Raw genomic sequence first — 56073 nt, forward strand, 5'->3', positions numbered from 1 at the left:
CTGCAATCTGGCCGTCGGTCTTCGTGACGACCTCGTTTACACCGTCGTCCCACAGTTGTACTCGGGCAATCCCATGGTCAACGACCCCTGCGGCCTGGCCACCAAGGTCGCTGCCGCCGCGATCAAGAATCTCAAGGGAGCGTAGGCCCCATGACCTACAGCGGTTGGGAGATCTTCACCAAACTCAACGCCAATCCCGACACCACGGGCACGCTCGACCAAGCACAGAGGGCCTCTCACACTTTGATGGACATCCATCACAGAATGAGCAGGACGATGGAAGCCAGCCAAACCGCGCTGAGTTCCTTCTGGAAGGGCAAGGCCGCCGACAGCGGGGTAGCAGGCCTCGCCCCGCTGATCGCCGCCTCCGAGATCGCGGGCGAGAACATGGATCGCGCCCGGCAGTCGATGTACGACCAGAACGCCTCGTTCCATTACACGCGCGGCAATGTCCGTCCGGTGGAGAAGGAGCGTGCGGGGGACAGCGGGCCGGAGGACGTGCTGTCCATCGGGGCGAGTGACGACGAGGTCGCGGCCGCGAAGTTCGACGCGGACACCAAGCACAACGTCGAGATCTACGAGCCGTACTACCAGAGCACGCAGCCTCGGCAGCAGTCGCTCGCGCCGGCGTATCCGGCCGCGCACGATCCGAACGTCTCGTCCGGGCCGATCACGCCGGATCCGGTCGATCCTGGTCAGACCAGGGTCAGCGGGTTCAGTGGGGCGCCCGGCGACTCCGGGCGGCATGGTGGTCCCGGCGGGTACACCGGCGGGCCGAGTTCGTACAGCGCGCCTCCGGGGGCCGAGGGTTACCAGGCACCGCGGCCGCCGCAGGTTTCGCAGCCGCCGCAGGTTCCGCGGCCGCCGCGGATGCCACGGCCGCTGCCGTCTCCGCGGCCGAACGACCAGACCGACCTTTCCAGGACGGAGGACAAGGTGCAGGGGCGTCCTGGTGACTTCCGGCCGCCCACCTTCGGACCGGGTGGGCCGGGCACCGGCGGACCCGGTGGCGGCAGCGGGTTCGGCCCGGGGCCGGGTGGGTTCGGCGGCGGATTCGGGCCTGGGGGCGGTTTCGGGCCGGGTGGGTCCACGGGCGGACCGGGAAGCATGGCGCCCGGGCGCGGTGTCGGCGCCGGGATGCCGGGCGAAGGCGCGATGCGCGGACCGGCCGGGACGCCGGCGGGTGGCGCGGGGGCGGGACGCCCCGGCGCGCCGGGGATGGGTGGCGGTGGGATGGGCGGCGCCAAGGGCAAGGGCGGCGAGGACGAGGAGCACCAGCGCAAGATCATGCTGCAGGAAGAGGACGGCGACTCCCTCTTCGGCGGCTACGACGGGGACAAGCCGGTTCCGCCGGTGATCGGCGCGTAGCGTGCTGCAGAGACCCGTCGCACTGACGCTCCAGACTTACGAAACCCTGCTGGACCACCACAACCTGGGTGACATCCACCCGACGCTCGTCCGTGGTGCGCAGTGGTACCTGCCCGAGGAACGTCGCGAGCTCGCCGCCACCGCACAGTCCGAATTGGACAGACAGGATCTGCTCACGCGAGGCCGGATCGACGACGAGTTCCTCGATACGTTGCGTTTCCTGCAGCAGCCGGCGGTGGAGTACTACTCGTGGGTGAAGTCCGAGGGGCGTGAGCGGGCTGTGCGCGCCGCGGGCAGTGGCCGGGAAGCGGTCACGGTCGTCTTGGCCGACGAGGTCGTCCAGCTGACGCCGACCAGACCGGACACGCTCGCGCAGGATTTCACCGGTCTGCTCCCGGAGGCTCCCGCCGCGCGCACACCATCGCTGAACTGCGCGGAAGCCGATCTGCAGATCCTGATGAAGGGCGAAACGCTGACCGGCACCGGCCCGAGCATCCGCGACGCCAAGAAGATCATCCAGTGGATCCGGTCGCCGCACACCTTCTTCGGCAGGCTTTACGTCGCCATCCGTGACGGCGGCGGCAACCGGAAACGCCTCGCAAGACCACCGGGCTGGATGGACACCGAACAGGGCCGCGTCGTGTTCGGCCCGGACGCCAAGGGCTGGGTGAGCCTCATGGGCGCCGGGCCGCACGAAATCGTCGCGAAGGTGGTCCAGCTGGAGTCGCAGCTCCGGGGACGCTAACCCTGGTGGTTCGGATTCAACACCCGCGAGAGGAACGTCTTCGTGCGTTCCTCCTGCGGGTCGCCGATCACCTGGTCCGGTGCACCCTGCTCCACGACGACACCGCCGTCCATGAACAGCACGATGTCGGCCACCTCGCGGGCGAACTGCATCTCGTGCGTGACGACGAGCATCGTCATGCCCTCCTGGGCGAGTTGCCGCATGACCGCGAGGACGTCACCGACCAGTTCGGGGTCCAGCGCCGACGTCGGTTCGTCGAACAACATGACGTCGGGATCCATCGACAACGCCCTGGCGATCGCGACGCGCTGCTGCTGCCCGCCGGAAAGCTGTGTCGGCAGCGAAGTTTCCTTCTCCGCCAACCCGACCTTCGCGAGGTTCTCCCGCGCGATGCGCTCCGCCTCGTCCTTGCCGCGCTTCAACACCTTGCGCTGCGCGACCGTGAGGTTGTCGAGCACGCTCAGGTGCGAAAAGAGGTTGAACGACTGGAAGACCATGCCGATCTTCGTGCGGGCGGCGTCGATGTCGACGTCCGGGTCGGTGATCTCGCTGCCGTTGACCACGATCTTGCCCTGCTGTGGTTCCTCGAGGAGGTTGACGCAGCGCAACAACGTCGATTTGCCGGAGCCCGACGGGCCGATGATGCAGACGACCTGGCCGCGCTCGACGTGCAGGTCGATGCCCTTGAGCACTTCGAGTGCGCCGAACGCCTTGTGCAGTCCTGAAACCTCGACGATCGTCTGGGCGCTCATACCGTTCCTCCGCCGGGCACTCCGGCCCCGTATTTCTTCTCCAGCCGCTGCTGCAGGATCGACAGCGGAATGGTGATGACCAGATAACACAGACCGGCGACGACGATCGGTGTCAGTCCCTTGGCCTCCAACAGCGCCTGACGGCTGAACTGCGCGAGTTCCTGCTGCGCCGGCGTGGTGCCCAGCAGGAACGCCAGCGACGAGTCCTTCGTCAGCATGATCAGCTCGTTGGCCAGCGGCGGCAGGATGATCCGGAACGCCTGCGGGATCACGACGGTGATCATCGTGCGCGCGGGTGACATGCCGAGTGACCGCGCGGCCTCGACCTGTCCGCGCGGCACCGCCTGGATACCGGCGCGGATGGTCTCCGCCATGTAGGCCGACGACACGATGCCCAGCGCCAGCATGATCGAGATGTTCCGCGGCAGGAACACGTTCGGGAAGGCGATCGGCACCCCGACACCGACCGCCAGGAAGATCAGCAGCGCGGGCAGGCCACGGAAGAACTCGATGTACCCGCGCGCGAACCAGCGGTACGGGCCGACCGACGACAGTCTCATCAGCGCGAGCAGGAGACCGAGTCCGAGGCCGAGCACGAAGCCCAGCGCGGTGAAGATGATGGTGTTCTTCAGTGCGACGGTGATGACGTCCGGGAACTGCTTCGCGGCGACTTCGAGGTCGAAGAACGCCTTGCCCAGCCGTCCCCAGTCGGCCAGCAGCGCGAACACCACGACGATCACCAGCAGCAGACCGTACTGCGCCCACCGGAACGCCGATCGTCGCTGGCGGCGGCTCAGAGCCATTTCTCTCCTCAAACAGGTGGTGACAAGCCTGTGGCCGGTGCGCTGGGCACCGGCCACAGAGGACGGATTATCAACCGGCGGCCGGGCTGCCCGGCTGCCAGGTCGGCGCCTTGCCGAACCACTTCTGGTAGATCTGCGCGTACGAGCCGTCGGTGACCGAGGCCTTGAGGACCTCGTTGATCTGGTTGACGAGGGCGGTGTTGCCCGTCTTCACGCCGAGTCCGTAGAACTCGTTGGTCTTGAACTCGGTGACGACGGTGGTGTCCGGGTTCGTCTTCACGAAGTCGTAGAGCACACCGTTGTCGTTGACGCCCGCGTCGATCTGGCCGCTCTTGACCGCCTGCTCCAGCAGCGCGAGGTCGTCGAAGGTGACGATCTCGGCGCCGGTGGCCTTCTCCTTGGCGTAGTCGGCGCCGGTGGTGGCCGACTGGACGCCGATCTTCTTTCCGGCGACGTTGCCGAGGTCCTTGATCGGCGAACCGGTCTTGACCAGCAGCGCCTGCGACGCCTCGAAGTACGGGTCGGAGAAGGCGAACTTCGCCTTGCGCTTGTCGTTGATCGTCATCCCCGCGGCGGCGAGGTCGCACTGACCGGTGTTCATCGCCTCACCGGATTCGATGTTCTCGAAGGCGATGTCGACGATGCTCTGCTCGACGCCCAGCTTCTTCGCCACGAGGTCGACCAGGTCGACGTCGAAGCCGACGATCTTGTCGCCCTGCTTGACCTGGAACGGCTGGTAAGGCAGGTGTGTGCAGGTGGTGAGCTTGCCGGAAGCGACGAGCTGGACGCCACCGGCCGCGGTGCTCTGCCCACCTTCTTCGCCACACGCGGTCAGCGCACCCGCGGCTAGGGCGAGCGCCGGGATCAGGGCGAGCGCTTTCAATCGGGCCACGTCGTCACTCCTTGTAGTTCCCATGTGTCGAGAGCACGCATATTGCCACTCATCCGGCGGTAATCACAGCACTGCGACGTTACAGCGCCGTTTCCACCGAAGATCGTCTCGACGAGGGGATGGAGCCGACCTCGGCCCCGGTGGGTCCCGACAGAGGTTCGACTGGCCCAGCACGTGAAACACGGTGAGGCGCCGAAGCGCCCCACCGCCGCATTGATTACTTGTTCCAATAATCGAACACGTAGCCGTTGTAACAGATACCCGCACAGCCGGGGTCAACAGGAAAATACTGGAGCGGTCCAACATTGTAGTATCGGGCGAACTCGCTCCGCTCCCGGACACAGCTGTTGTAGTTATGGCCGCACCAACGGCTCTTGACATCCGCTACGCCGACACTGGCCGCCGGCGTCGCGGCACCCTCCTGAGCAGCCATCGCGACCCCCGGAACAGCCAACGCCGACACTGCGGCACCGGCCACGATGAACGTCTTCACAAGATTCTTCACAATTCCCCTTGAAAATTGCAGGTAAAATTCAGAGCCTGCTTATCCAGCAGATAATGCGCGAGTTTTCACCTGGCGAAACGCCAAACAGAATCCAACCTTCCCCAGTCAGGTTTGAATACGCCCGGGGAGGCTAGCATCAGGTTGATCAGTCCAACAAGCCAACCCCGGGACCTCGCGCCGGACGGGGTCCACGGGCCGCGATGACCCCCATGAACAACAACCCGGCGCCGCGCCTCCCACCCGCGGGCCGCCGCCCGCGGACGACCACGTCGGCGGTTCCAAGGACACCTGGGTACCGGCGCCGCGGTCCTCCACGGCGGAACGGGAGCTGGAGGGCCCGCGCTCGGCGCACTGTCCCAAGTGGACGGTCTGGTCGCCGAACAGGGGCCGGAGCCGACCACCAGCCAGCAGCAACAGGCATAGGGGAGGTACTCGTGCTAGCCCGTACGCGGAATCGCTGTACCGGATCGGCCGGTACGTCGAACGCGCCGACGACACCTCCCGGATCCTCAACGTCTCCGTGTACCAGCTGCTCGAAGACGCGAGCGTCGACCCGGACCACGCGAGCCGTCAGCTGCTCGCCGGAGGGCATGGACTCGCTCGACGTGTGGAAGCTGACCGAACTGGTCGCCTACGCCAAGGACAACCCGGCGTCGATCGTCGGTTCGATCAACTCCGCCCGCGAGCACACCCGCGGCGCCCGCGAGGTCGTCTCGACCGAGCTGCGGGAATGCCTGAACGCGACGTGGAACGCGGTGCCGGACAGGCAACGGTACGCAACGCCGTGCCGGGCCGCACGTGTTCCTGTCCTTCGTGGAGGAACGCGCGGCGATGTTCGCCGGGCTCGCCGATTCGACGATGAGCCGCGACGACGGCTGGCTGTTCATGGTGCTCGTCCGCTCGATCGAACGCGCGGACATGGTGGTGCGGCTGCTGCTCTCGCGGGTACAGGCCAGCGCGTCCTCACCCTGCTGGATCACTGTGCTCCGCTCGGCGGGTGCGCAGGACACCTAGCTGCGGAGGCGAAGCTCGGCGAGACGGTCGAGGGCGAGAGCCACGCCTGGGTCGATGTTCGGACCGGTGGCTGGTGAACCTACGACCCGACGAACGCGATTCCGGCCGGGCCGCGGCACGTCTGGGTCGCGTACGGCCGCGACTACGCCGACGTGCCTCCGCTCAAGGGCATCTTCACCGGTGGCGGTCAATCCACTTTGGACGTCTCGGTGCAGCTGACCCGGCTGACCTAAGCCTTGCGTCGCAGTAGCAGCCAGAGCAGGTACGCGCCGCCGAGGGCCGCCGCGACGACACCCGCGGGCAGCAACGAGGACTCCAGCAGGCGCTGCCCGAGGTAGTCCGCCGCGACGACCAATGTCGCCCCGACGAACGCCGAGGCCGCCAGATTGGGCCCCGGCAGGCGGGTCATCCGGCGTGCCAGCTGCGGCGCGACGAGGGCGATGAACGACAGTGGCCCGGTCGCCGCGGTGGCGGCGGCGACCAGCGCGACGGCGACCAGCACCAGGGTCAGCCGCACCCGGCGGACGTCGACGCCGATGCCGGTGGCGGTGTCGTCGCCCATCTCCAGCATGCGCAGCGCGCGACCGTGCGCGAACACGATCGGCGTCAGCACCGCCATCGCGACCGCCAAGGGCACGAAGTAGGACCAGTCGCGACCGGAGAGATCACCGACCAGCCAGCCGACCGCCTGTGAGGCGGCTTCGAGGTTCGCCTTCACCAGCAGATACGAGTTCACGCCGACCAGCACCGCGCTGACCGCGATCCCGAGCAGCACCAGCCGCGAACTCAGCAGGCCGTGCGGCGCGCACAACGCCATCACGACCAGCGCGGTCAGCAGCCCGCCCGCCAGCGCGCCGAACGAGACGAGGCCTGGACCGGAGTCGAAGATCAGCAAGGTCACGATGCCGCCGGTCGCCGAACCGGTGGTGAAACCGATGATGTCCGGGCTGCCGAGCGGATTCCGGGTGACCGTCTGGAAGATCGCCCCGGCCAGTGCGAGCGCGGCGCCGACGAGGATCGCGACCAGGACCCGCGGCAGCCGTCCCATGACGACCAGGTACTGCGCCTTCGTGCCCGCACCGGCGAGGGTGGCGAGCACTTCGCCGGGACTCATCTCGTAGTCGCCGGTGCCGACGGAAAGCACGACGAGCGCCAGCGCCACCAAGACCAGCCCGGCGACGACGACCAGCGATCGTCTGTCCAATCCGGACTCACGGCGAACGAGTTCGGTCATCGGCGCACCGCCTTCAACCGGCGGGCCACGATCACGAACGCGATCCCGCCGACGACGTCGGTCATCACGCCGACCTGGATCTCCCCCGGCGAGCCGAGCAGGCGGCCGAGGACGTCGCAGCCGAGCAGCAACACCGGCCCGAGCAGCGCCGAAATCAGCATCACCCAGCGCTCGTCCTGGCCGATCAGCGATCGGACGACGTGCGGGATCATCAGACCGACGAAGGCGATCGGCCCGCAGGCCGCGGTCGCCGACGCCGAAAGCAACCCGACGGCGACCATCCCGGCGACGCGGACCCGCGCCGGATTCGCGCCGAGACCGCGAGCCGTGTCCTCACCCAGCGCCAGCGCGTTCAGCGCGCGGGCCAGGACGATCGCGATCACCACGCCCGCGACGAAGAACGGCAGCAGCACGGTCAGCTGGTCGGCGTTCCGGTTGACCAGCGAGCCGACCAGCCAGAACCGCATCGCCTCCAAGTTGTGCGTGTTGATCATCTGCATGCCCTGGTTGATCCCGACGAACACGGCTTGGATCGCGACCCCGGCCAGCACCAGCCGCAGCGAGCTCGTGGCGCCCCGTGTCCCGCCGATCACCGAGACCAGCGCGGTTCCCGTGAGTGCTCCGGCGAAGGCGAACCAGACGTACTCGCCGGGCGAAGTCACCGAGAACACCGCGGAGCCGAGCACGATCGCGACAGCGGCGCCGTGGTTGATGCCGAGCAGACCGGGTTCCGCGACCGGGTTGCGGGTGATCGCCTGCATGAGCGAACCCGCCAGCGCGAGCGCCATCCCGACCAAGACGCCGAGCACCGTGCGGGGCAGGCGATCGTCGCGGACGACGACGTCGTTGTAGCTGCCGTCGTAGGCGAAGAGAGCGTGCAGCACCTCGCCGAGGGAAAGGCGATTCGAGCCGAAGGCGATCGACAGCAGGACGGCCGCGGCGAGCGCTACGAGCGAGCCCGTCAGCACCAGTGTTCGCACGGAAACACTGGTCCTCGGTGAGCTGACGCGCTCCGTGACCTGGACCATGGCGTTCACCATAAGCGAAGGCTAGCCTAACCACGAAATTCGGTCCGACGGCGAAAGAAGATTTCCATGCACCTCTCCCGACGCGGCTTCCTCGCCGGCACCGCGGCGCTCGGCGCCACCGGGCTCCTGACCGCCTGCGGCTACCAGGAAGAGACGCCCACGCAGGGAGCGGGCGCGACCTGGTCGTTCACCGACGACCGCGGCCGGAAACTCGAAGGCGAGCGGCCGACCCGGATCGTCGCGCAGGTGACCGCCGCGGCGGCGTTGTGGGACCTCGGCGTGAAGTCGATCGGGATCTTCGGCCCGTCGAAGCTCGCCGACGGCAAGCCGGACCCGCAGGCGGGCGGCGTGGACCTCAACGCGGTGACCTCGATCGGGAACGTCTACAACGAGTTCAACTTCGACAAGTTCGTCTCGCTGAACCCGCAGCTGCTGGTGAGCGTGATGTACCTCAAGGACCAGATGTGGTACATCCCGGACACGCAGACGGAGAAGATCGACAAGGCCGCGCCGAGTGTCGGGGTCCGGCTACAGGGGCTCGCGATGCCGGAGGGGATCGCGAAGTTCATCTCGCTGGCGAAGGCGCTCGGCGCCGACACCGAGACCCCGGCGATCCAGGCCGCGAAGGCCGAGTACGAGAAGGCCGACGCCGCGCTGGGCAACGCGATCAAGAAGGCGTCCGGACAGAAGGTCCTCCTGATCTCCGCACAGAAGGACACCGTCTACATCGCGAACCCGCCTTCGTTCGCGACCTCGAGGCATTACCTGAACAAGGGGATGAACTTCGTCCTCCCCGAGGCGGACCCGAGTCAGGGCGGTTACTACCAGCAGATCAGCTGGGAGAACATCGGCAAGTACACCGCCGACGTGATCATGTACGACAGCCGCGGCGGTTCGCTCTCACTCGGCCCGGACGAGCTCGGCGGCGTGCCGACCTGGGCTCAGTTGCCCGCGGTGAAGGCCGGAAAGCTGATCCCTTGGAACAACGAGACCCCGTTCTCGTACCAGCGCTTCACTCCGCAGCTGACGGAACTCGCCGCGGCGCTGAACAAGTTCGCCTGAGCGGCCCGAGAGCGGGGATGCGGCGGTACCGAGTGGGTCGGGTTGGTCGTGTGAGTGGTAGGTGTCGTTCCAACGACACCTACCACTCACGACCCGCTCAGCCCAAGAACTCGCGCAACGCGGCTGCCAGGTCGGCCGGGTTCTCCTCGGCCATGTGGTGCCCGGACTCGATGGCGAAGCCGCGGACGTCCTCGGCCCACTCGCGCCAGATGGCGACCGGATCACCGTAAAGGTCTTCGAGGTCGTCCAGGCTGGACCACAGAACGAGGAGCGGGCGCTCGATCTTCTTCCCGGCCGCTTTGTCGGCGTCGTCGGCTTCGCGGTCGGGACCGAGCCCGGCGCGATAGTCCTCGAGCATCCCGTGGACGGTCTCGGGATCGTGGATCGCGCGCAGGAAGTCGGCATGATTCTCGGCGCCCATCTTCTCCGGGTCACCGCCGTACCAGGCGTCCGGGTCGGCGTTGATCACCCGCTCGGCGGGGTTCTCGAGCTGGCCGAAGAAGAACCAGTGCCACCAAGCCTGCGCGAACGTGGCGTCCGCGCGCGAAAGATGTTCACCGATCGGGATGCCGTCGAGGATGGCGAGTTTCGTGACGACCTCGGGGTGATCGAGCGTGAGGCGAAACGCCACGGCGCTACCGCGATCGTGCCCGGCGACGGCGAACCGCTCGTGCCCGAGGTGACGCATGAGCGCGACGATGTGCCGGGCCATGGCACGTTTCGAGTGCGCGGAGTGATCTTCGAGGGTCTCGGGTTTGGAGGACTGGCCATAACCCGGAAGATCCGGGCAGACGACGGTGAACGCGTCGGCGAGCCGCGGCGCGACGTCGTACCAGGTGGTGTGGGTGCGGGGATGTCCGTGCAGAAGCACGAGAGGCGGTCCCGATCCGCCGTGACGGACCCTCAGGGTCGCTTCGCCGACATCGACGTTCTCCAGCTCGAAACCCTCGAACATGATCCTCCCGCGCGTGCAATGAAGGAGCCTTTCCTTGCAGATTTTGCTATGAAAGGCCCCTTCATTGCAGCGTGAGCCGGGAGATCAGCTCCGCGCGTGCGCGTCCAGGATGTGCGCGACCGCTTCGGTGACCCGCTGCGCGAAGTCGATGTTCAGCCACTCGTCCGGCACGTGGATGTTCGAGTCCGGCCCGCAGGCGCCGGTGACCACGAACTGCGCCTCCGGGTACTTCTCGCCCAGCAGCCCCATGAACGGGATCGAGCCGCCCATGCCGAAGCTCTTGTGCGGCGCGCCGAAGACCTCGCCGCTCACGTGGTGCAGGACGTCGTCGAGCCACGGCGCGGTGTCCGGCGCGTTCCAGCCGTTCTCGGCCTGCCAGTCGCCGAGCTCCACCGAAGCGTCGTACGGCACGTCGGTGGTGAGGACGCGGCGGACCGCCTCCTTCGCGGCCTGCGCGTCGGCCGTCGGCGGGAGGCGGAAGCTCAGCGTGAGCGTGGTGCTGTCGCGCAGCACGTTGCCCGCGTCGGCCGGGAGCGGGAGGCCCGCCGCGCCGATCACCGAAAGCGTCGGCCGCCACGAGTTGTTGAGCAGCAGCTCCAGGTCGTCGTCGGAGACCGTCCGGCCGACCACCGGGAAGAGCGTCTTCGCCGCGCCGGGCGCGATCTCGACGACACCGCGAGCGTCCTCGACGCGATTCTCCGGGATGTCGACGCTCAGCTCGGCGAGCTTGATGTCACCGGTCTCGGCGTTCTCGATCCGGTCGAGCAGGACACGCAGGACACGGAACGAGCTCGCGACGATGCCGGTGGCCATCCCCGAGTGCTGCGCGGACTCGAGCACCTTCACGGTGACGTCGACGCGCAGCATGCCGCGCAGGCTGGTGGTCAGCCACAGGCGCTGGTAGTCGGTGCCGCCGGCGTCCAGGCAGACGACCAGCGAGACCATGCCGAGCTTCTCCTTCAGGTGCTCGACGTAGGCGGGCAGATCCGGGCTGCCGGACTCCTCACCGGTCTCCAGCAGCACGACCGTGCGGGAGTGTTCGCCGCCGGCGGCGCGCACGGCCTCGATCGCCGTCGTCGCCGCGTAACCCGAGTAGCCGTCGTCGACCGCGCCGCGGCCGTACAGCCGTCCGTCGCGGATCACCGGCGTCCACGGATCTAGCCCCTCGGACCAGCCGCCCACGGGGGGCTGCTTGTCGAGGTGGCCGTACATCAGCACGGTGCCCTTGTCGGCCCCCTCGGACGTCGCCGGGATGTCGACGAGCAGCAGTGGGCTACGGCCTTCGAGCTCCACGACCTCGAGCGTCGCGCCGGGGATCTCCCGTGCGGCGATCCAGGACCGGACGTGCTCGACGGCGGCGGCCAGATGACCGGTCTTCGCCCACTCGGCGTCGAACATCGGCGACAAGGCGGGGATCGCCACCAGGCCGGACAGGCTGGGAAGGACGTCGTGCGTCCAGGTCGAGACCACGGTTTCGCGTACGGATTTCTGCTCCACGTCCACCATCCTGCCACGCGTCCGGAAGCGTGGGATGGATCACAGCGGCGGGCACGGATCGTCATCGATCAAGCCGGACTCCGGTACCCGTCCGGGTCAACCGTCCGCTGGTCGACCCGCGGGTGAATCCCCTACTTTCGGCGGCCCCACACTCGGGCTTCCTAGCATTTTCCCTGATCAGGCACCCTTTCTCAGCAACAAATCAGCATCCGCCACTGACCAAGACGGCGTCCGGCATGCCAGGATGTGCGCACGAACCGTCAACGCCGACGGTGACCCAGCGCTTCAGATCCGACGCGCTGGTCCCCGCCGGCGCAGTCACTGTGGCCGCCACAAGTGGCCGCCAGAGGCGCCGACATCAAGGAGAGCAGCGCATGCCGTCCGAACACTGGACGCACCCGGAGCCTGGCGATGGTCCCGCCGCCGTAGCGGCGCAACCGTCCCCCGAACAGGTGATCGCCGGTTTGCGAGCAACGAGCGAAGGTGGCGCTGAGCTGACTCAGCTGCTCACCCCCGAAGGTGAACGAGTCTCTTCGCCGCAATTCGACCGCTACGTCGACGACATCGACGTCGACGCCCTCAAAGGCCTTTACCGCGACATGGTCCTGGTCCGCCGCGCGGACCGTGAGGCCAACGCGATGCAGCGGCAGGGCCAGCTCGGTATCTGGGTCCCGCTGCTCGGACAGGAGGCCGCGCAGATCGGCTCCGGCCGCGCGTTGCAGAAGCGGGACATGGCCTTCCCCAGCTACCGCGAGCACGGTGTCGCGTTCGCCCGCGGCGTCGACCTCAAAGAGGTGCTCGGCATCTTCCGCTGCACCGATCACAGCGGCTGGGACTACCGGGCCCACGGCTTCCACCCGTACACCATCGTCATCGGCAACCAGGTGCTCAACGCCGCCGGTTACGCGATGGGCCAGAAGTTCGAAGGCAAGGTCGGCGACGACGGTGACACAGCTGCCGAAGCGACCATCTGTTACTTCGGTGACGGAGCGACTTCGCAGGGCGACGTGCACGAAGGCTTCGTTTGGGCCGCCGTCTACGACGCGCCGCTCGTGTTCTTCTGCCAGAACAACCAATGGGCGATCTCGGAGCCCACCGAACGCCAATCGCGGCTGCCGCTGTACCAGCGCGCCCGCGGTTACGGCTTCCCCGGCATCCGCGTGGACGGCAACGACGTCCTCGCCTGCCTCGCGGTCACCCGCTGGGCGCTCGACGAATGCCGCCGCGGCAACGGCCCGGTGCTGATCGAGGCGTTCACCTACCGGATGGACGCGCACACCACCACCGACGACCCCACCCGCTACCGGCTCTCCGACGAGCTGGAGGAGTGGAAGCTGAAGGACCCGATCGAGCGCGTCCGGGCGTACCTCGCCCGCGGTGGCGGCGCCGACCAGGCCTTCTTCGACCAGGTGCAGGCCGATTCGGACGCGTTCGCGGCCGAGCTGCGCGAGTACTGCTTCAACATGCCCGAACCGCCACCCGAGCGGATCTTCTCCAACGTGTACGCGGAATCCACGCCGCTGCTGGACGCGCAGCGCGAAGAGTTCCTGTCCTACTTGGACGGTTTCGTCGGGGCTGGTGAGCACTGAAATGGCCGACCTCCAGAAACTCACCATCGGCAAGGCGATCAACCTCGGCCTCCGGCGCGCCATGGAAGAGGACCCGAAGGTCCTGGTCATGGGCGAAGACGTCGGCAAGCTCGGCGGCGTCTTCCGCATCACCGACGGCCTGCAGAAGGACTTCGGCGAGCAGCGCGTCCTGGACACGCCGCTGGCCGAATCGGGCATCATCGGCACCGCGGTCGGCCTGGCCGTCCGCGGTTTCCGCCCGGTGTGCGAGATCCAGTTCGAGGGCTTCATCTTCCCGGGCTTCGACCAGATCTCCAGCCAGGTCGCGAAGCTGCACTACCGGACCCAGGGCAAGATCAAGATGCCGATCGTGATCCGGGTGCCGTTCGGCGGCGGCATCGGTGCGGTCGAGCACCACTCGGAGTCGCCGGAATCGCTGTTCGCGCACATTCCCGGGCTCAAGGTCGTGTCGGTCTCGAACGCCGTCGACGCCTACTGGGGTATTCAGCAGGCGATCAAGTCCGACGACCCGATCCTGTTCTTCGAACCGAAGAAGCTGTACCACTCGGGTGCGCTCAAGGCCGAGATCGACACCGACGCCGCGCCGGGCGAGCTGTTCAAGTCCCGCGTCGTCCGCGAAGGCACGACGGCCACCGTCGTCGCGTACGGCCCCTCGGTGAAGGTCGCGCTCGACGCGGCGGCAGCCGCCGAGGACGAGGGCAAATCGCTCGAGGTCATCGACCTGCGGACGCTGTCCCCGCTCGACCTGGAGCCGGTGTTCGAGTCGGTGCGCAAGACCGGACGGCTCATCGCGCTGAGCGAGGCGCCGTCGGAGTCGTCGCTGACCTCGGAGATCGCCGCGCGCGTGCAGCAGGAATGCTTCTACTCGCTGGAAGCCCCCGTGCTGCGGGTGACCGGATTCGACACGCCGTACCCGCCCGCCAAACTCGAGGAGCACTACCTCCCCGATCTGGACCGGGTGCTGCACACCGTCGACCGTTCACTCGCCTGGTAAGGGGGAAGTTCCCGAAATGCCCGAGTACAAACAATTCCCCCTCGCCGACACAGCCGAGGGGCTGACCGAGGCCGACATCCTCGCCTGGCAGGTCGAACCGGGTGACACCGTGACGGTGAACCAGATCGTGGTCGAGGTCGAGACCGCGAAGGCCGCCGTGGAACTGCCCATCCCGTGGGCGGGCGTGATCACCGAACTGCTCGTCGAACCGGGCCAGACGGTGGAGGTCGGCTCGCCGATCCTCACCATCGACGTCGACCCGGACGGCAAGGCGGCCCCGGCACCTGCCGCCGCACCCGTGGCGGAAGAGCCGGCGGAAGAGGAGATGAAGCCGCTGGTCGGCTACGGCTCCAAGGCCGTCGTCACGCAGCGGCGTGCGCGCAAGGGCGCGGCTCCTGCCCCCACCCCGGTAGCCGTCGCGCCTGTCCCTGTCGCGCCTGTCCCTGTCGCGCCTGTGACGCCTTCGCAGTCGAAGGGCGGGTACGTGCCGCTGGCGAAGCCGCCGGTGCGCAAACTCGCCAAGGACCTCGGCGTCGACCTGCACGCGCTCACCGGCACCGCCGAGGGCGGCGTCATCACCCGTGACGACGTGCGGGCGGCCGCCAACGGTTCGGCTCCGGCCATCCCGGTTCAGTCCGTTGTGGACAGTGACTACGACCCCGCGACGCGGGAACGCCGGGTGCCGATCAAGGGCGTCCGCAAGGCCACCGCCGCCGCGATGGTGCAGAGCGCCTACACCGCCCCGCACGTCACGGAGTTCCTCACCGTCGACGTCACGCCGATGATGGAATTCCGGGAGAAGCTCAAGAAGTCGCGCGAGTTCGCCGGGGTCAAGGTCACCCCGCTGACTTTCGCGGCGAAAGCCGTCTGCCTGGCGGCCAAGCGCACCCCGGACGTCAACGCGGTGTGGGACGAGGCGGCGCAGGAGATCGTCTACAAGGACTACGTGCACCTCGGGATCGCCGCGGCCACCCCGCGCGGGCTCGTCGTGCCCAAGGTCCGTGACGCGGATTCGATGTCCCTGAAGGAACTCGCGATCGCGCTCACCGAGCTGACCGACGTCGCCCGCGAGGGCAAGACCACCCCGGCGGCCATGCTCGGCGGCACGATCACCATCACCAACGTCGGCGTCTTCGGCGTCGACACCGGGACGCCGATCATCAACCCCGGCGAGTCCGCGATCCTGTGCCTCGGCGCGATCAAGGACACCCCGTGGGTGGTCGACGGCGAGATCAAGGTGCGCAAGGTGCTCCAGCTTTCGCTGAGCTTCGACCACCGCGTGGTCGACGGGCAGCAGGGTTCGGAGTTCCTGGCCGACGTCGGCGCTCTGCTGGCCGACCCCGCGGTCGCGATCACCTACTGACCCCAACCGTCCGTGAAGGCCTCTCGGAGTCATGGGGTTGTTGCAACACCGTCTGATGGGGGTGGGGTTGTGGTGCGGGTTCATCGGTGGCTGCCGCGGTCGGTGCGGGTGGGGTTTTGGGATCAGGTCCGGGCCGGGGTGGCGGCGAAGCCGGCGGCCCGGGCGGTGGGGCTGTCCCCGACGACGGGGGTGCGGTTGTTCCGGCAGGCTGGCGGGGTGATCGGTAACGCACCTGCTCGGCCTGGTCCCCTCCGGTTGAGCCTGGCCGAGCGGGAGGAGATCGCCTGCCTGAAAGCCGCGGGCCAGGGGCCCCGGGCGATCGGGCGGGCGATCGGCCGTCCGGCCTCGACCGTGTCCCGCGAGCTGGCCCGCAACACCGGTTCCTCCGGCCGCTATCGGGCTGTCAGCGCGCAGCACACGGCCGAGAACCGTGCGAAACGCCCGAAGGCCGCGAAACTGGCCGCGGACACCGTGTTGCGGGAGGTGGTGCAGGACAGGTTGGACCGTAAATGGTCCCCGCGTCAGATCGCGCGGAGACTGGTGCTGGAGTTCCCCGACCAGCCGGAGATGCGGGTGTCCCACGAAACGATCTACCAAGCACTGTATGTCCAGGGAAAAGGCGCGCTGCGCCGCGAACTCACCCAGGCGTTGCGGACCGGGCGGGCACTGCGGATGCCCCGCCGGCAGGCCCAGGCCCGCCGGGCCCGGCCCGCGGGCAGGATCCCCGACATGGTCAACATCTCCGAACGGCCCGCCGAGGTCACCGACCGCGCCGTCCCCGGGCATTGGGAAGGCGACCTGATCCTGGGCAAGAACAACAAATCCGCGATCGGGACCCTGGTCGAACGATCGACCCGGTTCGTGATGCTGCTGCACCTGCCCCACGGACGCGACGCCGCCACCGTCGCCGCCGCCATGACCGAGACCATCCAGACGCTGCCGCCGCTGCTGCTGAAATCCTTGACCTGGGACCAGGGCAAGGAAATGGCCCACCACAAAAAGATCACCCTGGCCACCGGGATCGACATCTACTTCTGCGACCCACACGCACCCTGGCAACGCGGAACCAACGAGAACACCAACGGACTACTCCGCCAATACTTCCCCACAAGCACCGACCTGTCCCAGCACACCGCCGCAGACCTCGCACGAGTCGCCGCCGAACTCAACGGCCGCCCCCGCGAAACCCTCGACTGGCACACACCCGCCGAAGCCCTCGAAGCACTACTCTCCAACCAACAAACAATGCGTGTTGCAACCACCATGTGAATCCGCCCCTCCTTGAGGGACCCAGAGTCCCCCAAGGAGGCCTTCACGGACTTCCCGTTTATTCGCTTGACGGAGTGAGCGCTCACTCCGCACACTGGAGGCATGACAGAAACCGTCTCCCGGCGGAGGGCGCCGGGAATGAGTGCCGACGAGCGGCGCCGGATGATCGTCCAGTCCGTGCTGCCCTTGCTGGTGGAGCACGGCGCCGGTGTCACCTCGAGCCAGATCGCCCGAGCCGCGGGCATCGGCGAGGGCACCGTCTTCCGCGTGTTCAAGGACAAGGACGAACTGTTCGCCACCTGCTTCGCCGAGGCACTGAAACCCGACCAGGTACTCGACGCGATCGCGGTCATCGACCTCGACCAACCCCTCGACGAAAGGCTCATCGAGGCGGCCGACGCGCTCAGCGCGCATCTTCAGCGGATGGGGGCGCTGATGGCGGTCATGCACGGCTCCGGCAAACGGCCGGAACATCGCCATGACGACCGCAAGGACCGGCGGAAGGAATCGATGAGCGCGATGCGCGACGCCATGGCCGAGCTGTTCGAGCCGGAGAAGGACCACCTCCGCCTGCCACCGGCACAGTCCGCGGCGCTCTTCCTTTCGTTGCTGTTCAGCGGCCGGATCCGGTTCAGCGAGACCGGTGACGAACCCACCACGATGGAACTGGTCGACGTGTTCCTCAACGGCGCCTTGGGGGCCGCGTGATCGGCCCGCCCGGTGGGGGAGGCGGCCTGGACCTGTTCATGGCCCGCGGCGGCAGGCGCCGTCGTCCGCCGTCGACGGTGCCCGACAGCGGCCTGACCGGCCCGGTCGACATTCCGGAGCCCGAACCCGAAGCTCTCCCGAAAGACCTGAAGTCCCGGCTCAACCGCATGTGGATCAACATCGCGGGCACGGTCCGGGGCCTGCCGAAGGTCGCGAAGCTGACCTGGCAGGCGAGCCCGGTGCTGACCATCGTGATCACCCTGGTGACCCTGCTTTCCGGTCTGCTCCCGACGGCGACCGCGTACGTCGCGAAGCTGCTGATCGATTCGGTGGTCGCGGCGATCCAGGGACACGGGACGAAGAGCGCGATCGTCGGTGTCGCCCTCTTCCAGTTCGGCATTCTCGTGCTCACCGCGGTTTCGCAGGCGCTGACCACCTACGGCCAGTCACTGCTGCAGGAACGGATGACGCTGACCATCCGCCATCAGGTGATGAACCACGCCAGCGAACTGCATCTTTCGTACTTCGAGGGGTCCGCGTCCTACGACATGCTGCGCCAAGCCGCGCAGGAGGCTCCGACGCGGCCGCTGTCGATGATGAATTCGGCGCTGGGCTTGATCCGGACGTTGATCACCTTCGGCAGCATGATCGCGCTGCTCGTCTCGATCAGCCCGCTGCTGGCGCTCGTCGCACTCGTGGCACCGATTCCGGCGTTCATCTCGCAGTCGAAGTACGGTGCCCGCGCGTTCTGGCTGACGTTGATGATGTCCCCGCTGAAACGACGCATGGACTATCTGTCCTCTTTGGTCACCACCGACACCTACGCCAAGGAGACCAAACTCTTCGGGCTCGGCCCGTACTTCGTCGACCGGTTCCAGCGGCTCGGCCAGGTCTTTTACGACCGGCAGCGGACACTGACCCGCAAGCGCAGCCTGAGTTCGACGTCGTGGGGACTGCTCAGCACCGCCGCCGGATCCGCGATCGCGCTGTACATCGCGCTGGAGGCCGTCGGCGGCAGGCTCACCCTCGGCGATCTCGCGTTGTACACGGCCGCCGCGGCTTCGGTGCAGACGTCGGTCCAGGGCCTGTTCGCCGCGTTTTCCGGGATGTACGAGAACAATCTCTACCTCGACACGCTGTATCGCTTCCTCGGTACGAAACCGGAGATCATCGCACCACCGGAGCCGCGTCCCCTTCCGTCCACCGTGGAGGGACACATCCGGTTCGAGGAAGTGTCGTTCACCTATCCCGGAGCGCCCGAGCCCGCTCTCGACGGCGTGAGCTTCGAGATCCGGCCGGGTGAGACGGTCGCCGTCGTCGGCCGCAACGGAGCCGGGAAGTCGACGCTGTTCAAACTGCTGTGCCGGCTGTACGACCCGACGGATGGGCGGATTCTGCTCGACGACGTCGACATCCGCGAGTACGACCCGGTGGAACTGCGGCGGCGGATCAGCGCGATGTTCCAGGACTACGTGACCTACCAGGGCACCGCGGCGGAGAACATCGGGCTCGGCGACCTGACGCATCTCGTCGACCGCGAACGGATCGAGACGTCGGCGAAACGGGCCGGCGCCGACGAACGGATCGAGCGCCTGCCCAGCGGCTACGACAGCCCGCTCGGCCGCTGGTTCGACCAGGGCGTCAGCCTGTCCGGCGGCGAATGGCAGAAGATCGCGCTGGCCAGGGCGTTCCTGCGGGAGGCGCCGATCCTGATCCTCGACGAACCGACGTCCGCGCTGGACGCCCAGGCCGAGCACGACCTCTTCGCGCGGCTGCGGGAGCTTTCGGCGGGACGCACGACGTTGTACATCTCCCACCGGTTCTCCACGGTCCGGCAGGCGGAGCGGATTCTGTTGCTGGAAAACGGAAAGGTCGCCGAATACGGAACCCACGACGAGCTGATGGCGGCGAAGGCGGGCTATGCCGGGCTGTTCACCCTGCAGGCCGCCGCGTACCTGGACGAAGCAGTCGGCTGATGCGACGGATCATGGTCGTCGGTTGCAGCGGCGCCGGGAAGTCGACGTTCGCACGTCGGCTGGGCGCCGCTCTCGGCCTGCCGGTCACCCACCTCGACCGGCTCTTCTGGCGGCCGGGGTGGACGCAGGCGCCCCAGGACGAGTTCCACGCCGCGCAGCAGGAGATCGTCGCGTCCGAAGCCTGGGTGATCGACGGCAACTACGGGGCGTCGATGCATCTGCGGCTGCCGCGGGCCGACACGGTCGTCTTCCTCGACCTCCCACGCCGTGTCTGCCTCCGGCGGGTGCTGGTGCGGTCTCTGCGCGAGTACGGGCAGGACAAGCAGGCACCCGGCTGCCCCGAGCGCTTCGACTGGGAGTTCTACTCCTATGTCTGGCGCTGGCCGAAGGATCACCGGGACCGGACGGTGCGGCGGCTGGCGGAACAGGGGGCGCACGCGCGGCGGATCGTACTGGGCAGGCCGCGCGAGGCGGAGGAGTTCCTGCGCCGGATCGGTTGACCTCGGTCACCGGATCGGGGGTCGGGAGCAAAACGGGCAAGCCGTACGTTGTCCAGGTATGGCTGTCGCGTTCCTGCTCTATGTCGTCGCCGAGATCGCCGCCGTGTGGGCGGTGGGCTCGGCAGTTGGCGTGCTCGGCACGATCGCGCTGCTCTTCGCCGGTGCGTTCATCGGCTCCTGGCTCGCCCGCCGCGAAGGCGGCCGCGCCTTCCGCGCCTTCGCCGAGTCCGCGCGCCTCGGCCGGCCGGCCGACGCGGAGAAGGAACTCACCGACGGGATGCTGATCGGGCTCGGCGGGCTGCTGATCCTGCTGCCCGGGTTCGTCAGCGACGTCATCGGCCTGCTGTTCATCCTGCCGCCGACGCGGAGTGTCGTGCGCAAGGTCTGGCAGAAGCGAATGGCGAGCCGGGCGGTCAAGTTCGCCAACCGCACGCGCGGGCCGGTGATGGTGGTGGACAGCGAGGTCGTCGCGGACACCCCGCCCGCCGAGACCGTCAAGAAGCAGCCGCCGGTGATCGAAGGCCGCATCGTCGAGGGCTGAGTGTCGCGTCAGCTTAGACACTAGCTTCGCCATTAGACTCCAGTGTCTAAGCTAGGACGGCGGCATGCTTTTCGGCGAACTCGCCGAGATCATCACGAACCTTCGTGATCTCGGTGGTGACCACGCCTTTGTCGAGGCCAAACGGGCTGAGACCAAGCTCCCGAAGAGCGTCCGCGAAACACTTTCGGCGTTCGCCAACACCAGCGGGGGCGTCCTGATCCTCGGTCTCGACGAGGCCAACGGGTTCGAGGTGACCGGAGTCCGCAACCCGGCGAAGATGGAGGCCGATCTGGCCGCGTTGTGCTCGGAGAACCTGGAGCCACCCTTACGTCCCCTTATCGGAACTCATTGGTTCGAGGGTGCGGACCTGGTGGTCGCGGAGATCCCTGAACTGCCGTAGGCAGTAAGCCTTCGTACAACCGCAGTACAGGCATGACGCAGAGAAGCTTCATCAGGGTCGCCGACGGCGATCGCAGGCTGAGCCCGTACGAAGTACAGCTAATGGTGGCGAATCGAGGCCAACCCAGGGACGACGAACAACCCGTCACAGGTACGACCGTCGCGGATCTCGACGAAGCCCTGGTAGACACTTTCCTGAGCCGGCTCCGCCGCCATCGCAGCAGGGCGTTCGCGAATTTGGATACCACCGCGGCTTTGCGACGCGCGAAGGTCCTCATCGGAGATGAACTGTCCCTCGCGGGGCTCCTGGCACTGGGGGAATACTCTCAGGAGTTCTTTCCGCAGCTCATGTTGACTTTCGTTCATTACCCGACGAAATCAGGGCCCGATCCACGGAATGGAACGCGGTTCATCGACAACGTGGCTGCCGAAGGACCCATTCCGGCGATGGTGGACGAAGCACTCATCGCTCTCCGTCGCAACATGAAGCGACGGTCCACCGTTCGCGGCACCGGGCGGGCAGAGACGTACGAGTACCCCGAGACCGCACTACGCGAGGCAGTGGTGAACGCGCTGGTACACCGCGACTACTCAGGCCCCTCACCGGGGACACGGGTGCAGGTCGAGATGTATCCCGACCGTCTGCTCACCCGCAACCCAGGTGGCCTTTACGGGTCGGTTCGCGAAGAGAACCTCGGCGTCGAAGGGACCTCTTCAGCTCGCAACGCCACGCTGCTGAAGATCCTTGAAGACACCCCCGTTGCCCGGGTCAGATCGCCCGATCTGCGAAAACCGCGGCTCCGGGATCCCCGCGATGCTGGCCGCCATGCGGGACGCGAAACTCAGCCCGCCGCGGTTCGCCGATGACATTTCCACGTTCACAGCGACTTCCCGAACCACAGCCTGACGGGAGACGACGCGGTTCGCTGGATCGCTTCGCTTGACGAGCATGGCCTCACCGATAGCCAATGTCATGGCCTCGCAATGCTGTTCCACGGCGAGACGCTCGACAACCAGGCCTATCGAAACGCCAACGACCTCGATTCTCGTGTGGCGACCGAAGAGCTCGGTGACCTTGTCGCCCGGGACCTGCTGGTCCCGGCAGGTGGTCGCCGGTACGCGCACTACACCCTTGCCGAGGACGCGGCCCCCGCTTCCACGGACAGTCCGTCACCTCCTAGACGCCGCGCTGACCGACGCGAAGAGATCCTTGACGCGCTCGGGGACGGTGAGGCGACGCGTGCCGATCTGGTGGCGGCGACCGGACTCCAGGACCGCACGATGACACGGTGGCTGAGTGTTCTGCTCCGGCAAGGTCTGGTCGAAGCGACAGAACGAAATCTGCGAAGTCCCAACGTCCGCTATCACCGCACGACTCAACGAACTTTCGACGAGCCAAGTGCCGAGGGCCAGCGCCTCGTGCTTGGGGCGATTCGGGATCCAGGCTAGGTTCCCGACGTCGCCTTGGAGACGCTCAGCGTCCCCGATGCGCCATTGGGGACCTCGGCCGCGGCCCACTCACCGCACAGCGCCTAGCTCCCGCTCGGCTTCGGAATGTCGAAATACCCGCTGAACCGCACCGCCGGCGCGTACTCGCCCTTCACCTTCACCTTGCCGGTCACGAACATCGCCGCCACGGCCGCGTTGCCGGTCGCCATCCGGATGAAGTCGTCGACGGACAGGGTGATGGTGGTGTCCGGAGTGCGTGCGAGATCGGTGCTGGAAACGCAGACACCGTCTTCGATCACCGTTTGAAAGCGATCGAAACCGTCTTCTCCGTCACCGTCGGTAAAACGCCATGCGACGACGAAGTCGACGTGCCGTGCGCGTTCCGGAACGAAATGATCCGACATTCTGCGGAAAATCTCGTCGAGAAAAGCAGAACGCAGTTCCGGATGATCGGCGATCGCCTTGAGTTGCTCCCGCGACGCCCGTTGCACGACGTCGACGAGCACCTCCGTCTCCAGCGAGCTCAGCTCGATGCCCGCCCCGGTTTCGCCCAGCATGTGCAGGGTTTCCAGGACCTGGGCGAACTGCTCGGGGCTCAGTTTGGCGAGCTCGAGCTTCTCCGCGAAAGCGTTGACGACGTGCTCGCCACCGGTGCGCGTCTTGCGCGGCCGCGACGGAGGGGAAAGGCGCATCTTGTCCCGTCGACGCCGGATCGGAGAATTTCGGGGCACGGCACGGAAGTGTATCTGCTCGGCCGGGTTCAGGACGGCTCGTGCGTTCTCGGCAGGTCGAAGAAACCGATCAACCCCGCCGCGAATGCCAGGTCACCTTTTACTTTGATCTTTCCGGTGACGAAGAGCACAGCGGGCGTCGCCTGATGGGTGATGAGCCGGAAGAAATCGACGGGTGCGATCGTGATCGTCACTCTCGGCTTCTCCCTCATGTCCCGGCTCACCGTGCACGCGCCGTGCGAAATCACCGTCTGGTAGCGGTCGTACCCACCGTCGCCGTCGCCGCCGGACAGCCGCCAGTGGACGACGGCGTGCAGGGTCTTCGCGCGGTCCTGCCGGATGTGCGCGCCCATGCGGTCGAAGATCTCGCGCAGCACCCGGTCCCGGAGCGGCCGTTCGGCGACGACACTCTCGAGTTGCGCACGCGAGGCGCGCGCGACGAGGTTCGCGAAGCGGGCCGGGTCGACCTTGCGGAGGTCGAACGCGGGCGCGGACTCGGCGAGCCGTCCGAGCGCGGCCAGCAGCCGCCGGACGTCGTCCTTGCCGAGTTTCACCGGGTCGATGGCACCCGCGACCTCGTTGACGTCGAGAGAGTGCGCTTCGGCCGAATCCGGCTCGATCCGTTCGAGTGCGTCGACCAGCGCGCGGCCGGTCAGCCCCACGGTCTCGGTCATCTGCCCTCCAGCTCGCCTACCCGAGCGTAAGGCTACCCGCCAGTAGGTAGGCGGGCAAGCGTGCCGAGATCACTCCTGGCGGTGGTGGCCCGGTAGCGTCTTACGCGAACCAAGGGGAGGTCTTGAGTGTCCGAGGAAGTACCGCGTCCCGCGGAACGCGCCAAAAGGCTGCCGAGAGCGGTGCGGGAACGCCAGATCCTGGACGCGGCGGTCTCGGTGTTCTCGCGCTACGGCTATCACTCAGCGTCGATGGACGAGATCTCCGAGGTCGCCGGCGTGTCCAAGCCGATGATCTACACCTATCTCGGCTCGAAGGAAGACCTCTTCGGCGCGTGCATCCGCCGCGAAGCCACCCGCCTGCTGGAAGCGGTGCAGGACGGGATCAAACCCGATCTGCCGCCCGACATGCAGCTTTGGCACGGACTCCGCGCCTTCTACCGGTTCGTCGCCGACTACCGCGAATCCTGGACGGTGCTGCACCGCCAGGCCATGACCGTCGGCGGCGCCTTCGCCGCCGAGATCACCGACATGCGCACCCGCGCGATCGAACTGGTCGCCGCGCTGGTGGTCTCCGCGGGCACCCGCAAGGGTCTCGGGGAGCAGGCCGAGTTCTCCGGTGCCGGGCTGTCCGCCGCGCTGGTCGGGGCGGCCGAGTCGCTGGCCGACTGGGCCCTCGACCACCCCGATGTCTCCGACGGCGTGCTCGCCTCGTGGCTGATGAACCTGGTGTGGCTCGGGTTCAACGACCTCGTCGAGGGCGAGATCTGGAAGCCGTCAGAGAGCGACGACTGAGCCCTCCAGATGCGGCTTCGGCTTGCGCGCGTTCCACAGCTCGAAGGCCCATCCGTCACCTTCACCCCAGGTGGTGAAGGCGGCCTTGGCGGGCAACAACACCGGTTGCTTGAACTTGACGTCGACGGTGAACGCCTCCGGCAGCCTGCCTTCGAACGCCGCGAGCGCGTGCGCCTTGGTCCACATGCCGTGCGCGATCGCGGCCGGGAAGCCGAACGCCTTCGCGGTGATCGGGTGGAGATGGATGGGGTTGCGGTCGCCGGAGACCTCGGCGTACCGGCGGCCGATGTCGCCGGGTACCTGCCAGATCGCGGTGGGCGACGGCTGGGAGAGCTGACCGCGCGAAGCCTTCTCGCCGCTGCCGCCACCGCGGCGCAGGTACGTGCTGACGTCCGTCCACACAGGACCGTCGTTGACCAGCAGCTCGCTGCGCACGTCGAACTGCTTGCCCTTCTCGTGCGGGCGCAGATCCTCGGCGCGCACCCGCAGGGTGAACGTCTCGTCGAGCCGCAGCTGCCGGTGCTGGGTGATCCGGTTGGCGACGTGCACCATGCCCAGCAACGGGAACGGGAAGTCGGCTTCGGTCATCAGCGCCATCTGCAACGGGAACGCGAGGATGTGCGGATACGTCGCCGGGAGGACGTCGTCCAGCCGGAAACCGCACACCTGGTTGTACGCGGCGAGGTGCGCCGGGTCGACGACGACGCCCTCGCGGACGAACTCGGTGCCGGGCAGCGTGTTCCCATCGCTCTTGCGCAGCGAGCCGAGCAACGCCTTGGGGTAGAGCGAAGACAGGCTCGGTGATTCGCGGAGTTCCTTGACCGCCATGATCACGCCCCCAGGAGTGCCTGGCCGCAGACGCGGACCACGTTGCCGTTGACCGCGGCCGAAGCCGGGTTCGCGTACCAGGCGATCGTCTCGGCGACGTCGACCGGGAGGCCGCCCTGGCCGAGGCTGGACAGCCGCCGCCCGGCCTCGCGGATGAACAGCGGGACGGCGGCGGTCATCTTGGTCTCGATGAAACCGGGCGCGACGGCGTTGATCGTACCGCCGTATTCGGCGAGCTTCGGCGCGCCGTCGTTCACCATGCCGATGACGCCCGCCTTGCTGGTGGCGTAGTTGGTCTGGCCGACGTTGCCCGCGATCCCGGCGATCGAGGAGACGCCGATGATCCGGCCGTTTTCGTGCAGCACCTTGCCGGCCACGAGCCTCTCGTTCACCGCGAGCTGCGACGCGAGGTTGACCGCGATGACCGAGTCCCAGCCGCCTTCGGTCATGTTGCCGAGTGTCTTGTCGCGGGTGATGCCCGCGTTGTGCACGACGATGTCGACGCCGCCGTGGCGCGCGGTGAGGTACTCGGCGAGCTTCTCCGGCGCGTCGGCGGCGGTGATGTCCAGTTGCAGCGACGAGCCGCCGACCTTGTTGGCCACCTTGGACAGATCCGCGCCCTGGGCGGGGATGTCGAGCGCGACGACGTGGGCGCCGTCGCGGCCCAGCACCTCGGCGATGGCGGCGCCGATACCGCGGGAAGCACCGGTGACCAGGGCGATCTTGCCTTCGAGGGGCTTCGTCCAGTCGGCCGGTGCGGCGGCGGTCTTGGTCTCGGTACCGACGCGGACGACCTGGGCGTCGACGAAGGCGGACTTCGACGAAAGCAGGAACCGGAGCGTGGACTCCGTGGCCTCTTCGGCGCCTTCGGCGACGTACACGAGCTGGGCGGTCGCGCCGCGCTTCAGTTCCTTACCGACGGAGCGCACGAAGCCTTCGAGCGCGCGCTGCGCGATCCTCTCGTGTCCTTCGGCCAGCTCCGGCGGGGTTCCGAGGACGACGACGCGGCCCGACGGCCCGACGCTCCGGATCACCGGGTGGAAGAAGGAGTAGACCTCGCGAAGCTGCTTCGGGTCCTTCACGCCTGTCGCGTCGAAGACGAGCGCGGCGTGCTTGTCGGCCGCCGACGAGAGGACTTCGATGCCCGCGCGGTGCAGCTGCGCCTCGATCACCTTTTCGAGGCGACCACCCGGCGCGGCACCCAGAAGTGCGGGACCCTCCAAAGGGGGCTGACCGGGCTTGTACCGGCGAAGCGTCGCGGGATTCGGCAGGCCGAGCTTCGGCACCACGAACTTCCCCACCGGGGATTTCGTGAACTGCTGGTACCTGTCAGCCATTACGTGCCTCCCGTGCAGTTTGCGTCACGTCGCAGTCTAACCTACTCGCTAGTAGGTTACAGTGTGAGAGAGCCTACGGAGGAGTGGAAAAAATGGCCACGAAAAGGACGGCACCCGTGCGCAAGGTAGCGATCATCGGCGGCAACCGGATCCCCTTCGCGCGCTCGAACGGCCCGTACGCGAAAGCGTCGAACCAGGACATGTTCACGGCCGCCCTCGACGGCCTGGTCAGCCGCTTCTCCCTGCAGGACGAGGTGATCGGCGAGGTCGCCGCCGGCGCCGTGCTCAAGCACGCCCGCGACTTCAACCTCGCCCGCGAAAGCGTCCTCGGCAGCAGGCTGAACCCCGCCACCCCGGCTTCCGACGTGCAGATGGCGTGCGGCACCGGCCTCCAGGCGATCGTCAACGTCGCCAACAAGATCGCGCTCGGCCAGCTCGACTCGGCCATCGCGGGCGGCGTCGACACCACGTCCGACGCGCCACTGGCGGTCAACGACGACCTGCGCCAGATCCTCGTGCAGCTCAACGCCGCGAAGACGCTGCCCGAGCGGCTGAAGCTCGCCGCGAAGCTGCGCCCCGGCCACATCGTCCCCGAGATCCCGCGCAACTCCGAGCCCCGCACCGGCCTGTCCATGGGCGAGCACGCCGCGCTGACCGCGAAGGTCTGGGAAATCACACGCGAGGCGCAGGACGAACTCGCCGCGACCAGCCACCAGCGCCTCGGCGCCGCATACGACAAGGGCTTCTTCGACGACCTGGTGACGCCGTATTTGAAGCTGGCCCGCGACCAGAACCTGCGACCGGACTCCAGCGTCGAGAAGCTCGCGAAGCTCAAGCCCGCCTTCGGCGGTCCTGACGGCACGATGACCGCGGGCAACTCGACGCCGCTGTCCGACGGAGCGTCGACGGTCCTGCTCGCGACCGAGCAGTGGGCGAGGGCGCGGAAGCTGCCGGTGCTGGCGTACCTGACGTTCTCGCAGACCGCGGCCGTCGACTACGTCCACGGCGACGAGGGCCTGCTGATGGCGCCCGCGTACGCCGTCCCGCAGATGCTCACGCGCGCCGGGCTGACCTTGCAGGACTTCGACTTCTACGAGATCCACGAGGCCTTCGCGTCGCAGGTGCTCGCCACCCTCAAGGCGTGGGAGGACCCGGCGTTCGCCAAGGAGAAGCTCGGTCTCGACGAGCCGCTCGGCGCCATCGATCGGGCCAAGCTGAACGTCAACGGCTCGTCGCTGGCGGCCGGGCACCCGTTCGCCGCGACCGGTGGCCGTATCGTCGCCACACTCGCGAAGCTGTTGAACGAGAAGGGATCCGGCCGCGGGCTGATCTCGATCTGCGCCGCGGGCGGCCAGGGCGTCACCGCGATCCTCGAAAAGTAACCGTTCGCTCGCAGCGGATCAGGGAAAAACCCGGGTGCCTTTGTCGGTGCCCGGGTCTAGCGTGTGCGCATGTTCGCAGTTCAGGCGAAAGCGCTGGTCAAGACCTATGGGTCCACACGGGCGCTCGACGGGGTCGATCTGTCGATCCCGAAGGGCGAGGTACTGGGCCTGCTGGGGCCGAACGGTGCCGGCAAAACGACGACCGTCCGCATCCTGACCACCCTGCTCCGCCCGGATTCGGGCGAGGCGGAGGTGGCCGGGCACGACGTGCTGGCCCAGCCCGACGCCGTCCGGCGGTCGATCGGGTTGTCCGGGCAGTACGCCGCCGTGGACGAGAACCTCACCGGGTTCGAGAACCTGTACATGGTCGGCAGGCTGTACGGGAGCAAGAAGGCCGCGGCGAAAACGCGGGCACGCGAACTGCTCGCCCGGTTCCGGCTGGAGGACGCGGCGGACAGGCCGGCCAAGACGTACTCCGGCGGCATGCGGCGACGGCTCGACCTCGCGGGCGCGCTGGTCGCCGAGCCGACCGTGGTGATCCTCGACGAACCGACCACCGGGCTCGACCCGCGCGGCCGGATCGACACCTGGGAGGTCATCAAGGAGCTCGTCGCCGACGGCACCACGGTACTGCTGACCACGCAGTACCTGGAGGAGGCCGATCAGCTCGCCGACTCGATCGTGGTGATCGACAAGGGGAAGGTCATCGCGCGCGGCACGGCCGACGAGCTCAAGCAGGAGATCGGCGGCGAGCGGCTGGAACTGGTCGTGGCGAACACGAGCGATCTCGCCCTCACCACGCAGGTGCTGACCGAGGTCGGCTCGGGGACACCGTCGGTCGACGAGCACACCCGCAAGGTCGACGTCCTGGTGGAGGGCGGGCCGAAGGCGTTGATCGAGGCGCTGCGGCGGCTGGACGGCCACGGCGTCGCCATTCAGGACGTCGCGCTGCACCGGCCGACGCTCGACGACGTGTTCCTTTCGCTGACAGGACACGCGACGGACGAGGGGGACAAGAAGTGAGCGCGATCGCGAAGGCCTTTTCCGACGGTGGCGTGATCACCTGGCGGAACCTGAAGAACGTCCAGCGCAACCCGGACTGGCTGATGGCGGCGACGCTGCAGCCGATCATGTTCGTGCTGCTGTTCGCGTACGTCTTCGGCGACGCGATCGGCGGCGAGGCGGGCGGCCTCGCGTACCGGGAGTTCCTGATCGCCGGCATCTTCGCGCAGACGGTCGCGTTCAACTCGGCGTTCACCGTGATCGGGTTCGCGAACGACCTGCAGAAGGGCATCATCGACAGGTTCCGTTCGCTGCCGATCTCCCGTCTCGCGGTGATCTTCGGCCGGACGACGTCGGATCTGGTGATCAGCGTGGTCGCGCTGATCGTCATGTCGCTGTGCGGGCTGCTCGTCGGCTGGCGGATCCGCGGCAGCTTCCTCGACGCGGTGCTCGGCTATCTCGTGATGCTGATGTTCGCCTGGGCGCTGTCCTGGGTCGGCGCGTGGATCGGGCTCGTCGCACGCAGTGTCGAGGTCGCGCAGAGCGCGGGGCTGATGTGGATGTTTCCTTTGAGCTTCATCTCGACGGCGTTCGTCCCGGCGGACAAGCTGCCGGGGGTGCTGAAGGCGATCGCCGACTGGAACCCGTTCACCGCGGTGATCAACTCGGCGCGTGACCTGTTCGGGAACCGCTTCGGCGCGGCGCCGACGGGCTGGCCGGCCGAGAACGCCTCGCTGTACGCGATCCTGTGCTGCGTCGCCATCATCGCGATCTTCGCGCCGCTGGCGACGGCCCAGTACAAGAAGGTGGCGAGCCGCTAGGGCCCCGTGCCCCCGCTTGCCTCAAGCGTGCTGGGACGGACGACTCACATGGCCGGAGGGACGGACACGCGTGATTGGGCGGACGACACGTCCACAGCCGCCGCGTGTCGTCCCGCTGAGCACACGGCACCAAAATTTTCGTGCCGAAATGTCGAACCGCCGTCGAGCCGCTCGACGCGTCGGTGAAGGTGGGGTACGAACAGCCCCGCCAAGACACTGAGGAGCAGCGATGCGGTTTCTGATGATGCACCGGCTCGACGAGAGCGCCCCGGAAGCCTGGAACCCGAGCAAGGAGTTCATCGAGCAGATGGGCGCCTTCATCCAGGACTCGTTCGAGAAGGGCATCCTGATCACGGCGGAGGGCGTGCACCCGTCGGAGAAGGGCGCGAAGGTCCGCAAGGTGCGCGGCGGCAAGATCACCGCCACCGACGGCCCGTTCACCGAGGCCAAGGAGGTCATCGGCGGATTCGCGCTGATCAACGCCCAGGACTTGGCCGAGGCCGTCTCGTTCGCCGAGTCCTACGCCGCGCTGTTCGACGAGATCGAGGTCGAGGTCCGGACGGTCGTCGAGGAAGAGGACATCGCCGCCTTCACCGCGTGACCCCACGCAATTGGTCACCTGCTTGCGGCCTCTTCCCGGCGCAAGCAGGGGACCAATTGCGGGAGTGCTACTTCGTGATGGCCTTCTCGGCCTTCTTCGCCAGCTTCTCGGCGTGCTTCTCCGTCTTCGACGCGGCACGGCGGGCGCGCCAGCCGAGCGACGGCCTGCCGGCGGTGTCGGCGGCGGCCAGCATCAGGCCACCGGCGAGACCGGCGTTCTTGATGAACTGGATCTGCTGCTGCTGACGCTCGGCCGGCTCCTTGATCTCCCAGAACCGGTGCGTGGCCAGCGTGGTCGGGACGAGGCTGCCGAGCAGCAGGAGCGAGGCCAGGCGCGGTGCCTTGCCCGCGGCGAGCGCGACCCCGGCGCCGACCTTCACCGCGGCGTCGATCCGGACGAGGGTGGCGGGGTCGCGCGGCACCGACTCCGGCACCACACCTGCCAGCTTGTCGAAGGACTCGGTGAGGAACGGCTCCGCTGCCTTGGCGTGCCCCTGGGTGTCCCTCAAGGCGCCGATCCCGCCGGAGATGAAGATCGCGGCGAGGAGCGGACGTGCGACGCGACGGAGAATCACGGTCGTAACCTTTCTGATCCAAACCCGGGAAACAAACCTGACCCCAGACTTCCCGCTCGCCGCGTCGCCGAACCGCGCTAACGGAGTATCCGCAAATATTTCTCTGACCCTAGACAGACCTAGAGATCACTAGCGGGCTCGATACGCCTTGGGCAGCTTGAAACCTCGGGCGGCCGCGACCTCCCGCAGCCGGTCCGGATAGTCGGTGATGATGCCGTCGACTCCGTCGTCGATCAGTTTGTGCATGGTGGCCGGGTCGTCGATCGTCCAGGGCACGACCTCGATCCCCGCGCGATGCGCCTCGGTGACCAGCGCCTTCGTCGTGAACGGCTGATAACCGGGGTCGCCGACCTTGCCACCCTGCGGGTTGCCGTGCACCGGCGAGAGCGCCTTCGCACCGAACGACTTCACCGCGCGGACGGGGCTGCCGCCGAAGTCGTCGATGTCGAGCCCACCGAGCCACGGCGACTTACCCGGCTGTCCCACCTGCAGGAACTCGGGCTGGGTCAGCGCGACCGTCGGGAGCCAGGGGGCGACCTCGCGGAATCGCATCAGCGCGCCCCAGTCGAAACTCTGGATCGAGACGTTGTGCGCGAACCCTCCGCGCACGATCTCGCGCACCGCCCGCTGGACGAACTGTTCACGCGGTGCCGTCTCGTGCGGCGCGGCGGCCTCGACCTTGGTCTCGATGTTGAACTCGACCCCCCAGGCACGATGGTTCCTGGCGAGCTGGAACAACTCCGCGAGCGTCGGCATCTTGGCGCCGGGAGAGAGCGTCTGGCCGGGGTGGGCGGGCTGCCGGATCGAACCGCAGTCCAGCGTGCGCACCTGCGCGAACGTCAGATCCTTCACGTACTTGCCGACATACGGGTACGCCGGGTCGCCCGGCGTCGCGGGCGCGGTGTCGCGGCACTTCGCGGGTGTCGTCCTGCGGTCGTGGGTGATCACCTCGCGACCGTCCTTGGTGATCTGCAGGTCGAGTTCGAGCGTGGTCACCCCCAGCTCCATCGCCTTGCCGAACGACGCGAGCGTGCTCTCGACCGTGAGGCCGAGCCCGCCACGGTGAGCCTGGATGTCGAAGGCGCGACGCGGGTGCGCGTCGGCGACCCCGGCCGTCGTCAAGGTCAGCGTGGCGGCCATGACCAGCGCAAATGTCTTCATTCGGGAACCATGCCACGGTCGGGTGAACAGCGCTTGACTTTGCCGCTACGTCAACCTCTACCTTCGTGGACATGCCGAACGAGCAGGAGTGGTCGATCCAGGACATCGCCCGCTCGGCCGGGACCACGAGCCGCACGCTGCGCCACTACGGCGACATCGGGCTGCTCGAACCGAGCCGGGTGGGAAGCAACGGATACCGCTACTACGACCAGGACGCGCTCGTGCGGCTGCAACGGATCCTGCTGCTTCGCGAGCTTGGGCTGAGCCTGCCCGCGATCGGCGAAGTGCTCGAAGGGGAGCAGGACACGACAGCGGCGCTACGCACGCACCTGAAGTGGCTGGAGCAGGAGCGACAGCGGCTCGGACGGCAGATCGAATCGGTCAGGACGACCTTGAAGAAGACAGAAAGAGGTGAACAACTGATGGCAACGGAAGTGTTCGACGGCTTCGACCACACGAAGTACGAGAAGGAGGTCACCGAACGCTGGGGCGCCGACGCCTACAAGCAGGGCGACCGGTGGTGGAAGTCGCTGAGCGCCGAGGACAAGAAGGCGCACCAGCAAGAACAGAAGGACATCGCGGCGGCCTTCGGGGAGGCGCACGCCCAGGGGCTGCCCGCCGACGGCGACGAGACGCAAGCGATCACGCGGCGGCTGTACGAGTGGCTCCGGCCGGCCGTGCGAGCCGTGTCGAAGGGCTACTTCGCCGGGCTCGGGCAGCTGTACGTCGACGACCCGCGCTACGGCCAGTACGACGAGAAGTACGGCGCGGGCACCGCGGAGTACATCCGTGACGCCATGGCGGTCTACGCCGAGCGCAACCTGAGTGAGTGAGAACGAGGGACGGGGCTGCAGACCCGTCCACTCGGGGTAACCCGTCGCGACACGCCTATCCCTCTATGGCGGAATATCGGGCGAGAGCTAGAAACGCCGATAGCGTGGAAGAGTGGATCCCATCCGCAACCCCTTCGCCCCGGGCGCCGGCCAACGGCCGCCCGAACTGGCAGGCCGCGTGCGCGAGCTTCAGGCCTTCGAGGTCGTGCTCGAACGGGTCGCGCGCGGGAGACCCGAACGCAGCCTGATGCTGACCGGCCTGCGTGGCGTGGGGAAGACCGTGCTGCTGGGTGAGCTGCGCTCGCGGGCCATCAAACACGGCTGGGGTGCGGGCAAGATCGAAGCCCGCCCGGACACCGAACTCAGGCGGCCGCTTTCGGCCGCGTTGCATCGCGCGATCCGTGACCTCGCCGTACGCCATCGCGCGCCGGACCGGGTCGAGCAGGTGCTCGGTGTGCTCAAGGCGTTCGCGCTGCGTGCCAACAAACCGGACGCGAAGCTCCGTGACCGCTGGCAACCGGGGATCGACGTACCCGCCGCGCAGGGCCGCGCCGATTCGGGCGACATCGAGATCGACCTGGTCGAGCTGTTCACCGAGGTCGCCGAGCTGGCGGCCGACGTCGGCACCGGGGTCGCGCTGCTGATCGACGAGATCCAGGACTTGCTGCCCGAGGACGTTTCCGCGCTCTGCGCCGCCTGCCACGAACTCTCGCAGTCCGGGGCACCGCTGGTCGTGGTCGGCGCGGGGCTGCCGCACGTTCCCGCCGTTCTTTCCGCCTCGAAGTCGTACTCGGAACGCCTCTTCCGCTACGCGCGCATCGACAGGCTGGAGCGCGAAGACGCCGACCTCGCGGTGATGGCGCCCATCGAACGCGAGGACGCGGGCATCGAACCGGAGGCGCTGGACGCCCTGTTCGACGCGTCCGGCGGATATCCGTACTTCATCCAGGCGTACGGCAAAGCCGCCTGGGATGCCGCGCCCGCCGATCCCATCACCGTGAAGGACGTCCAGGTCGCCGCGCCGGAGGCCGAATCGGAACTCGCGGTCGGATTCTTCGGCTCCCGCTACGAACGCGCGACGCCCGCCGAGCGGGAGTACCTGCTCGCGATGGCCGAGCTGACACAGGGCCGCGACGAGTCCGCCGGTACCGCCGATGTGGCCGTCTACCTGGGACGAAAGCCTTCATCGCTGTCGCCGGCGCGGGACAGCCTGATGAAGAAGGGCCTCGTGTACTCCGCCGAGCGCGGGCACATCGCCTTCACCGTGCCGCACTTCGGCCACTACCTGCTCGGCCGCGACTAACCCTCTCTCCGGATTTATCGCCTCGACGCTAGAAAAGGCTAGAGAACTCTACTGTCGCTTCATCGCGCCTTCTTAAGCTGTATAGGGCAAGCGCTAGATATCTTCGGCGTTACCAAGAAGTGACCCGCGCCACCAAATCTCTCCGGTTTTACGGCCTTGTTGCCGATGATTCATCGGCAAGTGTGCCAAGTCACCGGATAATCGTTGGATTCCCAGGGGAAAACGGGGCATACTAGAAGCACAGCCACGAAGACGCAAGATCTACTCCCAAGGGGATGACACAAACCGATGAACAACATCGCCGCCAAGCTCCGTGCCCGTCGCGCCGAGGCTCGCACTCGCCGGGCCCTGAACCGGGCGATCGACACCGCGGCCACCGCGACCGTTCGTCAGGAGCTCATCGCTATCTCCCAGGCGCGTCACACGCATATGCGCTGATCCGGCCACAACCGTTGTAGGTGTCGTCCATTCAGGTGACCTACGACACATAGTGTGTGAGGTGTAACGACGCGGAACATGGCGTCGATACCCACTACGACCCCCTGATGCTGGCGGACCCCCGACCTGGCAGCATCAGGGGGTTTCCTTTGTCCACCTCGAAAGATTTCTTGTTTTCACCGGTTCGCGGCGTAACACTTGACCTGGTCAACGAATCTGTTGAGGTGGTCGAATGAATCGATCCACGGACCGGGTCGCGACCGTCCGGGCCTTCAACCGCCTGTACACCGGCGTGATCGGCGTCCTCGACGAAGGTCCGGCCGACGCCGAATACTCCCTGAGCGAAGCCAGGATCCTCTTCGAACTCGCGCAGCAAGACCTCACCCAGGTCACCGACCTGCGCAAACGTCTCGACCTCGACGCCGGTTACACGAGCAGGCTCCTTGCGAGGCTGGAGAAACGAGGTCTCCTCACCCGCGAACGCAGCGACGAGGACGCCCGCCGTCAACTCGTCCGGCTGACCGAGGACGGCCGCGAGGCCTTCGCCGTCCTCGACCGACGGTCGGTGGGCCGGATCGGCTCGCTGCTCGGCAAGTTCGGCGAAGACGAGCAGGAGCGGTTGCTCGGCGCCATGGACGCGATCACCTCGCTGGTCGGCGAGCGCGCCCCGAATCCCACGCTGGTCCTGCGCCCGCCCCGGCCGGGCGACTTCGGCTGGGTGGTCCACCGCCACGGCGCCCTCTACTCTCGCGAGTACGGCTGGGACGAACGGTTCGAAGCACTCGTGGCCCGCGTCGTCGCCGAGTACGTCGACAGGCGCGGCGACCCCCGCCAAGCGGGCTGGATCGCCGAACTCGACGGGGAACGCGTCGGCAGCATCTTCTGCATGCCCGCCGAAGACGGCGTCACCGCGAAGCTGCGGATGCTGCTCCTCGAACCGGCCGCACGCGGCCGCGGCGTCGGGAAACGCCTGGTCACCGAATGCGTCGAGTTCGCGAGGGCGGCCGGCTACCCGGCGATGGAACTCTGGACGGTCTCACTGCTGGACGCGGCGCGGGCGATCTATCGGAAGGCAGGTTTCCGATTGGTGAGCGAAGAGACGATCGAGGGCTTCGGTCACGAGCTGACCGGCCAGACCTGGCGGCTGGAGTTTTGACCTGTCAGGACGATGTCGATTCGCGGAGCGCTTGTTCGTCTAGGGACCATCGATCCCCAGGAGGACATCATGCCCCACTACATCGGTTTCATCCGTGCCACGAAGGACTCGCACGACCAGCTCGGCCCTGACGAAGCACAACGCGTGCTCGAGAACTACTTGGCCTGGGCGGAAGAGCGTACGAAGGAGGGCCGCTTCGTCGACGGCGGCGGGCTGTCGAAGAGCGGCCGGGTGCTGCGTGGTTCCGGCGGCGAGGTCGGCGTGACCGACGGGCCGCACACCGAGGCCACCGAGATCGTCGGCGGCTACCAGGTGATCGAGGCAGCGGACCTCGACGAGGCGGAGAAGATCTTCGCGACGCATCCGCATCTGGCGTTCGGGCCGATCGAAGTCCGCAAGGTCGGCGAACGTGGTTGCGAGGAGTGACGCCGCCATGAGCCGCCCGGCCGGCGTGGTGGAGCATCTGTTCCGGCACAGTGCCGGGCGGATCGTCGCCACGCTGGCCAGGGCGCTGGGCCCCGAACGGCTGGACCTCGCCGAAGAAGCCGTCGCCGACGCGCTGGAACAGGCACTGCGCACCTGGCCGCGGGGCGGGATCCCGGACAATCCGCGGGGCTGGCTGTTCCGGGCCGCGCGGAACCGGGCGATGGACGTCGTCCGGCGCGAGCAGACCCTGCGCACACTGCTGCCGCGGCTCGTGGAGCTCGACGGTCACGAAGCCGATCGGCGCACGGACGACGAACTCGTGTTGATGTTGCTGTGCTGTCATCCCGCGCTGCCGATGGTGTCGCAGGTGGCGTTGACGTTGAAGACCGTCGGCGGGCTCGGGGTGAACGAGATCGCGGCGGCCTTGCTGACGAAACCGGCGACGGTGGCGCAGCGGCTCGTGCGGGCGAAGAAGTGGTTGCGGGCGTCGGGGAAACCGCTCAGCCTGCCGGGGCCGGACGCACTGGAGTCCAGAGTGGACAGTGTGCTGGCCGTGCTGTACCTGCTGTTCAACGAAGGTTACGACGCGACGACCGGAGAGGCCGCGGTGCGCGGCGAACTGTGCGGTGAGGCGATCCGGCTGGGACGGCTGCTGCTGGCCGAGCCGAAAACGGATCTGCCGAGGGTGCGGGCATTGGTGGCGCTGATGCTGGTGCAGGCGAGCAGGCTGCCCGCGCGGGTCGACGGGCACGGTGATCTGCTGCTGCTCGACGAGCAGGACCGTGACCGCTGGGACCACGCGATGATCACCGAGGGAACGCGGCTGTTCGGGCGGGCGTGCACCGGGCCGGAGATGTCGGCGTACCACGTCGAGGCGGCGATCGCGCTGTGCCACGGCACGGCGCAGCCGCCCGGCTGGCGCCGGATCGTCGGACTGTACGACGACCTGCTGGCCCTGCGCCCGTCGCCGGTGGCACGGCTGAACCGCGCGATCGCGCTGTCCATGGTGGACGGTGCCGCCGCCGGGATCGCCGAACTCGAAGCCGTCGAGGCCGACCTGCCGGACTACCCCCTGCTGCCCGCCGTCCTCGGCGCGCTGTGGCTCCGTGCGGGAGATCCCGCCCGTGCCGCCGAGCACTACCGGCGAGCGCTCGCGTTGCCCTGCTCGCAGCCGCGACGCCGCTTCCTCACCCGGCGGTTGGCGGCCTGCTCCGCGACCCCCTGAACAGATCGGCTCATGTCCCCAAGACGGCAGTTCGCGTGACCGAGTGGACGGCACGTGATCCGACGGACGACACGCGTGACCGAACGGCCTCGTGCTCTGTCTCGTCGCGGACGCCGCACCGAAAAGGCCGCGTCCCGGCAGGACGCGGCCCCTTCTCACGGCTGTCTCAGTGGACGCCGATTTCGCGGAGATCCTTGTCGTGCTCGTCGGCGTGGTAGTCCTCGGCCTCGGTGTCGTCCGTGCCGTTGAAGACCTTCAGCTGCCGCGCGATCACCGTGAAGATCACGGCGATCAGCAGGTTCGCGAGCAGCGCCACGAAACCGACGTAGATCTGCAGCTGCGAGCCGCTGAGCGGGTGCCAGCCGAAGATCGACAGGTCGCCGAGCTTCAGCGCCGAACCACCGAAGTGCGCCTTGCCGGTCGCCGCGTTGGGGATGTCGTAGAGCATGACCAGGCCCCAGCCGATGCCGACCACCCAGCCGGCGATCAGGCCCCAGCGGTGGAACCACCGGGTGTAGAGCGAGATCGCGACCGCCGGCAGCGTCTGCAGGATCAGCACGCCGCCGATGAGCTGCAGGTCGATGGAGAACTGCGGGTCGATGAACAGGATGAACGCCACCGCCCCGAACTTCACGATCAGCGAAGCGAGCTTGGCCTGCTTCGCCTCCTGGCCCGGCGTCGCGTCCTTCTTGATGTACTCCTTGTAGATGTTGCGGGTCCACAGGTTGGCCGCCGCGATCGACATGATCGCCGCGGGCACCAGCGCGCCGATGCCGATCGCGGCGAACGCGATCCCGGCGAACCACGACGAGAACTGCGAGTCGAACAGCACCGGAACGACGGTGTTCGTGTCCGGTTTGCCGGTGGCGTTGTTGGTGATGGGCGAGACCGAAGCGCTGATCGCGACGTAGCCGAGCAGCGCCAGCAGGCCCAGTACCAGCGAGTACGCCGGCAGCGCGACCATGTTCCGCTTGATCACGCTGCGGCCACGCGAAGCGAGCACGCTGGTGAGCGAATGCGGGTACAGGAACAGCGCGAGCGCCGAACCGAGCGCCAGCGTGGCGTACTGCAACTGGTTGTTCGCGTTGAGCAGGATGCCGTCCGCCGGGGACGGCGTCTTGTCGAACTTGGCGTCGGCCGCGTCGAAGATCGCCGACCAGCCGCCGAGCTTCGAGGGCAGGTAGATGATCGCCACGATGATCACGAGGTAGATCAGGATGTCCTTGACGAACGCGATCAGCGCGGGTGCGCGAAGGCCGGACTGGTAGGTGTAGACCGCCAGGATGATGAAGGCGACCAGCAGCGGCAGGTGGCCGACGATGCCGGAGCCGTTGATGCCCATGGTCCGCAGCACCGCTTCGAGGCCGACGAGCTGCAGCGCGATGTACGGCATCGTCGCGATGATGCCGGTGACGGCGATCAGCAGCGCCAGCGTCGGCGAACCGAAGCGGCCGCGGACGAAGTCGGCGGGGGTGACGTAGCCGCGGACGCGCGAGACCGACCACATGCGCAACGCCGGCATCAAGACGATCGGATAGACGATGATCGTGTACGGCAACGCGAACATGCCCATCGCGCCGGCGCTGAACATCAGCGCGGGGACGGCGACGAACGTGTACGCCGTGTAGAGGTCGCCGCCGAGCAGGAACCAGGTGATCCACGAACCGAACTTGCGGCCGCCCAGGCCCCATTCGTCCAGGTGGTCGAGGGTGTTGCCGGCCTTCCAGCGCGAAGCGACGAAGCCGAGCACGGTGACCACCGCGAAGAGGATCGTGAAGATGATCAGCTCTGGCCATTGGATGTTGCTCACTTGGCGTCCCCCTCGTCGAGCTCGTCCACGGACAGCCGGTCGGGACGCCGACTGGTCGGCTTGTCCTTGGTCAGCACGTAGACGATCCAGGTGCACAGGACGCCGACGGCCACGAACACGAATTGGAACCAGTAGAAGAACGGCATCCCGAACACCCGCGGGCCGTCCGAATTGAACAAGGACGTGAGCAGCACCAGCAACGGGATGATCAACAGGAGGTTCCAGGGGCTGAACTGAAAGCCCCTCACTTTCCCGTCTGCCTTACCTGACGCCATCGGACCTCACCTAACGCTTCCCGTACCCCCGGATGGTCCCGATGACCCTAAGACCTCTCCCCCGCCCGGGTCACATGTGCCCGATATCGATTTGATCAGCGACGCCGCATACGACGAAGGGCGGTTGTCTGGCCGCTCCCCGCCGGATATCAATAGCCGCAAGTCGCGAACAGGAACTTCGCACGCAAGATCAAAGGGGCATCGGATGAAGAAACTCCGCTATGCGGTGGTGATCCCGGCTGTCGCCGGCACCATGCTGGCCGGGTTCACGCCTGCGTTCGCAGGACCGGAGGCTGCTCGGCAGCAGCCGCTGAACTCCACCAACATTCCGGCGAAGTACGCGGACCAGAAGCTGGACTGGCACCGGTGCACCGGCAGCGAGCTGCCGTCCGCGCCGCCTCCGGGGGCCGAGAACATCGAGTGCGCGACCTACCGCGCGCCGCGCAACTGGTACAAGACGAACGAGGCCATCGACCTGACGATCGCCGTCAGCCGCCTCGCCGCCACCGGTGGCAAGGCGACCGCCAGCGTGATCACGAACCCGGGCGGCCCCGGCGCTCCGGGCCGTAACTTCCCGGCCCGCCTGCGTAACCAGACGAAGCTGCGCGCGAACCAGGAGATCATCGGTCTCGACCCGCGCGGCACCGGCAAGAGCACCAACATCACCTGCGGCAACGCGATCGGCACCGGCTCCGACCTGGACCCGCGCGACCGCAGCCGGGCGAACCTCAACCTGATCCTGGACGCCACCAAGTACGCGGCGGACTCCTGCCAGGTGAAGTCCGGCGAGCTGGGCCCGCTCATCAACACCGCCCAGACCATCCGCGACATCGACCTGCTGCGCGTCCTCCTGGGCCGCGACAAGATCAACTGGGTCGGTTACTCGGCGGGCACCTGGATGGGCGCGCACTACGCGCAGCAGTTCCCCACCCGGACCGGCCGCTTCCTGCTCGACTCCTCGACCGAGTTCACCACCACCTGGCAGAACTCGTTCGACGGGCAGCCGCTCGGCTTCGAGCGCCGCTGGCGTCAGGACTTCCTGCCGTGGATCGGCAAGTACGACAAGGTCTACGGCTTCGGCAAGACCGGTGAAGCCGCTCGCCAGACCTACGAGAAGGTCCGCTTCGCGCTGACGCAGAACCCGGTGGAGGTGGACGGCGTCCCGGTTTCGGCCAACGCCCTCGACTCGACCATCGCGTCGTACCTCTACTCGAAGCGCAACTTCCCGGCGCTGGCCGACTACCTGGTCAACCTGAAGACGCTGACCGAGGGCACCGCGTCGCAGCAGCAGAAGGCCGCGGCCGCGCAGAAGGTCAAGGCGGAGACGGTGGACGGTGACGGTGTCATCGGCCCGCAGCCGCTGTTCGTCCCGACCGACGGCGACTCCTACAACGCCAGCTTCTGGACCATCCCCTGCAACGAGGGCAAATGGACCGGCAACCGGCAGAGCGTCATCCGCCAGTCGCAGAAGCTGATCGACCGCGATCTGCCGCTGCTCGGCGCCGGCTGGCTGATCCAGCCGTGCATCTTCTGGAAGAACAAGCCGGTCGACCTGCCGAAGCTCGACGGCCGCGGCGTCCCGCCGGTGCTGATCGTCCAGTCGGTGAACGACCCCGCGACCCCGATCGAGGGTGCGACCCGTGCGCACCGCGCGTTCGCCGGTTCGCGGATGATCACGGTGACCGGTGAAGGCGACCACGGTATCTACGCCGGCGGCAACGCGGGTGTGGACAAGGTCGTGGAGGACTTCCTCGTCGACGGCAAGGTGCCGAACGACCAGAGCCTCCCCGGACTCCCACTTCCGGTGCCCGCGGGCGCCTGAAGCCACCAGGGATTGTGGCCCCGTCGAGCTTCGGCTCGGCGGGGCCCTTTCTTCGGCCGGTCCACGGACCTGTGCACAGAGTTGTCCACAGGCTGGGGGTAACTCGGCGGGGACGACTCTGATCACCTTCAGCGAACGCGTACTCTCCCTGCACGCCTTCCCCAGTACATGAAGGCCCCCTTCCTGTACCTAGGCGCAAGGATGGGGGCCTTCATGTACTTCATGACGCGGCATCCGCGCCGGATCTCGCGAGTTCGGGCCTGGACGCACGATCCCCGCTCGAAACCGGCTGGTCCGGTATTAGTATTGGCCCCATGGTGCGAGTGCCGTTGACGGACGAGGAACGCGAACGCGGCGAGCGGCTGGGGCTGGCGCTCCGGGACGCGCGCGCGTCGGTGTCACGGAGCATGGTCGAGGTCGCCGCGGAGGCCGGGATCTCGGTGGAGACGCTCCGCAAGATCGAGACCGGCCGGATCCCGACGCCCGCCTTCTTCACGGTGATGGCGATCGCGGACGCCGTCGGGCTGCCGCTGGACGCGCTGCGAGCGGCGGCCGAGGGCGGTACCGAAGAGGTCGCCGAAGCGAGCTAGGGACGCAGCGCGGCCAGGGTGTGTGCCCGGTCGTTCAAGTAGAGGAAGCCGTCGATCGGCAAGGCGAAGCTGCTCAACAAGCTTTCCAGCGTGGCGTACTCGTCCACGCCCAGCCGCAGGTTCTCCTTCATCGCGTGCGCGACGAGGACGTCGGCCAGTTCTTCCCACTCGCCCGACCAGTGCAGCGTGCGGTAGAACGCCAGGACGTCCGGCGTGAGCCGGTCGGCGATCTGGTCGAGCAGGCGCTCGCCGAAGAAACTGATGCGGCCGGCGGAAAGGTCGGCGACGGTCGGGTTCGCCGGATCGGCGGCGGTGTCGGGATTGCGGACCACGCCGGGGCCCGCCACCGGATAGCCCGTTTTGACGTCGCCGCTGTCCTCGACCAGCACGATCAGATGCACGCCGTAGCGCTCGCCGGCGCATCGCCAGCGGCCGTTGTGCAATCTGACGCGGGGTTCGCTCGGATCGTTCGCGACGTCCTTGACGACCGCGATGATCTGCTCTTCGGTCCAGCCCGCGGGGAACTCGCTGGTCGCCCGCCGCCCCTTTCCCGGTGCGTGCCCGTCGCCCACTCGTGCTCCTTTCGTCGCATCGAGGGTAACCCGCGTTCGGAGTATCCGGATGGTCCGGACGCGGGGACGGGTGACCTCAGGCGAGCACGCTGAGCAAGACGGCGCCGACGGCCAGCACGTCCAAGCCTCGCAGGGCCTGGAATCCGGCGGCGCCGCCGCCGACGTCGTAGTTCATCGGTGGCCGGGTCGCCGTCCGTAGCGCGGCGGCCACGGCGAGCGGGATCGCGAGCCACCCCGGCCAGGCCGGGGTCACCCCCAGTGTCAGCGTCACCAGGCCGAGCAGCGCTCCCCAGCCGAGGCCGAGCAGGGCGAGCACCAGGCCGTTGACCAGCCGCAACTCCCCATCGGACGCGCCGAGCCATCGCCTGCGGCCGGGATTGCGCCACAGTTCGCCGAGCCCGCCGACGAACGGCACGAGCGCCGCATACGCGCCGAGCGCGAACAGCGGCACCGCCGGCACGGCCGGGAAGGCCAGGTGCCCTAGCCCGACCAGGCAGGCGATCACCACACCGGCCGCCGCGTAGCGCTTCCGGCCGAGCACGCCCGCCCACGCGAGCCGCAGTGTCGCCGGCCGCCGCAGCGTCAGCCACGGCACCGGCTTCGATTCCGGAATCAGCAGCATGGGGTCCATGAAGACCGCGGCCATCGCCCGCAGAAGCCGCGCGTTCCAGCCGTCGACGAGTTCCTGGCGCCCGACCCCGGACATCGGCTCACCGCCGAAGGCCACCGCCACCGCCACCACGAACAGCGCACCGGCCAGCACCTCGATCGCGATCGGGCCCAGGCCCGCGGCCGCCGTCGCCAGACCGGCCAGCGCGAGCACCACCGGACCCGCCGTTTCCCCGCGGATCGCCGTCCGCCGCACGGTGACGGCGGCCAGGACGGCACCGGAGGTGGTCAACGCCGACATCGCGATCCACACGTCCTTCGCTCCGCCACCGATCGCGGTGACCAACGCCCCGGTGTAGCCGACCACGACGACCAGCCCGGACCAGAGCGTCCACATCCGCTTCACGACGACACGGCGCCTGTCGACGCGGGCGAAATCCATCCAGGTCAGCGTCGCGGGCTCGGCCCAGACGAAGCCGCGGCGAAGCAGGCTGCGCCAGAACATCGCGCACAACACCACCAGCAGGCCGAAGACCGCCGAGAAGTCCACATCGTACTGTCCAAAAAGGAAATGGTGGAGTCTCGGCAGGTTCTGGAAGGCGGTGAACAGCGCGCCGAAACCGAACAACGCCAGGAAGCTCTGATAGTCGCCGGTGAACAGCCCGCCGAAGCGCTGTCGTCCCGGAACGTGCGCGGGGGCTTTCGTGGTCACCACCTTCGAGGTACTCCTTTTCGCCGAGAAGGCATCACCAGAGCTCGAGGGTGGAGTCGGCCGCTTCGAGCAGCGGGGGATGATGCGTGGCCACGACGACGGCCGCCCCGGCGTCGGTCGAACGTTTGATCAACGACGTCAGCCATTCCTTCCCGGCGACGTCGAGCGCCCGTTCGGGCTCGTCGAGCAGCAGGACCTCGTGCGGCCGCGCGGTCGCGCCGAGCAGCAGCAGACGACGGCGTTGCCCGGCGGAGAACCTGCCCGCGGTGACTTTCGCGCGGTCGGAGAGGCCCGCGTCCGCCAGCAACGCGTCGAAATCGCCGAGGCCGGCACCGAACGAGCCCTCCAGCAGTTCGAGATGCTGGTGCGGGGTCAGCTCGGCGAAGAAATCGGAATCGTCGAACAACACGGAAACCTTGCGGCGAAAGGAAACATCGCGTTCATCGGGTTTTCCGCCCGCGACGACGACGCGCCCCCGCTGCGGGGTCTGCGTTCCGTACAGACAGCGCAACAGGGTCGATTTCCCTGCCCCGTTGGGGCCGAAGACGACCGCGCATTCACCCGCATCGACCTCGAAATCGAGGCCGTCGAACAACCAGTGCTCCCCGGCCTGGACGCCGAGCCCGCGTACGTCGATCATGTGGCGCGCAACGACTCGATCACCGGTGCGAGCGCGTCCATGTTGTGCTCCAGCACGGTGAAATAGGTGAAGCCGAACCGCTCGCGATGCGCCAGGATCTGGTCGGCGATCTGCTCGTGCGTGCCGACCAGCGCCGTCGGCAGCTCGGCGAGCTGTTCGACGGTGAGCTTGCCTTCGAGCAGCTCTCGCAGGCTCTCCAAACCCTTTCGCCGATCTTCGACCACGGCCACGAAATGCGAGAGGATGTTCAATTCGACGGCACGGCCCTGCAGTTTTCCGCGGACGAAGTGCACCCGCTCCTCGATTCCGGCGGCGTCGTCGACGGCGAGTGCTCCTCCGTCGGGAACGGCGGCCGTGCCGGTGAACCCGATGATGTCGGCGTGTTCGGCGGCGAGAGTGAGCAGCCTGTCGCCGCGACCGGCGATCATCAGCGGCGGCCCCGGTTTCTGCACCGTGGCAGGCTTGTGCTTTTCGTCGGCATAGAGCCGGTTGAGTTCTTTGATGGTGTTCTCGAGGTGGTCGACGCGCTTTCCGGCGCGGGGGAACTCCATTCCCGCCGCTTCGAATTCGGCCTTCACGTAACCCGCCCCCAGGCCGAGCTCCAGCCTGCCCTCGGTGAACTGGTCGGTGCCGGTGACGTCGCGGGCGAGCAGCACCGGGTTGTAGAAGGCCGTGTTGACGACGAAGGTGTTGAGCCTGGGGCGGCTCGTCACCTCGGCGGCGAGTACGAGCGCCGGGAAGGGCGGCGCCATACCGAGGTGGTCCGCCGCGCCGATCACGTCGAACCCGAGGTCTTCGGCCTTGCGGCATTTGGCGACCCACGCCGCTCGGGTCTCCGGGACGACCATGTTGACGCCGAATTTGACCATGCGACCACGGTACCGAGCGCGCAAGAAGAAGGCCTCATCCTCGGGAATGACTCCGAGGATGAGGCCTTCTCACCGGACAGGCGATCAGCCGAGACGCTGCTTGAGCGCGTCCAGCTCGTCACGCAGCGAAGCCGGGACCTTGTCGCCGATCTTCTCGAACCACTCCTCGATGAGCGGCAGTTCCTGGCGCCACTCGTCGGCGGAGACGTCGAGCGCGGCCTGGATGTCGGCCAGCGGCTCCTTGAGGCCCTCGGTCTCGAGATCCTCGGCGTTCGGCACGAGGCCGACCGGGGTCTCCTTCGCGTTGCCCTTGCCCTCGACGCGGTCGATGACCCACTTCAGGACGCGTGAGTTCTCGCCGAATCCCGGCCACAGGAAGCGGCCGTCGTCGCCGCGGCGGAACCAGTTGACGTAGAAGATCTTCGGCAGCTTGTCCGCGTCGGCGTTCTTGCCAAGGTCCAGCCAGTGCTTGAAGTAGTCACCGGCGTGGTAGCCGAGGAACGGCAGCATGGCCATCGGGTCGCGGCGCACGTTGCCGACCGCGCCGGCGGCGGCCGCGGTGGTCTCCGACGACATGGTGGCGCCCATGAACACGCCGTGCTGCCAGTCGCGGGCCTCGTTCACCAGCGGCACCGTGGTCTTGCGGCGGCCACCGAACAGGATCGCCGAGATCGGCACGCCCTGCGGGTCGTCCCACTCGGGGGCGAGGATCGGGCACTGCGACATCGGCGTGCAGTAGCGCGAGTTCGGGTGCGCGGCCTTCTCTTCCGACTCCGGCGTCCAGTCCTGCTTCTTCCAGGAGGTGGCGTGCGCGGGCTTTTCACCCATGCCCTCCCACCAGACGTCGCCGTCGTCGGTGAGCGCGACGTTCGTGTAGACCGTGTTGCCCGCTTCGATGGTGCGCATCGCGTTGGGGTTGGTGTGCCAGTCGGTGCCCGGCGCGACACCGAAGAAGCCGAACTCGGGGTTCACCGCGTACAGGCGGCCGTCCTCGCCGAAGCGCATCCACGCGATGTCGTCACCGAGGGTCTCGGCGCGCCAGCCGGGGATGGTCGGCTGCAGCATGGCGAGGTTGGTCTTGCCGCAGGCGCTCGGGAACGCCGCCGCGACGTAGTGGACCTTGTCCTCGGGGGAGATCAGCTTGAGGATCAGCATGTGCTCGGCCAGCCAGCCCTCGTCGCGGGCGATGACCGAGCCGATGCGCAGCGAGTAGCACTTCTTGCCCAGCAGCGAGTTGCCGCCGTAGCCGGAGCCGTAGCTCCAGATCTCGCGGGTCTCGGGGAAGTGCGAGATGTACTTGGTGGTGTTGCACGGCCAGGAGACGTCTTCCTGACCCGGCTCCAGCGGCGCGCCGACGGAGTGCAGCGCGGGGACGAACTCGCGCTCGGTGCCGTCCTCGGTGACGAACTTGTCCAGCGCGGCCTTGCCGGCGCGGGTCATCACGCGCATGGAGGCGACGACGTAGGCGAAGTCGGTGATTTCGATGCCGAGCTTGGGGTCGTCGGCGCCGAGGGGGCCCATGCAGAAGGGGATGACGTACATCGTGCGACCGCGCATGCAGCCGCGGTACAGCTCGGTCATCGTGGCCTTCATCTCGGCCGGGTTCATCCAGTTGTTGGTGGGACCGGCGTCGGCCTCGTCCTCCGAACAGATGAAGGTGCGCTCTTCGACGCGGGCGACGTCATTCGGGTCGGAAGCGGCCCAGTACGAGTCGGGCTTCGCGTCGAGCTGCACGAACGTGCCGGCGGAGACCAGCTCGGCGTTGATGCGCGCGGCTTCTTCGTCGGACCCGTCGACCCACACCACGCGGTCCGGAGTGGTCAGTTCGGCGACCTCCCGGACCCAGGACAGCACGCCACTGTGCGTCGTCGGCGCATTTTCCAGTCCGGGGATGGCGACTGCGGTCATCTCTACTCCTGACTTCCGACGGCAGAAGCCCACACCGGGAACGACGCTGTTCCGATGCGGGCTTCGATGCCGGCGACCGAATGGCTTCGCACACCGGCGGGAAGGCCGGTGTGCGGGTTTTGGGATTCCCCGAGAGTAGCCGGATGACCGGCAGGTAACCGAGAGCTGACCTGTCGGTTCTCTCACAAGAACGATAAGGGAATCGATTCAGTATCACCGGAATGGGCCAGCTGCGGAAATTCTTCCGGTACTCGACGGCGTGGTGACGGGGCGAATCGGACAGGGGAAAGCCCGGCACGAGGTCTCGTACCGGGCTGTTCTGTGACCAGAATTACACGAATTCAGCCGTGAAATGGCCTAGACCATTCTGCCAGTGGTTTAAACCATTTCTGGATTCAGTTGAGGCTGATCCACTGGCCGGTCGAAGAATCGATCTTCGCCACGCCCTCGAGTGTTTCGGTGCCTGCTCCACCCCACGCCGCGTCACCCGCCGGGTCGTCCTGGACGGCTGCCGGAGTGCTCGCGAAGGCCGCTCCGATGTCGTTGTTGACCACGCCGCTGCCGACCTCGGTCCACTGGCCGGGACCGGTGTGCTCGTAAGTCTTGGAGTTGCCGGAAGCGTCGGTCTCCACCGCGATGTCGGCGTTGCCGTCGCCGTCCTTGTCGGTGAAGGCGATGGTGCGGCCGTCCTCCGTCTGGACGACGGCGGTGTCGGGGGTCCCGTCACCGTCGGTGTCGATCGTCGGCGGGCCGATCTCGACGTCGCCGTTGGGCATGTCGGCGTGCATGGTGCCGCTGGTGCCCGCGTCGGAACCACCGTCGTCGCTACCGCCACCGGCCTCGACCCAGGCACCGGACGCCTCGTCGTAGACGGCTTCCTGGACGACCTTGCCGTTCTCGTCCAGCACCGCGTACTGGTCGGCCTCGCCGTCGCCGTCGGTGTCGACGAACGCCTGGCCGGTGCCGTCTTCGTGCTGGATGACCGCGGCGTCGTTGACGCCGTCCTTGTCGAGGTCGTAGTTGAGCTCGGCCTGGTACTCCTCGCCGTCAACGTGGACCGTGACCGCCTCCGTGGAGCCCGCCTCGGCGTCCGTGCCGCCGCTCTCGTCGACCCACATGGGATAACCCCCTCGTTGACCTGCTGGTGTGTCGAAGCTTATGACTCACCGTAGGCCGGTTCGGTTCCGGTCCACAACAGGACCACCCTGGTCAGGCGTCGCGCAGTGACCGGATGCGACCGAGCAGTGCCTCGACGCGATCGCGACCGTCCGAGACGTCCTTCAGGCGCTTCGCGACGACCGAGATCTTCTTCGCCCGTTCCTGCGCGCCCATCTTGATCGTCTTGTCGACTTCCTTCAGCTCCGCCTCGATCGCGTCGATGCGGCGGCCGAGGGCTTCGTCGAGCGCCATCGACAGCTGCTGTTCGGCCTCGATCAGCTGCTCCGCGACGAGCTGGTCCAAGGTGGAACGCGCGTCCGCGATCGCCTCGACCAGCCACTGTTTCAGGTGCTGCTTGTCCGAGGCGTGTTTGCGGGTGCGCGCCATCCACCAGCCCGCGCCGAGGCCGATGATGATCGTGGCCGGCAGGATCACCGGGTTCAGGATCGCGACGCCCGCCAGCGGCAGCGCGGCGACCTTCCCGGCGCCGAGACCGCCGGAAACACCCATGAAGATGAGCAGTTTGTCCTCGGCCGTCGGCGGTTTCTTGTCCGGCGGGCGCAGTACGACCGGCGGGCCGCCCGCCCTGGCGAACTGGCCGCGGATGATGTCGAGCTCCTCGGCCGAGAACAGCTCCGAAAGCGCGACGTTGGTGACCTGGTTGAGCCGCTGGGAGAGCAGCATGGAGATCCGCTGCGACGTCGTCTGCAACGCGATGTCGACCTGCTGCGGCAGCGCGGCGAGGGCGTCCCGTTTCGCGCCGTCGATCTGCTGCCGGAAATGCGTCGACGCGTCGCGCATCTGCCTGCTGGTCTCATGCCCGACCTCGACGCGGGTCCGCTGGATCTCCGCGCGCAGTTTCAACTGCCAGCCCCGCGTCGACGAGCGCCGTTCGGTGGTCAGGTCGTCGCGGCGCCGGCGCAGCTGTTCCGCCTCCGCCTCACCGGCGGACAACGCACGGCTTTCCGCCTGCGACTTCGCCTTGAGCTCACCGAGCGCGCTCGACAGCGCGCGCAGGGTGTTGGCCTCGCCGAGCATCGCCGAGCGGCCGACCAGCATCTCCTGCAACGCGCCCTGCAACGCGCCGATGCCTGCCTTTTCCCGCAGCATCATGGCCATCTGCTCGTTCGGGGCCTTGGCCGCCGTCTCGAACATCCGCGCGGACACCGGATGGAACACCGCGTCGGCGAACCGGGGAGCGTGCTCGGCGAGCAGCCGGCGGTCGGCTTCGAGCACCTCGCGCCAGCCGCGGAACTGGTCGGTCTTGGTCAGCGCGAACAGCACGGTTTCGACGCGCTCGCCCATCGCCTGCAGGAAGTGCAGTTCCTGCGCCGTGAACGGCGAAGAGGCGTCGATGACGAACAGCAGCGCGGTGGCGCCCGCGGCGGCCTCCTTCGCCAGCTCGCCGTGCATCGAATCGAGCCCGCCGACACCCGGTGTATCCACGATGGACACCCGTTCGAGCAGCGGGACCGGACCGGAGACCTCGACGTATCGCGGCGGGAGCTGCCCTTCCGGCAGTTCGTGCGCGGCCGAGACCCAGTGGATCAGGTGGTTGAGGTCGATCGGCACCGGGGCCAGCTGGCCCGGATAGCAGGCCTGCGCGGACCACTGCTCGGCGTGCTCGAAGACGAGGTACGTCGCCGTGGCGACGTCGGCGTCCACAGGGGACAGTCCCGGCATGGACAGGAGCGCGTTCACAAGCGAGCTCTTGCCGCGGTTGGTCTCGCCGACCACCACGACCGACGGCTTCTTCGGCCGCGCCTTCCGGATGTCCTCGACCCATTTCGCCGCCTGAGGATCGGCTTCGCGGACGACGGCGAGCAGTTGCTCACGCGTGCTCTTCACGACCGCCGGCAGGTTGGCCGCCGCGCTCGGAGCGGTCACTGGGCCTTCTTCGCGTAGACGATGACGATCGGCGCGCGCAGGACCCGGTCGTGATCGGCGAACCCGACGACCTCGGTCTCCGCGACGAGCCCTTCGAGTGCCGGATCCCCGGTCGCGACCGCGCCGCCCGCCTCGTGCACGGCGGGGTCGAACCGCTCACCGTCCGGGCGCAGCGCACGGACACCGATCCCGGCGAGACCGTGTTCCAGCCGCTCGACGACGCCGCCGCTGCGGGCGCGATCGAGGGCGTACAGGCAGAGCTGGATCAGCGCCTGCCGATCGGCGAGAGCCTGTTCGAGGTCGGCCGGACCCGTGGTCGTGGACTCCACATCGGTCTTCGACGCGGCTTCGACGGCCACGGTTCCCTTGGACGGCGAAGGAGCGCCATCTGCTTCGGCGATGATCGCCGCCGAGATCTGACCGGTCGGCACCTCGTCCGGGTCCACCTCGTCGACCGCCTTCTTGCGCAGCCAAGCACCCACCCGAATCGACCCCCGTAACTGGTGTCCCGGACCTGCTGGTCAGCCCGGGAAGATTTCACCAGTGTCGGCCACCGGACCGTCGGCCGGGGGCGAAATCGGCAGAACGGGACGAAGGAATCTGGTGACCAGCTCGTTCATCACCGCGAGTTCCGCCTCCGGATCGAGGTCCGGCTCCAGAATCACGCGTGAAAGGGGCGCGTCGACCAACGCGACGAGCCAGCTCGCCACCGTCCGCGGGTCGAGGCCGGGATCGATCCGGCCCGCTTCCGCCGCCCGCGTCACGAGATCGGTGAGCCCGTCACGGAGGGTGCGATCGTTGCCCTGGACGAGTTCCGCCAGCTCGGCGTCGCGGGAACACTGCGCGGCGACCTCGAGGACGAGTTTGGCCGCGAGAGGCTGCAGGAGCTGCTCCGACACTTGCGCGACGACGTGGACGATCGCGTCCCAGGGATCCTCGATCGCCCCGGCCGCCGCGAGCAGGGCCGCGGTCTCGTCGCCGTCCTGCTCGAAGATGCCGACGAACACCGCGCGCTTGTTCGGGAAGTAGTGGAACAGGCTGCCGGTGCTGATCCCCGCGGCGCGGCAGATCTCCGCCGTCGTGGTCTTCTCGAAGCCCTTCGCCGAGAAACACCACGCGGCGGCGTCGAGGATGGCGCGGCGTTTCGCCTCGTGCTTGGCCGGGTCGACCGTCCTCATTTCACCGCCGGCGGCTCGTCCTGCCACGGGTAGCCGTGGTCGACGAAGGCCTTGGCGACGGCCTTGCGGTCGACGTCGCCCTTCTGCCGCACCAGTTCCCGGCCGTCGGCGGCGAGCAGGACCAGCTCCTTGCCGTCGAGGAAGACGGCCTCGAGCCGGGCTTCGTAGGCACGGCTGCGGCCCTTGGTGGTCAGCGTGATGCGGTTCGGCGTCACCTTGACGATCAGCCGCTCGTGCGCCCAGACCGCGGCGAAGACCAGGCCGAGGACCAGGCCGACGCCGATTCCGGTGACCATGCCCCACGGCCGCGGCAGGTCAGAGACGAGCTGGAAGGGGCCCTTGAACGGGACCCAGCTCAGGGACGCCACCCAGCCGGAAATCGACTGGAGGAACCAGCCGAGCGCGGCGCCCGCCAGCGGACAGCCGAGCCAGGAGGCCGTGCGCAGCCACTGAGGCTCGTCGACGATCGTTTCCATGCGCTCATTATTAGACCGAGCGCTCGGTTTATCAAACCGACCCCCGCAATTGGTCACCTACTTGCCCGCGTGCTTGCCCGGATCGCACGCGTGCGATCCGGGCAAGTAGGTGACTAATTGCGGGGATGGTCAGTCGCGGATCTGCTGCCAGATGAGGAAGTACGCCCGGTGCACGACGTGCGCGACGCGGCTCTGCGCGGGCGTCGCGCCGAAGGACGCGAAGGAGCGCCACCAACCGGCGCGTTCCAGGGCGTGGGCCGCCAGTTCGGCGCGCGGAGCACCCGGCTTGCCGAGCTGGGCGCCGATGTCGGCGTTGCTGCCGACCCGCAGGACCTCCTCGGACAGGTCCTCGGGCATGTCGACCGCGCCGGAAGCGACCAGCGTGAGCGCTTCGAGCAACCGGAGCTGGTGTGCCTCGGGCTTGGCGAGCAGGACCTCGATCGCGTCGTGCACACGCTGCCGTTCGGCCGGGTCGCCGGAGGCGTGGGCCAGCGCGGTGACCGACGCCAGCGCGGCGGCGGCCTTGATTCCGTCGGCGCGGGCGGCGAAGACGATGCTCAGCCGCTGGCGGACGGCTTCGAGCCCGGAGGCGTCGAGCAGCTTCCGCCGCAGCGAACCCGCGGTGATGTCGGGCTCCTCGCGGATCGCCTCGACGGCGTACCGGACACCGAACAGGTCCAGCTTCTCCAGCAGTCGCAGCCGGATGCCCGCCGCGACGTCGCATTCCCAGCTGGTGAAGATGTCCGCCGAGATCAGCATGGTCTCGAGGATGTCGTCGTCCATCTCGGCCAGCCGGCGCAACGCTTCGGCGTCAGGGGAGGTGAAGCCGCCGGACTCGGCCGACTCCGCGATCAGCCCGATCACCGGCAGCACGTCCGCGACGCGGGGCTTCAGCGTCGCGGCCTGCTTCTCCGACAGGAGCGTGGCGGCCTTCCACACGTCGCCGCCCGAGCCTTCGACCGACTCCGGCGCGATGGTGTCCGCCTTGTTGAGCACCGCGATCGCGTTGACCGGACCCGCCTCGCGGCTCGCGGTCGCGGCGGTGAACGCGGCCAACGCCTGCTGGTCGTCGGCGCGGACGCCCTGCGTGACCACGTAAAGCACGGCCTCGGCACCCGCGACGGCGTTGCGCGAGGTGTCGTCCAGCTCGTCGGAGCCTTCTTCGTCCTCTTCGGTGTCTTCGGGCTTGCGGTGCTTCGCCGCGCCCAGCAGCTCCTCGGTCCGCGACACCGAAGCGGCGTCGAGCGACCCGAGGCCGGGGGTGTCGATGACGGTCATGCCCTGCAGGACCGCGTTGGTGAGGTACGCCTCGATATGCGAGACCTGGTCGATGTCGATGCCCGGTTCGGCCGGGATCATCCCGTCGGCGGAGAAGGGCAACACCTGTTTGCGGCCGTCGCGGAAGACGATCTCGACCCGGTCGACGGTGCCGTACTGGAACCGGGTCACCAGCCGGGTGCACTCGCCGACGTCGGTCGGCGCGACCCGGCGCCCGATGAGGGCGTTGACCAGGGTGGACTTACCCGACTTGATCCGGCCGGCGACGGCGACCTGCAACGGTCCGCCCAGCCTGCGCAACACCTCGGCGAAACCGGCGGCGGTCCGCGCGGAGACCTGCGGTTGCAGGCGATGGCAGAGGTTGGCCACCGACATCGACAGCGGACCGGCGAGCCGTCCCTGTTCCGAAGGTGACGTCACGGCGCCCTGCCCCTCCACGTCGTCGAGCCTGCCGAGGAGAATCGTGCCATGCCGCTCATCCTCGGGTCGCACCGAAGGTGCTACCGGCGGCCGACGCGCGAACGGCACCGGCCGACATAGTGTTGCCAGGTGCGACGGTTGAGCCTCTGGATGCGTGCCCACCCCATGGCGGGCGACAGTTCCATCGCCGTCGTCCTGCTGCTGACCGACCTGCTGCTGTTCGTGGCCGCCGTCGAGACGCCGGAAGTGCCGTCGATGCCGCCCTGGTACGTGGCGGTGCCGCTGAACATCGCGATGGTCGTCCCGCTGGTCTTCCGGCGGAAGGCGACGCTGTGGTCGGCGTACCTGGTGCTGCTGATCGGCATCCCGCACGGAGCGCTGGAGCTGGGCGCGGCCAGCGCGTTCGCGGTGATGATCAGCATCTACTCGGTGCTCGTCTACGTCGGGCGCAAACAGGGCCTGTTGTACCTGGTGGCGACGCTGGTCACCTCGGGTGTCCAGCTTTGGGTCGACCCGCCGGAGGACGTGTGGGTGCTGGCGATCATCGGCATCTTCTCCAGCGCACTGTGCTGGACGCTCGGCGAGTTCGCCGGCGCGAGGCGCGCCTATCACGAGGAGGTGGAAGCCAGGTTGCATCTGCTGGAAACGGAACGGGACCAGGCGACCAGGATCGCCGTCGGCGAGGAACGCGGACGGATCGCCCGTGAGCTGCACGACGTCGTCGCGCACGCGGTGAGCGTGATGGTCGTGCAGGCCGACGGCGCGTCCTACGCGGTCGACGGGAATCCCGAGATGGCGAAACGGGCCTTGCGGACGATTTCGGAGACCGGCCGCGGCGCGCTCGCCGAGCTGCGGCGGCTGCTGGACGTGCTCCGCAGTGACGGCGACGACGAGCCGCGGGTGCCGCAGCCGGACGCCAGCGCGCTGACCGACCTCGCGGACCGGATCCGCCAGGCCGGGGTGCCGGTGACGCTGGCGATCGGCTCGGACGTGCTGGCCGGCCTGCCCGCCGGTGTCTCGCTCGGCGTGTACCGGATCGTCCAGGAATCACTGACGAACACGCTGAAACACGCCGGACAGGGCGCGCAGGCGGAGGTGCTGGTGCGCCGGGAGGCCGACGTGATCGACGTCCGGGTCACCGACGACGGCGCGGGCCGCGCGAAACAGCTGCTCCCCACCGCGACGAAGACGGGGTCGCACGGCGCGCCCTCGGGGCCGCGGAGACTCACCGTCCCCGGCGGGAACGGATTGATCGGCATGAAGGAACGGGCGAACGTCTTCGGCGGCACGCTGGAGGTCGGCCCCGCTCCCGGTGGAGGGTGGCAGGTGCACGCGAGGCTCCCGGTTAGGTTGGCGACGTGATACGGGTGGTGGTCGTCGACGACCAGGAATTGATGCGCGTCGGGTTCCGGATGGTCCTGGGCGCGCAGGTCGACATCGATGTCGTCGGCGAGGCGGGGGACGGGGCGCAGGCCATCCGCCTCGCCGAGGAGCTGCGGCCGGACGTGGTACTGATGGACGTCCGGATGCCGGTGCTGGACGGGGTCGAAGCGACGAAACGGATCGTCGAGGCCGGGACGGCGCGGGTGCTCGTGATGACGACGTTCGACCTGGACGAGTACGTCTATTCGGCGTTGCAGGGCGGGGCGAGCGGGTTCCTGCTGAAGGACACCCAGCCGGATCACCTGGTGTCGGCGCTGCGGGCGGTCGCTTCGGGCGACGCCGTGGTCTCGCCTTCGGTGACCAGGCGGCTGCTCGACCGGTTCGTCGGCGGCGGCGGGAAGCCGATGCGGGACGTGGCCGAACTCGACGTCCTCACCGAACGGGAGCGCGAGGTGCTCGTGCTGATCGCGAAGGGCCTCTCCAACCTGGAGATCGCCGAGACGCTGTTCCTGTCCGAAGCGACGGTGAAGACGCACGTCGGGCGGATTCTGTCCAAGCT

57 protein-coding genes and 3 pseudogenes (2 of these 60 only partly in view) are annotated in these 56073 nt (G+C 67.9%); 33 read left to right on the top strand and 27 right to left on the bottom strand.

Translation table 11 applies throughout. From position 1 onward, the window contains the following. The 3 genes in view from P3102_RS36915 to P3102_RS36925 are tightly spaced (at most 5 nt apart) and all read left to right on the top strand, a layout consistent with a single transcriptional unit that may run on beyond the window. Positions 1–145, top strand: the 3' portion of a protein-coding gene (locus tag P3102_RS36915; RefSeq protein WP_276365280.1) for a DUF3558 domain-containing protein. It extends 467 nt beyond the left edge of the window; 145 of the gene's 612 nt are visible here — the last part of the coding sequence; the start codon falls outside the window, past its left edge; the stop codon is at positions 143–145. Between the two features lie 5 nt (positions 146–150). Then, complete coding sequence (locus P3102_RS36920; RefSeq protein ID WP_276365281.1) at positions 151–1368, top strand: hypothetical protein; 1218 nt, start codon at positions 151–153, stop codon at positions 1366–1368. 1 nt (position 1369) lies between these two features. Further along, positions 1370–2113 carry an ESX secretion-associated protein EspG gene (locus P3102_RS36925; protein ID WP_276365282.1) on the top strand — a complete coding sequence of 248 codons (744 nt, stop codon included), beginning with the start codon at positions 1370–1372 and terminating at the stop codon, positions 2111–2113. On the opposite strand, the gene P3102_RS36930 is transcribed toward P3102_RS36925, so the two are convergent. The 4 genes from P3102_RS36930 to P3102_RS36945 all read right to left on the bottom strand — a co-directional run bounded on the left by P3102_RS36930 (position 2110) and on the right by P3102_RS36945 (position 5065). After that, a complete protein-coding gene (locus P3102_RS36930; RefSeq protein WP_276365283.1) occupies positions 2110–2865 on the bottom strand; it encodes an amino acid ABC transporter ATP-binding protein in 756 nt (251 codons plus the stop codon). The two genes, P3102_RS36925 and P3102_RS36930, sit on opposite strands and share 4 nt — an antisense overlap. Further along, positions 2862–3668 (bottom strand): amino acid ABC transporter permease, encoded by an 807-nt coding sequence (locus tag P3102_RS36935; RefSeq protein ID WP_276365284.1) that lies wholly within the window; start codon positions 3666–3668, stop codon positions 2862–2864. Before P3102_RS36935 ends, P3102_RS36930 begins: the two co-directional genes overlap by 4 nt. Positions 3669–3738: 70 nt before the next feature. After that, entirely contained in the window at positions 3739–4560 is an 822-nt protein-coding gene (locus tag P3102_RS36940; protein ID WP_276365285.1) for a transporter substrate-binding domain-containing protein, read from the bottom strand. 217 nt (positions 4561–4777) lie between these two features. Continuing rightward, positions 4778–5065 carry a hypothetical protein gene (locus tag P3102_RS36945; protein WP_276365286.1) on the bottom strand — a complete coding sequence of 96 codons (288 nt, stop codon included), beginning with the start codon at positions 5063–5065 and terminating at the stop codon, positions 4778–4780. A gap of 457 nt (positions 5066–5522) precedes the next feature. Between P3102_RS36945 and P3102_RS37880 the strand changes: the two are divergent. Continuing rightward, positions 5523–6076, top strand: a pseudogene (locus P3102_RS37880) (alpha-E domain-containing protein); the annotation flags it as partial. Between the two features lie 8 nt (positions 6077–6084). Beyond that, positions 6085–6312, top strand: a pseudogene (locus P3102_RS37885) (transglutaminase family protein); the annotation flags it as partial. Here P3102_RS37885 and P3102_RS36965 read toward each other — a convergent pair. Both P3102_RS36965 and P3102_RS36970 read right to left on the bottom strand, forming a co-directional pair. Beyond that, positions 6309–7313, bottom strand: coding sequence for an iron chelate uptake ABC transporter family permease subunit (locus P3102_RS36965; protein WP_276365289.1), 1005 nt, complete (start codon positions 7311–7313; stop codon positions 6309–6311). The pseudogene P3102_RS37885 and the gene P3102_RS36965 sit on opposite strands and share 4 nt — an antisense overlap. Further along, positions 7310–8353 carry an iron ABC transporter permease gene (locus P3102_RS36970; RefSeq protein ID WP_276365290.1) on the bottom strand — a complete coding sequence of 348 codons (1044 nt, stop codon included), beginning with the start codon at positions 8351–8353 and terminating at the stop codon, positions 7310–7312. Before P3102_RS36970 ends, P3102_RS36965 begins: the two co-directional genes overlap by 4 nt. A 54-nt stretch (positions 8354–8407) precedes the next feature. Here P3102_RS36970 and P3102_RS36975 point away from each other — a divergent pair, with 54 nt between their 5' ends. Then, positions 8408–9403 carry an ABC transporter substrate-binding protein gene (locus P3102_RS36975; protein ID WP_276365291.1) on the top strand — a complete coding sequence of 332 codons (996 nt, stop codon included), beginning with the start codon at positions 8408–8410 and terminating at the stop codon, positions 9401–9403. A 97-nt stretch (positions 9404–9500) separates the two neighbouring features. Here the strand turns inward: P3102_RS36975 and P3102_RS36980 are convergent, their stop codons facing one another. Both P3102_RS36980 and P3102_RS36985 read right to left on the bottom strand, forming a co-directional pair. Continuing rightward, complete coding sequence (locus tag P3102_RS36980) at positions 9501–10358, bottom strand: alpha/beta hydrolase (RefSeq protein WP_276365292.1); 858 nt, start codon at positions 10356–10358, stop codon at positions 9501–9503. A gap of 84 nt (positions 10359–10442) precedes the next feature. Continuing rightward, entirely contained in the window at positions 10443–11855 is a 1413-nt protein-coding gene (locus P3102_RS36985; protein ID WP_276365293.1) for a M20/M25/M40 family metallo-hydrolase, read from the bottom strand. A 374-nt stretch (positions 11856–12229) separates the two neighbouring features. Between P3102_RS36985 and pdhA the strand changes: the two genes are divergently transcribed. The 12 genes and pseudogenes from pdhA (at position 12230) to P3102_RS37045 (ending at position 22643) form a co-directional block, all read left to right on the top strand. Continuing rightward, on the top strand, positions 12230–13444 hold the full coding sequence (gene pdhA / locus P3102_RS36990) for a pyruvate dehydrogenase (acetyl-transferring) E1 component subunit alpha (protein ID WP_276365294.1): 1215 nt from the start codon (positions 12230–12232) through the stop codon (positions 13442–13444). A 1-nt stretch (position 13445) separates the two neighbouring features. After that, on the top strand, positions 13446–14438 hold the full coding sequence (locus tag P3102_RS36995) for an alpha-ketoacid dehydrogenase subunit beta (RefSeq protein ID WP_276371524.1): 993 nt from the start codon (positions 13446–13448) through the stop codon (positions 14436–14438). A 16-nt stretch (positions 14439–14454) separates the two neighbouring features. Next, positions 14455–15801 carry a dihydrolipoamide acetyltransferase family protein gene (locus P3102_RS37000; RefSeq protein WP_276365295.1) on the top strand — a complete coding sequence of 449 codons (1347 nt, stop codon included), beginning with the start codon at positions 14455–14457 and terminating at the stop codon, positions 15799–15801. Between the two features lie 72 nt (positions 15802–15873). After that, on the top strand, positions 15874–17070 hold the full coding sequence (locus P3102_RS37005) for an IS30 family transposase (protein WP_276365296.1): 1197 nt from the start codon (positions 15874–15876) through the stop codon (positions 17068–17070). 138 nt (positions 17071–17208) lie between these two features. Continuing rightward, positions 17209–17778, top strand: coding sequence for a TetR/AcrR family transcriptional regulator (locus tag P3102_RS37010; protein WP_276371526.1), 570 nt, complete (start codon positions 17209–17211; stop codon positions 17776–17778). A gap of 26 nt (positions 17779–17804) precedes the next feature. Next, positions 17805–19754, top strand: a complete 1950-nt coding sequence (locus tag P3102_RS37015) for an ABC transporter ATP-binding protein (protein ID WP_346660210.1) — start codon at positions 17805–17807, stop codon at positions 19752–19754. Then, positions 19754–20254, top strand: a complete 501-nt coding sequence (locus P3102_RS37020) for a DNA topology modulation protein FlaR (protein WP_276365298.1) — start codon at positions 19754–19756, stop codon at positions 20252–20254. Before P3102_RS37015 ends, P3102_RS37020 begins: the two co-directional genes overlap by 1 nt. 58 nt (positions 20255–20312) lie before the next feature. Then, a complete protein-coding gene (locus P3102_RS37025) occupies positions 20313–20795 on the top strand; it encodes an FxsA family protein (protein ID WP_276365299.1) in 483 nt (160 codons plus the stop codon). A 64-nt stretch (positions 20796–20859) separates the two neighbouring features. Continuing rightward, a complete protein-coding gene (locus P3102_RS37030) occupies positions 20860–21195 on the top strand; it encodes an ATP-binding protein (RefSeq protein WP_276365300.1) in 336 nt (111 codons plus the stop codon). 626 nt (positions 21196–21821) lie between these two features. Beyond that, positions 21822–21887, top strand: a pseudogene (locus P3102_RS37035) (hypothetical protein); the annotation flags it as partial. Between the two features lie 133 nt (positions 21888–22020). Beyond that, positions 22021–22101 carry a hypothetical protein gene (locus tag P3102_RS37040; RefSeq protein ID WP_276371531.1) on the top strand — a complete coding sequence of 27 codons (81 nt, stop codon included), beginning with the start codon at positions 22021–22023 and terminating at the stop codon, positions 22099–22101. A 77-nt stretch (positions 22102–22178) separates the two neighbouring features. Beyond that, on the top strand, positions 22179–22643 hold the full coding sequence (locus tag P3102_RS37045; RefSeq protein ID WP_276365301.1) for a hypothetical protein: 465 nt from the start codon (positions 22179–22181) through the stop codon (positions 22641–22643). A gap of 83 nt (positions 22644–22726) precedes the next feature. Here the strand turns inward: P3102_RS37045 and P3102_RS37050 are convergent, their stop codons facing one another. Further along, positions 22727–23335 (bottom strand): SCP2 sterol-binding domain-containing protein, encoded by a 609-nt coding sequence (locus P3102_RS37050; protein ID WP_276371533.1) that lies wholly within the window; start codon positions 23333–23335, stop codon positions 22727–22729. Positions 23336–23403: 68 nt separating this feature from the next. After that, the gene (locus P3102_RS37055) at positions 23404–24048 is read right to left on the bottom strand and encodes an SCP2 sterol-binding domain-containing protein (RefSeq protein ID WP_276365302.1); all 645 of its coding nucleotides are present in this window, start codon (positions 24046–24048) and stop codon (positions 23404–23406) included. Positions 24049–24174: 126 nt separating this feature from the next. Here P3102_RS37055 and P3102_RS37060 point away from each other — a divergent pair, with 126 nt between their 5' ends. Further along, on the top strand, positions 24175–24840 hold the full coding sequence (locus tag P3102_RS37060; RefSeq protein WP_007032385.1) for a TetR/AcrR family transcriptional regulator: 666 nt from the start codon (positions 24175–24177) through the stop codon (positions 24838–24840). On the opposite strand, the gene P3102_RS37065 is transcribed toward P3102_RS37060, so the two are convergent. Continuing rightward, complete coding sequence (locus P3102_RS37065) at positions 24823–25668, bottom strand: MaoC/PaaZ C-terminal domain-containing protein (protein ID WP_276365303.1); 846 nt, start codon at positions 25666–25668, stop codon at positions 24823–24825. The two genes, P3102_RS37060 and P3102_RS37065, sit on opposite strands and share 18 nt — an antisense overlap. Positions 25669–25670: 2 nt before the next feature. Further along, complete coding sequence (locus tag P3102_RS37070; RefSeq protein ID WP_276365304.1) at positions 25671–27005, bottom strand: 3-oxoacyl-ACP reductase; 1335 nt, start codon at positions 27003–27005, stop codon at positions 25671–25673. Positions 27006–27097: 92 nt separating this feature from the next. Between P3102_RS37070 and P3102_RS37075 the strand changes: the two genes are divergently transcribed. From P3102_RS37075 to P3102_RS37090, 4 genes are all read left to right on the top strand, one after another. Then, positions 27098–28387 carry an acetyl-CoA C-acetyltransferase gene (locus tag P3102_RS37075; protein ID WP_276365305.1) on the top strand — a complete coding sequence of 430 codons (1290 nt, stop codon included), beginning with the start codon at positions 27098–27100 and terminating at the stop codon, positions 28385–28387. Positions 28388–28456: 69 nt separating this feature from the next. Then, a complete protein-coding gene (locus P3102_RS37080; protein ID WP_276365307.1) occupies positions 28457–29410 on the top strand; it encodes an ATP-binding cassette domain-containing protein in 954 nt (317 codons plus the stop codon). Next, positions 29407–30210 carry an ABC transporter permease gene (locus tag P3102_RS37085; protein ID WP_276365308.1) on the top strand — a complete coding sequence of 268 codons (804 nt, stop codon included), beginning with the start codon at positions 29407–29409 and terminating at the stop codon, positions 30208–30210. Before P3102_RS37080 ends, P3102_RS37085 begins: the two co-directional genes overlap by 4 nt. A 229-nt stretch (positions 30211–30439) precedes the next feature. Then, complete coding sequence (locus P3102_RS37090; RefSeq protein WP_276365309.1) at positions 30440–30811, top strand: YciI family protein; 372 nt, start codon at positions 30440–30442, stop codon at positions 30809–30811. 67 nt (positions 30812–30878) lie between these two features. Here the strand turns inward: P3102_RS37090 and P3102_RS37095 are convergent, their stop codons facing one another. Together P3102_RS37095 and P3102_RS37100 are read right to left on the bottom strand one after the other, a co-directional pair. Then, positions 30879–31385: a DoxX family protein gene (locus P3102_RS37095; RefSeq protein WP_276365310.1), complete on the bottom strand. Its 507-nt coding sequence runs from the start codon at positions 31383–31385 to the stop codon at positions 30879–30881. Between the two features lie 129 nt (positions 31386–31514). Beyond that, positions 31515–32546, bottom strand: a complete 1032-nt coding sequence (locus P3102_RS37100) for a glycerophosphodiester phosphodiesterase family protein (protein ID WP_276365311.1) — start codon at positions 32544–32546, stop codon at positions 31515–31517. Between the two features lie 71 nt (positions 32547–32617). Here P3102_RS37100 and P3102_RS37105 point away from each other — a divergent pair, with 71 nt between their 5' ends. From P3102_RS37105 to P3102_RS37130, 6 genes are all read left to right on the top strand, one after another. Continuing rightward, positions 32618–33379: a MerR family transcriptional regulator gene (locus tag P3102_RS37105; RefSeq protein ID WP_276365312.1), complete on the top strand. Its 762-nt coding sequence runs from the start codon at positions 32618–32620 to the stop codon at positions 33377–33379. Positions 33380–33491: 112 nt separating this feature from the next. Continuing rightward, positions 33492–34682, top strand: a complete 1191-nt coding sequence (locus tag P3102_RS37110; protein WP_007032375.1) for an ATP-binding protein — start codon at positions 33492–33494, stop codon at positions 34680–34682. A gap of 288 nt (positions 34683–34970) precedes the next feature. Then, positions 34971–35120 (top strand): hypothetical protein, encoded by a 150-nt coding sequence (locus tag P3102_RS37115; protein WP_007032374.1) that lies wholly within the window; start codon positions 34971–34973, stop codon positions 35118–35120. Between the two features lie 232 nt (positions 35121–35352). Continuing rightward, the gene (locus tag P3102_RS37120; RefSeq protein ID WP_276365314.1) at positions 35353–36276 is read left to right on the top strand and encodes a helix-turn-helix domain-containing GNAT family N-acetyltransferase; all 924 of its coding nucleotides are present in this window, start codon (positions 35353–35355) and stop codon (positions 36274–36276) included. A 69-nt stretch (positions 36277–36345) separates the two neighbouring features. Next, on the top strand, positions 36346–36702 hold the full coding sequence (locus P3102_RS37125; RefSeq protein WP_276365315.1) for a YciI family protein: 357 nt from the start codon (positions 36346–36348) through the stop codon (positions 36700–36702). 7 nt (positions 36703–36709) lie between these two features. Then, a complete protein-coding gene (locus P3102_RS37130; RefSeq protein ID WP_276365316.1) occupies positions 36710–37927 on the top strand; it encodes a DUF6596 domain-containing protein in 1218 nt (405 codons plus the stop codon). A 166-nt stretch (positions 37928–38093) separates the two neighbouring features. Here P3102_RS37130 and P3102_RS37135 read toward each other — a convergent pair whose 3' ends face one another. Beyond that, on the bottom strand, positions 38094–39737 hold the full coding sequence (locus tag P3102_RS37135; RefSeq protein WP_276365317.1) for a sodium:solute symporter: 1644 nt from the start codon (positions 39735–39737) through the stop codon (positions 38094–38096). Beyond that, the gene (locus P3102_RS37140) at positions 39734–40012 is read right to left on the bottom strand and encodes a DUF3311 domain-containing protein (protein WP_276365318.1); all 279 of its coding nucleotides are present in this window, start codon (positions 40010–40012) and stop codon (positions 39734–39736) included. The genes P3102_RS37135 and P3102_RS37140 overlap by 4 nt, the downstream gene beginning before the upstream one ends. 205 nt (positions 40013–40217) lie before the next feature. On the opposite strand from P3102_RS37140, the gene P3102_RS37145 reads away from it, so the two are divergent. Together P3102_RS37145 and P3102_RS37150 are read left to right on the top strand one after the other, a co-directional pair. Beyond that, on the top strand, positions 40218–41834 hold the full coding sequence (locus tag P3102_RS37145; RefSeq protein ID WP_276365319.1) for an alpha/beta hydrolase: 1617 nt from the start codon (positions 40218–40220) through the stop codon (positions 41832–41834). 314 nt (positions 41835–42148) lie between these two features. Beyond that, positions 42149–42424, top strand: a complete 276-nt coding sequence (locus tag P3102_RS37150) for a helix-turn-helix transcriptional regulator (RefSeq protein ID WP_276365320.1) — start codon at positions 42149–42151, stop codon at positions 42422–42424. Here the strand turns inward: P3102_RS37150 and P3102_RS37155 are convergent. The 11 genes from P3102_RS37155 to P3102_RS37205 all read right to left on the bottom strand — a co-directional run bounded on the left by P3102_RS37155 (position 42421) and on the right by P3102_RS37205 (position 54131). Further along, complete coding sequence (locus P3102_RS37155; protein WP_276365321.1) at positions 42421–42996, bottom strand: EndoU domain-containing protein; 576 nt, start codon at positions 42994–42996, stop codon at positions 42421–42423. The genes P3102_RS37150 and P3102_RS37155 overlap by 4 nt on opposite strands. Before the next feature lie 76 nt (positions 42997–43072). After that, positions 43073–44320 (bottom strand): DUF6297 family protein, encoded by a 1248-nt coding sequence (locus P3102_RS37160; RefSeq protein WP_276365322.1) that lies wholly within the window; start codon positions 44318–44320, stop codon positions 43073–43075. 31 nt (positions 44321–44351) lie between these two features. After that, positions 44352–44957, bottom strand: coding sequence for an ABC transporter ATP-binding protein (locus P3102_RS37165; protein WP_276365323.1), 606 nt, complete (start codon positions 44955–44957; stop codon positions 44352–44354). Continuing rightward, complete coding sequence (locus P3102_RS37170; RefSeq protein WP_276365324.1) at positions 44954–45826, bottom strand: LLM class F420-dependent oxidoreductase; 873 nt, start codon at positions 45824–45826, stop codon at positions 44954–44956. Before P3102_RS37170 ends, P3102_RS37165 begins: the two co-directional genes overlap by 4 nt. Before the next feature lie 84 nt (positions 45827–45910). Continuing rightward, positions 45911–47734 carry a phosphoenolpyruvate carboxykinase (GTP) gene (locus tag P3102_RS37175; protein WP_276365325.1) on the bottom strand — a complete coding sequence of 608 codons (1824 nt, stop codon included), beginning with the start codon at positions 47732–47734 and terminating at the stop codon, positions 45911–45913. Between the two features lie 395 nt (positions 47735–48129). Next, complete coding sequence (locus P3102_RS37180) at positions 48130–48852, bottom strand: DUF6802 family protein (RefSeq protein ID WP_276365326.1); 723 nt, start codon at positions 48850–48852, stop codon at positions 48130–48132. 91 nt (positions 48853–48943) lie between these two features. Beyond that, positions 48944–50779, bottom strand: a complete 1836-nt coding sequence (locus tag P3102_RS37185; RefSeq protein ID WP_276365327.1) for a dynamin family protein — start codon at positions 50777–50779, stop codon at positions 48944–48946. Then, positions 50776–51261, bottom strand: coding sequence for a nucleotide exchange factor GrpE (grpE, locus tag P3102_RS37190; protein WP_276365328.1), 486 nt, complete (start codon positions 51259–51261; stop codon positions 50776–50778). The genes P3102_RS37185 and grpE overlap by 4 nt, the downstream gene beginning before the upstream one ends. A 39-nt stretch (positions 51262–51300) precedes the next feature. Continuing rightward, positions 51301–51957, bottom strand: coding sequence for a TetR/AcrR family transcriptional regulator (locus P3102_RS37195; protein WP_276365329.1), 657 nt, complete (start codon positions 51955–51957; stop codon positions 51301–51303). Continuing rightward, positions 51954–52433, bottom strand: a complete 480-nt coding sequence (locus P3102_RS37200) for a hypothetical protein (protein ID WP_276365330.1) — start codon at positions 52431–52433, stop codon at positions 51954–51956. The genes P3102_RS37195 and P3102_RS37200 overlap by 4 nt, the downstream gene beginning before the upstream one ends. Before the next feature lie 129 nt (positions 52434–52562). Further along, on the bottom strand, positions 52563–54131 hold the full coding sequence (locus P3102_RS37205) for a dynamin family protein (protein WP_276371535.1): 1569 nt from the start codon (positions 54129–54131) through the stop codon (positions 52563–52565). A 165-nt stretch (positions 54132–54296) separates the two neighbouring features. Here P3102_RS37205 and P3102_RS37210 point away from each other — a divergent pair, with 165 nt between their 5' ends. Together P3102_RS37210 and P3102_RS37215 are read left to right on the top strand one after the other, a co-directional pair. Next, positions 54297–55493, top strand: a complete 1197-nt coding sequence (locus P3102_RS37210; RefSeq protein ID WP_276371537.1) for a sensor histidine kinase — start codon at positions 54297–54299, stop codon at positions 55491–55493. Continuing rightward, positions 55490–56073 carry the 5' portion of a response regulator transcription factor gene (locus tag P3102_RS37215; RefSeq protein WP_276365331.1) on the top strand. 73 nt of this gene lie beyond the right edge of the window, so the window shows 584 of its 657 coding nt (coding positions 1–584); the start codon lies at positions 55490–55492; its stop codon lies beyond the right edge, outside the window. Before P3102_RS37210 ends, P3102_RS37215 begins: the two co-directional genes overlap by 4 nt.

Source organism: Amycolatopsis sp. QT-25, from assembly GCF_029369745.1.
GTDB lineage: Bacteria > Actinomycetota > Actinomycetes > Mycobacteriales > Pseudonocardiaceae > Amycolatopsis.

Excerpts from the sequence above, each read along its gene's own strand:
- P3102_RS36920 (WP_276365281.1), top strand. The coding sequence starts at position 151 with ATGACCTACAGCGGTTGGGAGATCTTCACCAAACTCAACGCCAATCCC.
- P3102_RS36930 (WP_276365283.1), bottom strand. The coding sequence starts at position 2,865 with ATGAGCGCCCAGACGATCGTCGAGGTTTCAGGACTGCACAAGGCGTTC.
- P3102_RS36935 (WP_276365284.1), bottom strand. The coding sequence starts at position 3,668 with ATGGCTCTGAGCCGCCGCCAGCGACGATCGGCGTTCCGGTGGGCGCAG.
- P3102_RS36965 (WP_276365289.1), bottom strand. The coding sequence starts at position 7,313 with ATGACCGAACTCGTTCGCCGTGAGTCCGGATTGGACAGACGATCGCTG.
- P3102_RS36970 (WP_276365290.1), bottom strand. The coding sequence starts at position 8,353 with ATGGTGAACGCCATGGTCCAGGTCACGGAGCGCGTCAGCTCACCGAGG.
- P3102_RS36975 (WP_276365291.1), top strand. The coding sequence starts at position 8,408 with ATGCACCTCTCCCGACGCGGCTTCCTCGCCGGCACCGCGGCGCTCGGC.
- P3102_RS36980 (WP_276365292.1), bottom strand. The coding sequence starts at position 10,358 with ATGTTCGAGGGTTTCGAGCTGGAGAACGTCGATGTCGGCGAAGCGACC.
- pdhA (WP_276365294.1), top strand. The coding sequence starts at position 12,230 with ATGCCGTCCGAACACTGGACGCACCCGGAGCCTGGCGATGGTCCCGCC.
- P3102_RS36995 (WP_276371524.1), top strand. The coding sequence starts at position 13,446 with ATGGCCGACCTCCAGAAACTCACCATCGGCAAGGCGATCAACCTCGGC.
- P3102_RS37000 (WP_276365295.1), top strand. The coding sequence starts at position 14,455 with ATGCCCGAGTACAAACAATTCCCCCTCGCCGACACAGCCGAGGGGCTG.
- P3102_RS37010 (WP_276371526.1), top strand. The coding sequence starts at position 17,209 with ATGAGTGCCGACGAGCGGCGCCGGATGATCGTCCAGTCCGTGCTGCCC.
- P3102_RS37020 (WP_276365298.1), top strand. The coding sequence starts at position 19,754 with ATGCGACGGATCATGGTCGTCGGTTGCAGCGGCGCCGGGAAGTCGACG.
- P3102_RS37025 (WP_276365299.1), top strand. The coding sequence starts at position 20,313 with ATGGCTGTCGCGTTCCTGCTCTATGTCGTCGCCGAGATCGCCGCCGTG.
- P3102_RS37030 (WP_276365300.1), top strand. The coding sequence starts at position 20,860 with ATGCTTTTCGGCGAACTCGCCGAGATCATCACGAACCTTCGTGATCTC.
- P3102_RS37040 (WP_276371531.1), top strand. The coding sequence starts at position 22,021 with ATGCGGGACGCGAAACTCAGCCCGCCGCGGTTCGCCGATGACATTTCC.
- P3102_RS37045 (WP_276365301.1), top strand. The coding sequence starts at position 22,179 with ATGCTGTTCCACGGCGAGACGCTCGACAACCAGGCCTATCGAAACGCC.
- P3102_RS37050 (WP_276371533.1), bottom strand. The coding sequence starts at position 23,335 with ATGCGCCTTTCCCCTCCGTCGCGGCCGCGCAAGACGCGCACCGGTGGC.
- P3102_RS37055 (WP_276365302.1), bottom strand. The coding sequence starts at position 24,048 with ATGACCGAGACCGTGGGGCTGACCGGCCGCGCGCTGGTCGACGCACTC.
- P3102_RS37065 (WP_276365303.1), bottom strand. The coding sequence starts at position 25,668 with ATGGCGGTCAAGGAACTCCGCGAATCACCGAGCCTGTCTTCGCTCTAC.
- P3102_RS37070 (WP_276365304.1), bottom strand. The coding sequence starts at position 27,005 with ATGGCTGACAGGTACCAGCAGTTCACGAAATCCCCGGTGGGGAAGTTC.
- P3102_RS37075 (WP_276365305.1), top strand. The coding sequence starts at position 27,098 with ATGGCCACGAAAAGGACGGCACCCGTGCGCAAGGTAGCGATCATCGGC.
- P3102_RS37080 (WP_276365307.1), top strand. The coding sequence starts at position 28,457 with ATGTTCGCAGTTCAGGCGAAAGCGCTGGTCAAGACCTATGGGTCCACA.
- P3102_RS37090 (WP_276365309.1), top strand. The coding sequence starts at position 30,440 with ATGCGGTTTCTGATGATGCACCGGCTCGACGAGAGCGCCCCGGAAGCC.
- P3102_RS37100 (WP_276365311.1), bottom strand. The coding sequence starts at position 32,546 with ATGAAGACATTTGCGCTGGTCATGGCCGCCACGCTGACCTTGACGACG.
- P3102_RS37105 (WP_276365312.1), top strand. The coding sequence starts at position 32,618 with ATGCCGAACGAGCAGGAGTGGTCGATCCAGGACATCGCCCGCTCGGCC.
- P3102_RS37115 (WP_007032374.1), top strand. The coding sequence starts at position 34,971 with ATGAACAACATCGCCGCCAAGCTCCGTGCCCGTCGCGCCGAGGCTCGC.
- P3102_RS37120 (WP_276365314.1), top strand. The coding sequence starts at position 35,353 with ATGAATCGATCCACGGACCGGGTCGCGACCGTCCGGGCCTTCAACCGC.
- P3102_RS37125 (WP_276365315.1), top strand. The coding sequence starts at position 36,346 with ATGCCCCACTACATCGGTTTCATCCGTGCCACGAAGGACTCGCACGAC.
- P3102_RS37130 (WP_276365316.1), top strand. The coding sequence starts at position 36,710 with ATGAGCCGCCCGGCCGGCGTGGTGGAGCATCTGTTCCGGCACAGTGCC.
- P3102_RS37140 (WP_276365318.1), bottom strand. The coding sequence starts at position 40,012 with ATGGCGTCAGGTAAGGCAGACGGGAAAGTGAGGGGCTTTCAGTTCAGC.
- P3102_RS37145 (WP_276365319.1), top strand. The coding sequence starts at position 40,218 with ATGAAGAAACTCCGCTATGCGGTGGTGATCCCGGCTGTCGCCGGCACC.
- P3102_RS37150 (WP_276365320.1), top strand. The coding sequence starts at position 42,149 with ATGGTGCGAGTGCCGTTGACGGACGAGGAACGCGAACGCGGCGAGCGG.
- P3102_RS37165 (WP_276365323.1), bottom strand. The coding sequence starts at position 44,957 with ATGATCGACGTACGCGGGCTCGGCGTCCAGGCCGGGGAGCACTGGTTG.
- P3102_RS37170 (WP_276365324.1), bottom strand. The coding sequence starts at position 45,826 with ATGGTCAAATTCGGCGTCAACATGGTCGTCCCGGAGACCCGAGCGGCG.
- P3102_RS37175 (WP_276365325.1), bottom strand. The coding sequence starts at position 47,734 with ATGACCGCAGTCGCCATCCCCGGACTGGAAAATGCGCCGACGACGCAC.
- P3102_RS37180 (WP_276365326.1), bottom strand. The coding sequence starts at position 48,852 with ATGTGGGTCGACGAGAGCGGCGGCACGGACGCCGAGGCGGGCTCCACG.
- P3102_RS37195 (WP_276365329.1), bottom strand. The coding sequence starts at position 51,957 with ATGAGGACGGTCGACCCGGCCAAGCACGAGGCGAAACGCCGCGCCATC.
- P3102_RS37200 (WP_276365330.1), bottom strand. The coding sequence starts at position 52,433 with ATGGAAACGATCGTCGACGAGCCTCAGTGGCTGCGCACGGCCTCCTGG.
- P3102_RS37210 (WP_276371537.1), top strand. The coding sequence starts at position 54,297 with ATGGCGGGCGACAGTTCCATCGCCGTCGTCCTGCTGCTGACCGACCTG.